56 protein-coding genes (1 of these 56 running past the window's edge) are annotated in these 55711 nt (G+C 62.4%); 33 read left to right on the top strand and 23 right to left on the bottom strand.

Features of this window, described 5'->3' with window-relative positions; all coding sequences use genetic code 11:
* From rlmKL to egtD, 4 genes are all read left to right on the top strand, one after another.
* Positions 1–2080: the 3' portion of a bifunctional 23S rRNA (guanine(2069)-N(7))-methyltransferase RlmK/23S rRNA (guanine(2445)-N(2))-methyltransferase RlmL gene (gene rlmKL, locus HDE77_RS07415; RefSeq protein ID WP_184416519.1), read on the top strand. The gene continues 107 nt to the left of window position 1, outside the view; 2080 of the gene's 2187 nt are visible here — the last part of the coding sequence; the start codon falls outside the window, past its left edge; the stop codon is at positions 2078–2080.
* A gap of 64 nt (positions 2081–2144) precedes the next feature.
* Positions 2145–2564 carry a hypothetical protein gene (locus tag HDE77_RS07410; RefSeq protein WP_184416518.1) on the top strand — a complete coding sequence of 140 codons (420 nt, stop codon included), beginning with the start codon at positions 2145–2147 and terminating at the stop codon, positions 2562–2564.
* Positions 2565–2828: 264 nt separating this feature from the next.
* Entirely contained in the window at positions 2829–4079 is a 1251-nt protein-coding gene (gene egtB / locus HDE77_RS07405; protein WP_184416517.1) for an ergothioneine biosynthesis protein EgtB, read from the top strand.
* On the top strand, positions 4076–5062 hold the full coding sequence (gene egtD / locus HDE77_RS07400; RefSeq protein ID WP_184416516.1) for an L-histidine N(alpha)-methyltransferase: 987 nt from the start codon (positions 4076–4078) through the stop codon (positions 5060–5062). Before egtB ends, egtD begins: the two co-directional genes overlap by 4 nt.
* 71 nt (positions 5063–5133) lie before the next feature.
* On the opposite strand, the gene HDE77_RS07395 is transcribed toward egtD, so the two are convergent.
* From HDE77_RS07395 to HDE77_RS07370, 6 genes are all read right to left on the bottom strand, one after another.
* The gene (locus tag HDE77_RS07395) at positions 5134–6639 is read right to left on the bottom strand and encodes a peptidase S10 (RefSeq protein WP_184416515.1); all 1506 of its coding nucleotides are present in this window, start codon (positions 6637–6639) and stop codon (positions 5134–5136) included.
* Between the two features lie 119 nt (positions 6640–6758).
* Entirely contained in the window at positions 6759–7202 is a 444-nt protein-coding gene (gene trxC / locus HDE77_RS07390) for a thioredoxin TrxC (RefSeq protein WP_184416514.1), read from the bottom strand.
* Positions 7203–7310: 108 nt separating this feature from the next.
* Positions 7311–8399: an aromatic ring-hydroxylating dioxygenase subunit alpha gene (locus HDE77_RS07385; protein WP_184416513.1), complete on the bottom strand. Its 1089-nt coding sequence runs from the start codon at positions 8397–8399 to the stop codon at positions 7311–7313.
* A gap of 125 nt (positions 8400–8524) precedes the next feature.
* On the bottom strand, positions 8525–9301 hold the full coding sequence (locus HDE77_RS07380; RefSeq protein ID WP_184416512.1) for an SH3 domain-containing protein: 777 nt from the start codon (positions 9299–9301) through the stop codon (positions 8525–8527).
* 173 nt (positions 9302–9474) lie between these two features.
* Positions 9475–10077: a peptide-methionine (R)-S-oxide reductase MsrB gene (gene msrB, locus HDE77_RS07375; protein WP_184416511.1), complete on the bottom strand. Its 603-nt coding sequence runs from the start codon at positions 10075–10077 to the stop codon at positions 9475–9477.
* 116 nt (positions 10078–10193) lie between these two features.
* Positions 10194–11912 carry a cytochrome c biogenesis protein DipZ gene (locus tag HDE77_RS07370; RefSeq protein ID WP_184416510.1) on the bottom strand — a complete coding sequence of 573 codons (1719 nt, stop codon included), beginning with the start codon at positions 11910–11912 and terminating at the stop codon, positions 10194–10196.
* A gap of 194 nt (positions 11913–12106) precedes the next feature.
* On the opposite strand from HDE77_RS07370, the gene HDE77_RS07365 reads away from it, so the two are divergent.
* Together HDE77_RS07365 and HDE77_RS07360 are read left to right on the top strand one after the other, a co-directional pair.
* Positions 12107–12772 carry a sigma-70 family RNA polymerase sigma factor gene (locus tag HDE77_RS07365; protein WP_184416509.1) on the top strand — a complete coding sequence of 222 codons (666 nt, stop codon included), beginning with the start codon at positions 12107–12109 and terminating at the stop codon, positions 12770–12772.
* Between the two features lie 5 nt (positions 12773–12777).
* Positions 12778–13431, top strand: a complete 654-nt coding sequence (locus tag HDE77_RS07360; RefSeq protein ID WP_184416508.1) for an NrsF family protein — start codon at positions 12778–12780, stop codon at positions 13429–13431.
* A gap of 45 nt (positions 13432–13476) precedes the next feature.
* Here HDE77_RS07360 and HDE77_RS07355 read toward each other — a convergent pair whose 3' ends face one another.
* Positions 13477–13959: a YajQ family cyclic di-GMP-binding protein gene (locus HDE77_RS07355; protein WP_184416507.1), complete on the bottom strand. Its 483-nt coding sequence runs from the start codon at positions 13957–13959 to the stop codon at positions 13477–13479.
* A 117-nt stretch (positions 13960–14076) separates the two neighbouring features.
* On the opposite strand from HDE77_RS07355, the gene HDE77_RS07350 reads away from it, so the two are divergent.
* Positions 14077–15255: an NAD(P)/FAD-dependent oxidoreductase gene (locus tag HDE77_RS07350; RefSeq protein WP_184416506.1), complete on the top strand. Its 1179-nt coding sequence runs from the start codon at positions 14077–14079 to the stop codon at positions 15253–15255.
* An 89-nt stretch (positions 15256–15344) separates the two neighbouring features.
* Positions 15345–16238 (top strand): NAD(P)-dependent oxidoreductase, encoded by an 894-nt coding sequence (locus HDE77_RS07345; RefSeq protein WP_184416505.1) that lies wholly within the window; start codon positions 15345–15347, stop codon positions 16236–16238.
* Positions 16239–16280: 42 nt separating this feature from the next.
* On the opposite strand, the gene HDE77_RS07340 is transcribed toward HDE77_RS07345, so the two are convergent.
* Positions 16281–17165, bottom strand: coding sequence for a PhzF family phenazine biosynthesis protein (locus HDE77_RS07340; protein WP_184416504.1), 885 nt, complete (start codon positions 17163–17165; stop codon positions 16281–16283).
* Between the two features lie 182 nt (positions 17166–17347).
* On the opposite strand from HDE77_RS07340, the gene HDE77_RS07335 reads away from it, so the two are divergent.
* The 4 genes from HDE77_RS07335 (at position 17348) to HDE77_RS07320 (ending at position 20418) form a co-directional block, all read left to right on the top strand.
* A complete protein-coding gene (locus HDE77_RS07335) occupies positions 17348–17956 on the top strand; it encodes a rhomboid family intramembrane serine protease (protein ID WP_184416503.1) in 609 nt (202 codons plus the stop codon).
* Between the two features lie 135 nt (positions 17957–18091).
* Positions 18092–18763 (top strand): histone H1-like repetitive region-containing protein, encoded by a 672-nt coding sequence (locus HDE77_RS07330; RefSeq protein ID WP_184416502.1) that lies wholly within the window; start codon positions 18092–18094, stop codon positions 18761–18763.
* Positions 18764–18888: 125 nt separating this feature from the next.
* Entirely contained in the window at positions 18889–19251 is a 363-nt protein-coding gene (locus HDE77_RS07325) for a hypothetical protein (protein WP_184416501.1), read from the top strand.
* Between the two features lie 129 nt (positions 19252–19380).
* Positions 19381–20418, top strand: coding sequence for an aminopeptidase (locus HDE77_RS07320; protein WP_343206078.1), 1038 nt, complete (start codon positions 19381–19383; stop codon positions 20416–20418).
* Positions 20419–20444: 26 nt separating this feature from the next.
* Here HDE77_RS07320 and HDE77_RS07315 read toward each other — a convergent pair whose 3' ends face one another.
* The gene (locus HDE77_RS07315) at positions 20445–21254 is read right to left on the bottom strand and encodes a cytochrome c (RefSeq protein ID WP_184416499.1); all 810 of its coding nucleotides are present in this window, start codon (positions 21252–21254) and stop codon (positions 20445–20447) included.
* 577 nt (positions 21255–21831) lie between these two features.
* Here HDE77_RS07315 and pncB point away from each other — a divergent pair.
* Positions 21832–23016 carry a nicotinate phosphoribosyltransferase gene (pncB, locus tag HDE77_RS07310; RefSeq protein ID WP_184416498.1) on the top strand — a complete coding sequence of 395 codons (1185 nt, stop codon included), beginning with the start codon at positions 21832–21834 and terminating at the stop codon, positions 23014–23016.
* A 20-nt stretch (positions 23017–23036) separates the two neighbouring features.
* Here pncB and HDE77_RS07305 read toward each other — a convergent pair whose 3' ends face one another.
* From HDE77_RS07305 to HDE77_RS07295, 3 genes are all read right to left on the bottom strand, one after another.
* Positions 23037–23840 (bottom strand): MetQ/NlpA family ABC transporter substrate-binding protein, encoded by an 804-nt coding sequence (locus HDE77_RS07305; RefSeq protein ID WP_184416497.1) that lies wholly within the window; start codon positions 23838–23840, stop codon positions 23037–23039.
* 74 nt (positions 23841–23914) lie between these two features.
* Complete coding sequence (locus tag HDE77_RS07300) at positions 23915–24601, bottom strand: methionine ABC transporter permease (RefSeq protein WP_184416496.1); 687 nt, start codon at positions 24599–24601, stop codon at positions 23915–23917.
* Positions 24598–25608 carry a methionine ABC transporter ATP-binding protein gene (locus HDE77_RS07295; RefSeq protein ID WP_184416495.1) on the bottom strand — a complete coding sequence of 337 codons (1011 nt, stop codon included), beginning with the start codon at positions 25606–25608 and terminating at the stop codon, positions 24598–24600. Before HDE77_RS07295 ends, HDE77_RS07300 begins: the two co-directional genes overlap by 4 nt.
* 106 nt (positions 25609–25714) lie before the next feature.
* Here HDE77_RS07295 and HDE77_RS07290 point away from each other — a divergent pair, with 106 nt between their 5' ends.
* Positions 25715–26200, top strand: coding sequence for a glutathione peroxidase (locus HDE77_RS07290; RefSeq protein ID WP_184416494.1), 486 nt, complete (start codon positions 25715–25717; stop codon positions 26198–26200).
* A 37-nt stretch (positions 26201–26237) separates the two neighbouring features.
* Here HDE77_RS07290 and dacB read toward each other — a convergent pair whose 3' ends face one another.
* Positions 26238–27863, bottom strand: coding sequence for a D-alanyl-D-alanine carboxypeptidase/D-alanyl-D-alanine-endopeptidase (gene dacB, locus HDE77_RS07285; protein ID WP_255482585.1), 1626 nt, complete (start codon positions 27861–27863; stop codon positions 26238–26240).
* 44 nt (positions 27864–27907) lie between these two features.
* Between dacB and HDE77_RS07280 the strand changes: the two genes are divergently transcribed.
* Positions 27908–28390 carry a peptidylprolyl isomerase gene (locus HDE77_RS07280; protein WP_184416493.1) on the top strand — a complete coding sequence of 161 codons (483 nt, stop codon included), beginning with the start codon at positions 27908–27910 and terminating at the stop codon, positions 28388–28390.
* 81 nt (positions 28391–28471) lie between these two features.
* On the opposite strand, the gene HDE77_RS07275 is transcribed toward HDE77_RS07280, so the two are convergent.
* Both HDE77_RS07275 and HDE77_RS07270 read right to left on the bottom strand, forming a co-directional pair.
* Positions 28472–29563 (bottom strand): phospholipase A, encoded by a 1092-nt coding sequence (locus HDE77_RS07275; RefSeq protein WP_184416675.1) that lies wholly within the window; start codon positions 29561–29563, stop codon positions 28472–28474.
* 100 nt (positions 29564–29663) lie between these two features.
* Positions 29664–30056, bottom strand: a complete 393-nt coding sequence (locus HDE77_RS07270) for an EF-hand domain-containing protein (protein ID WP_184416492.1) — start codon at positions 30054–30056, stop codon at positions 29664–29666.
* A gap of 172 nt (positions 30057–30228) precedes the next feature.
* On the opposite strand from HDE77_RS07270, the gene HDE77_RS07265 reads away from it, so the two are divergent.
* Positions 30229–31503 carry a crosslink repair DNA glycosylase YcaQ family protein gene (locus HDE77_RS07265; RefSeq protein ID WP_255482584.1) on the top strand — a complete coding sequence of 425 codons (1275 nt, stop codon included), beginning with the start codon at positions 30229–30231 and terminating at the stop codon, positions 31501–31503.
* A gap of 10 nt (positions 31504–31513) precedes the next feature.
* Here HDE77_RS07265 and HDE77_RS07260 read toward each other — a convergent pair whose 3' ends face one another.
* A complete protein-coding gene (locus HDE77_RS07260; RefSeq protein ID WP_255482583.1) occupies positions 31514–31987 on the bottom strand; it encodes a hypothetical protein in 474 nt (157 codons plus the stop codon).
* Positions 31988–32371: 384 nt separating this feature from the next.
* Between HDE77_RS07260 and HDE77_RS07255 the strand changes: the two genes are divergently transcribed.
* From HDE77_RS07255 to HDE77_RS07230, 6 genes are all read left to right on the top strand, one after another.
* Positions 32372–32581 carry a cold-shock protein gene (locus HDE77_RS07255; RefSeq protein ID WP_184416491.1) on the top strand — a complete coding sequence of 70 codons (210 nt, stop codon included), beginning with the start codon at positions 32372–32374 and terminating at the stop codon, positions 32579–32581.
* 268 nt (positions 32582–32849) lie between these two features.
* The gene (locus HDE77_RS07250) at positions 32850–33059 is read left to right on the top strand and encodes a cold-shock protein (RefSeq protein ID WP_184416490.1); all 210 of its coding nucleotides are present in this window, start codon (positions 32850–32852) and stop codon (positions 33057–33059) included.
* A gap of 166 nt (positions 33060–33225) precedes the next feature.
* Complete coding sequence (locus tag HDE77_RS07245) at positions 33226–34095, top strand: alpha/beta fold hydrolase (protein WP_343206071.1); 870 nt, start codon at positions 33226–33228, stop codon at positions 34093–34095.
* A 54-nt stretch (positions 34096–34149) separates the two neighbouring features.
* Positions 34150–35220 (top strand): NADH:flavin oxidoreductase/NADH oxidase, encoded by a 1071-nt coding sequence (locus HDE77_RS07240; protein ID WP_184416488.1) that lies wholly within the window; start codon positions 34150–34152, stop codon positions 35218–35220.
* A 23-nt stretch (positions 35221–35243) separates the two neighbouring features.
* A complete protein-coding gene (locus HDE77_RS07235; protein WP_184416487.1) occupies positions 35244–36116 on the top strand; it encodes a pirin family protein in 873 nt (290 codons plus the stop codon).
* Positions 36117–36181: 65 nt separating this feature from the next.
* Positions 36182–36484: a DUF962 domain-containing protein gene (locus HDE77_RS07230; protein WP_184416486.1), complete on the top strand. Its 303-nt coding sequence runs from the start codon at positions 36182–36184 to the stop codon at positions 36482–36484.
* Between the two features lie 21 nt (positions 36485–36505).
* Here HDE77_RS07230 and HDE77_RS07225 read toward each other — a convergent pair whose 3' ends face one another.
* Positions 36506–36895 carry a cytochrome c gene (locus HDE77_RS07225; RefSeq protein WP_184416485.1) on the bottom strand — a complete coding sequence of 130 codons (390 nt, stop codon included), beginning with the start codon at positions 36893–36895 and terminating at the stop codon, positions 36506–36508.
* 155 nt (positions 36896–37050) lie between these two features.
* Between HDE77_RS07225 and HDE77_RS07220 the strand changes: the two genes are divergently transcribed.
* Entirely contained in the window at positions 37051–37836 is a 786-nt protein-coding gene (locus HDE77_RS07220; protein ID WP_184416484.1) for a tRNA threonylcarbamoyladenosine dehydratase, read from the top strand.
* Positions 37837–38043: 207 nt separating this feature from the next.
* On the opposite strand, the gene phbB is transcribed toward HDE77_RS07220, so the two are convergent.
* Both phbB and gluQRS read right to left on the bottom strand, forming a co-directional pair.
* A complete protein-coding gene (phbB, locus tag HDE77_RS07215) occupies positions 38044–38784 on the bottom strand; it encodes an acetoacetyl-CoA reductase (protein ID WP_184416483.1) in 741 nt (246 codons plus the stop codon).
* A gap of 114 nt (positions 38785–38898) precedes the next feature.
* Positions 38899–39765, bottom strand: coding sequence for a tRNA glutamyl-Q(34) synthetase GluQRS (gluQRS, locus tag HDE77_RS07210; protein WP_184416482.1), 867 nt, complete (start codon positions 39763–39765; stop codon positions 38899–38901).
* 139 nt (positions 39766–39904) lie between these two features.
* Between gluQRS and htpX the strand changes: the two genes are divergently transcribed.
* Both htpX and htpG read left to right on the top strand, forming a co-directional pair.
* Entirely contained in the window at positions 39905–40804 is a 900-nt protein-coding gene (gene htpX / locus HDE77_RS07205; protein ID WP_184416481.1) for a protease HtpX, read from the top strand.
* Positions 40805–40879: 75 nt separating this feature from the next.
* A complete protein-coding gene (gene htpG / locus HDE77_RS07200) occupies positions 40880–42751 on the top strand; it encodes a molecular chaperone HtpG (protein WP_184416480.1) in 1872 nt (623 codons plus the stop codon).
* Positions 42752–42833: 82 nt separating this feature from the next.
* On the opposite strand, the gene HDE77_RS07195 is transcribed toward htpG, so the two are convergent.
* From HDE77_RS07195 to HDE77_RS07185, 3 genes are all read right to left on the bottom strand, one after another.
* A complete protein-coding gene (locus HDE77_RS07195) occupies positions 42834–43961 on the bottom strand; it encodes an NAD(P)/FAD-dependent oxidoreductase (protein WP_184416479.1) in 1128 nt (375 codons plus the stop codon).
* Between the two features lie 209 nt (positions 43962–44170).
* Complete coding sequence (locus HDE77_RS07190; protein WP_184416478.1) at positions 44171–44794, bottom strand: DUF4124 domain-containing protein; 624 nt, start codon at positions 44792–44794, stop codon at positions 44171–44173.
* Between the two features lie 155 nt (positions 44795–44949).
* Positions 44950–45708, bottom strand: a complete 759-nt coding sequence (locus tag HDE77_RS07185; protein WP_184416477.1) for an alpha/beta fold hydrolase — start codon at positions 45706–45708, stop codon at positions 44950–44952.
* A gap of 143 nt (positions 45709–45851) precedes the next feature.
* On the opposite strand from HDE77_RS07185, the gene HDE77_RS07180 reads away from it, so the two are divergent.
* The 6 genes from HDE77_RS07180 (at position 45852) to HDE77_RS07155 (ending at position 50694) form a co-directional block, all read left to right on the top strand.
* Positions 45852–46754, top strand: coding sequence for an AEC family transporter (locus HDE77_RS07180; protein WP_184416476.1), 903 nt, complete (start codon positions 45852–45854; stop codon positions 46752–46754).
* A 78-nt stretch (positions 46755–46832) separates the two neighbouring features.
* Positions 46833–47498, top strand: coding sequence for a response regulator (locus tag HDE77_RS07175; RefSeq protein ID WP_184416475.1), 666 nt, complete (start codon positions 46833–46835; stop codon positions 47496–47498).
* Positions 47499–47517: 19 nt separating this feature from the next.
* The gene (locus HDE77_RS07170; protein ID WP_255482582.1) at positions 47518–47922 is read left to right on the top strand and encodes a S4 domain-containing protein; all 405 of its coding nucleotides are present in this window, start codon (positions 47518–47520) and stop codon (positions 47920–47922) included.
* 97 nt (positions 47923–48019) lie between these two features.
* Positions 48020–48655 carry a response regulator gene (locus tag HDE77_RS07165; RefSeq protein WP_184416474.1) on the top strand — a complete coding sequence of 212 codons (636 nt, stop codon included), beginning with the start codon at positions 48020–48022 and terminating at the stop codon, positions 48653–48655.
* A 353-nt stretch (positions 48656–49008) separates the two neighbouring features.
* Complete coding sequence (locus HDE77_RS07160) at positions 49009–49368, top strand: hypothetical protein (RefSeq protein WP_184416473.1); 360 nt, start codon at positions 49009–49011, stop codon at positions 49366–49368.
* Between the two features lie 390 nt (positions 49369–49758).
* Positions 49759–50694 carry an alpha/beta hydrolase gene (locus HDE77_RS07155; protein ID WP_255482581.1) on the top strand — a complete coding sequence of 312 codons (936 nt, stop codon included), beginning with the start codon at positions 49759–49761 and terminating at the stop codon, positions 50692–50694.
* Between the two features lie 60 nt (positions 50695–50754).
* Here HDE77_RS07155 and mutS read toward each other — a convergent pair whose 3' ends face one another.
* A complete protein-coding gene (gene mutS / locus HDE77_RS07150; protein WP_184416472.1) occupies positions 50755–53328 on the bottom strand; it encodes a DNA mismatch repair protein MutS in 2574 nt (857 codons plus the stop codon).
* An 89-nt stretch (positions 53329–53417) separates the two neighbouring features.
* Between mutS and HDE77_RS07145 the strand changes: the two genes are divergently transcribed.
* Both HDE77_RS07145 and recA read left to right on the top strand, forming a co-directional pair.
* The gene (locus HDE77_RS07145; RefSeq protein WP_184416471.1) at positions 53418–53927 is read left to right on the top strand and encodes a CinA family protein; all 510 of its coding nucleotides are present in this window, start codon (positions 53418–53420) and stop codon (positions 53925–53927) included.
* A 163-nt stretch (positions 53928–54090) separates the two neighbouring features.
* On the top strand, positions 54091–55128 hold the full coding sequence (gene recA, locus HDE77_RS07140; RefSeq protein WP_184416470.1) for a recombinase RecA: 1038 nt from the start codon (positions 54091–54093) through the stop codon (positions 55126–55128).
* The last annotated feature ends 583 nt before the right edge of the window (positions 55129–55711 follow it).

Here is a 55711-nt window from a genome sequence, read left to right as displayed (position 1 = left end):
TTTCTCCGGCACGCTTGAAACCGCCTATCGCGCATGCCTCTGGTCACGCATGGCCAGCCGCATCCTGCTACCGCTGGCCGAGTTCGATGCGGCCGACGACGATGCGTTATATCGCGGCGTACAGGAAATCGACTGGAGCCAGCATCTGGCCGCGCATGCCACCTTCGCGGTGGACGCCGGCACCGCGATGAGCAAGCTCACCCATAGCCAGTTCATCGGCCTGCGGGTGAAAGACGCGGTGGTCGATCAGTTCCGTCAGCGCGACGGCAATCGGCCGGGCATTGACACCGATGAACCGGACATCCGCATCAATTTGCGCCTGCGTCGCGATCGCGCCACGCTGTCGCTGGACCTGGCTGGCTCGCCGCTGCATCGGCGTGGCTGGCGCGAAGTGCAGGGTGAGGCGCCGCTGAAGGAAAATCTCGCCGCGGCGATGCTGCTGCGCGCGCGCTGGCCCGAGGTCTATGCGGCCGGCGGCGCCCTGTTCGATCCGATGTGCGGCTCCGGCACCTTGCTGATCGAAGGCGCCTTGATGGCGGCCGACGTGGCGCCTGGCCTGCGTCGCGAGTATTTCGGCTTTCTCGGCTGGCAGCAGCACGATATCGCGCTGTGGCGCAGCTTGCTGGACGAGGCGAAACAACGCGCCGACACCGGTCTGCGCGGATTGCGCAGCGTGTTCTTCGGCAGCGATGCCGACCCGCGCATGGTACAGACGGCCAAACGCAATGCGCAGGAAGCGGGCGTGGCCGGCTTCTTCACACTGGACAAGCAGGACATGGCGCACGCCGCGCCACCGCCGGGCGTCGACTACGGCCTGGTCATCACCAATCCTCCGTATGGCGAACGGCTCGGTGAGCGCGCAGAGATGCCGAAGCTCTACCGTACCCTTGGCGACGCGCTGCGCTCGCGTTTCAGCGGCTGGCGTGCCGCCGTGCTGGCTGGCGACGTGGACCTGGGTCGCGCGATGCAGTTGCACGCGGACAAGCGGTATGCCCTTTACAACGGCGCACTGGAAACCGTGCTGCTGACGTTTGATCTGAGCAAGCGCGATGAAGCGCCGCGCGAACCGAAGCCGCTTTCGGCTGGCGCGCAAATGCTGAAGAACCGGTTGGAGAAAAACCTCAAGCATCTGCGCAAGCGGTTGATTCGCGAAGAGATCCAATGCTGGCGCGCGTATGATCAGGATCTGCCTGAATATGCCGCCGCGATCGATGTCTACGGCGACACGCAAGGCGACGATCATTTGCATATTCAGGAGTATCGGGCACCGGCGGATGTGCCGGCCGACGTCGCCCGGCTGCGCTTGCGTGAAATCGCTCGCGTCGCTGGCGAAGTACTCGGCGTGCCACGCGAACGCATTGCGCTGAAAACCCGCGAGCGCGGGAAGGGCGGATCCAAATACGGCCAGCTCGATCAGCGCAACGAGTTCATCGAAGTGCAGGAAGGTGGCCTGGATTTCCTGGTCAACCTCACCGATTACCTCGACACCGGCTTGTTTCTCGATCATCGACTGGTCCGCGCAAAAGTACGCGAGCTGGCGCAAGGGCGCTGTTTCCTGAACCTGTTTGCCTATACCGCGACGGCCAGCGTTTACGCGGCGGCTGGAGGCGCGCTGGAAACCACCAGTGTCGACCTTTCGGCGACCTATCTTGAATGGGCGTCGCGAAATCTTGCGTTGAATGGATTCAGCGGCGCCAGCCACCGCTTGATGCAGTTCGACGCGCTGGACTTTCTGCAACGCGACCGCGAGCACTATGGGCTGATCTTTGTCGATCCACCCACTTTTTCAAACTCCAAACGCGCCGATGACTTTGATGTGCAGCGCGATCACGTGAAGTTGCTGCACGCCTGCGACGACCGGCTGACGCGCGATGGCGTGATCGTGTTTTCCAACAATTTCCGCCGCTTCAAACTTGATCGCGAGGAGCTTGAAAAGCGCTTCGAAATCGAAGATTGGACCGTGCCGAGCATCCCGTTCGACTTTTCCCGTCGCGCTGATATTCACGGCTGCTGGCTGCTTCGGCGGCGCCAGTCTGACGCCGCGATAAACCCCTGGGATAACGCCCGGATCAAAAAGTAAACGCTTCAGTCCACATTAAGCCCGAGAAGCCGAGCATAGGTCCCGTATCAACGGAGAAAGCGTCATGACCAAACGTTTGAGTGGTGCTGGCAAGTTGTTGGCTTTGGGCCTTGCGGTAGCGGCGACGGTGGCAATGCCACTGACCGCGTCGGCAGAGGGCTGGGGCGGTCATGGCGGCTACGGCTACCATGGTGGTGGTTACCATGGTGGTTATGGCTATCGCGGTGGCTACGGCTATCGCGGCGGTTACTGGAGTGGCGGTCGCTGGATCGCTGGTGCGATCGTTACCGGTGCGGTGATCGGTCTGGTGGGCAGTGCACTGGCCCCGCCGCCGGTTTATTACGGTCCTCCGGTGTATTACGGCGCACCGGGTCCGGTCGTCTATCAGAGCGGACCGCCGGTGGTGTATCAAAGCGGACCGCCGGTTGTTTACAACGGACCGGCACCGACAACCTACATTCGTGACGACGGTTACGGCCACTGATCTCACGGTCAGCTGCCAAGCAAAACAAGCCCGGCAATGCCGGGCTTTTTGTTTTTATACGCACACCGCACTGCACCACGCTGATTGAATCGGGTATGGCGAATCACCCGGGATTCGCTCATGCGACTGCGATCATTTTGCCATCTGCCGATCACATGATTTGAACAGTTGGCCCGGCATGCTTCGCGGCATGTTTTTTAACGATCCACGCCCAACGACCTCCCGCACGACGACGGTGCTGTCGGCTACGCGGAGGCGACCCTGATGACGACCTGGCAGTCCTCCACCCCGGTCACGGTTGCCCAGCGCTTTCAGCAGGTGCGTCAACAGACGCTGGCACTGTGTGCCGGTCTGAGCGCGGAGGACCTGCTGGTGCAGTCGATGCCGGATGCCAGTCCGGGAAAATGGCATCTGGCACACACCAGCTGGTTCTTCGAGCAGTTCGTGCTGGGGCGCGATCCGGCTTATCGGCCGCGGGATCCGGCGTGGCTTTACCTGTTCAACTCCTACTATCAATCGGTCGGTCCGATGCATGCCCGGCCGCAACGCGGGCTGCTGTCGCGGCCTTCGCTGGACGAAGTGTGGGCGTATCGCCAATACATCGACGAGGCGGTCGGCGAGTTGCTGATCGGCGACGACGATCCGGAGTTGGCCGCACTGGTCGAGCTGGGCCTGCAGCACGAGCAACAGCATCAGGAGCTGCTGCTGACCGACATCAAGCATGCGTTCTGGTGCAATCCGTTGCAGCCGGCGTATCGCGGCGCCATCGCCGCTTCAACGGGCCCGACACCGGTGCCGCTGCGCTTTGTCGATGGCCGCGAAGGCATCATCGAGATTGGCCACCGTGGTGAGGGTTTTGCGTTCGACAACGAAACGCCACGACACCGCACGTTGTTGCAGCCACACGCACTGGCGAACCGGCTAGTGACCAACGCCGAATACCTGGCGTTTGTCCACGAAGGCGGCTACCGCGAGCCGGGCCTGTGGCTGTCTGATGGATGGGCCACCGTACAGGGCGAAGGTTGGCAGCATCCCATCTACTGGCAGGCCGACCTGGCCAGCGAGTTCACCCTTGCTGGGGTGCGCGCGCTGGATCCGCATGAACCGGTTTGTCATATCAGCTATTTCGAAGCCGAGGCGTTCGCGCGCTGGGCTGGAGCACGGTTGCCGACCGAAGCCGAGTGGGAGTCAGCTGCACAGGGCGTCAAGGCCGGCGGCAATCTATTGGATAAACAGCGCTATCAACCGCGCGCGAGCAGCGACGGCGACGGCATCACGCAGTTGTATGGCGATGTCTGGGAGTGGACAGCTTCTCCGTATGTCAGTTATCCGGGCTTTCGCCCGCTGCCCGGTTCGCTGGGCGAATACAATGGCAAATTCATGTGTGGGCAGTGGGTGTTGCGCGGCGGTTCCTGCGTGACGCCGCGCGATCACATCCGAGCCAGTTACCGCAATTTCTTTCCACCCCATGCCCGCTGGCAGTTTGCCGGGCTACGACTGGGACAGGACCGATGAACGTGGAAGCCTGTGGCGTCAGTGACGACGATCGTCGCCCGCCGGTTAGTGATTTACTCGAAGTTGCCCAGCGTGGGCTCGCGCTCAAGCCCAAGCGGCTGCCGTCGTGGCTGTTCTACGACGAGCACGGCTCCCGGTTGTTCGAGCAGATCTGCGAGCAGCCGGAGTACTACCTTACCCGCTGCGAAATTGCGCTGATGGACGAACACGCCGGCAGCATTGCCGACGTGCTGGGTAGCGAAGTGCGTCTGGTCGAATACGGCAGCGGCAATGCGCGCAAGACGCACATCTTGCTGCAGCATCTGCAGGCACCGGTAAGTTATGTGCCGGTCGAGATTTCGTCGGAACCGCTGCGGCAGAGTGTGGGGCGGCTGGCCAGGGAATTTCCGCAGCTGCCGTTGCAGCCGTTGTGCGCAGACTTCAGCAAACCGCTGCGCTTGCCGATTCCGCCCAGCGCGCCGCGACGCACGGTGGTGTATTTCCCCGGTTCCACCATCGGCAATTTCGAGAACCGCGAAGCTGCCGCGCTACTACGCAAGATGCGCAACGAAATGGGCGATGCCGGCGGCATCCTGATCGGGGTGGACTTGAAAAAGGACCCGGAGGTGATCGAGGCGGCCTACAACGACCGCGCCGGCATCACCGCAGCGTTCACCCTCAACATGCTGACCCGGCTGAATCGGGAGATCGGCAGCAACTTCGAACTGTCGGCCTTCGGTCATCGGGCGCACTACAACCAGATGATCGGACGGATCGAGACCCACATCGTCAGCCACCGCGAGCAGCAGGTCAAAATGGGACGCGCGAGCGTGGCGTTCCGCGAGGACGAGGCGATCCAGGTCGAATACAGCTGCAAATATTCGTTGGCCGACTTTGCTGCCCTGGCCGCCAAGGCGGGCCTGGCCGTGCTGCGTGTATGGACCGACCCCCAGCAGATGTTCAGCCTGCAATATCTGGTGCGCGCGAGCACGGTGGCTCGCTGAACGTATTGGCGCGCCATCCCCTGGTGAAGCAGCATGGAGCGCGCGTTGCACGCGCTCCATGCCGAGTTCTGTTACTTGGCGCCGTATAGCGCCTGCACGTCGGCGGTCAATGCCGACTGACTGTCGTTGCGTGCGTAGAACATGTGGCCGCCTGCGTATTCCTTGACCTGCACGCGGGTGGGATCACCCATCGCCGGCATCTGATCGACGATCAGCACTGAGGCCATGAACGGGCACGACAGATCGTCCCAGCCGTGTGCAATCAACACGCGCAGGCCCGGATCGTTCGCCACCGCTTCGCGCAGCTGCGACACCGAGCCCTTGTTGGCGTCGTCGTCTTCATGCCACAGCTTGTTCACGTCGTAGCTCAGCGCGTTGTAGCGACCTTCATATTTCCAGCCCACGGTCTGGGTGACGAAATTGACCATCGCGCTGGTGGTTGGCGCGATGATGCCGTTGAGGATCGGATCGCCGGTTTCCTGATGCGGTGCGTACGGGAACGGGTCCCAAGCGGTGACGTTGGAGTCGTAGCGGCTGCCGAGCTTGCCTTCGGCGCGGTACACCTCGCGCAGGTAGGCCTGGGTCTCCAGCCGGCCGCCGGAGCGTTTCACGAACAGCGGATCGAGTCCGGTCAACTCGGTGACCTTGCTGACCACACGATCGGCCGTCTGCGGATCGGATCGGCCCTTCATCAGATCGGTGGCGTATTCGCTACGGGTGTAGTCGATGACCGAGGCCATCGCCTGCGGGGTCAGTTTGTGTTCGCGCTCCAGATGCGCGGCCGCAATCGAAGGCAACGTGAGCATCCAGGGCAGCGGCGACACGTTCTCGTCATCCGACGCCGCCGGATCGAGATACGGCGACAGCAGCACCACACCGTTCATCGCCACACCGAGCTGGGTCTGCAGATAGTCGGTGATGCGCGGGCCACGGAAACCGCCGTAGCTTTCGCCCACCAGATACTTGCGCGAGGTCATGCGGCCGCTCTTGACCAGCCAGTCGTAGACGATGCGCGAGAGATACTTGATGTCGTTGTCGGTGCTGTAGAACTGCTTGGTTGCTTCCTTGTCGTCCACCAGTGCACGGCTGTAACCGGTGCCGACGGGATCGATGAAGACCAGGTCGGTGAAGCCCAGCCAGGTGCCGGGGTTGTCGTGCAGGGTGGCTGGCTGCGACGGCGTGTCGCCTTCGACGCCGAAGTTCACCTTCTTCGGGCCGATCGCACCGAAGTTCAGATAGACCGAGGACGCGCCAGGGCCGCCATTGAGCGCAAACGTCACCGGCCGATCTTTGCCGGGCATGGTGTACGCAGTGAACACCACCTCACCGATGGTGGTGCCCTTTTCATCGCGCACCGGCAGCGAGCCTACGGTGACGGTGTATTTGAGGGTTTTGCCACTCACCGTGGTGCTTTGCGTCACGTGCGCATCCGCAGGGAACGGCGGCAGGTGAAAATCACTGGTGCTGGCCGCGTCCGCTGCGGGTGGTGGCTTGTGTGCATCGGCCGCCAGTGTCGTGGTGTTGAGACCCGCCAGCACCAAGGCGGCCAGCAGGGTGAATTGCAGAGACTTGCGCACGAATCATTCCCCTCGGATCAAAGATCCAAGCCTAACTGTCCGTGACACGTCCGGAGTGTGCATAAAGGCATGGGTGCAGGGGCTTGCCAAATCCCGCCAGGTACCTTTCGGCTGCCCGTTCAACGCTGCGCCAATGCACCTTCGACGAACTGCTGCAGCTGGGCCGCGTTCAGCGCTCCGGACTGTCGCGCGATCTCGCGGCCCTGGCGCAACATGACCAGTGTAGGAATGCTGCGGATGTTGAAGCGTTGCGCCAGTTGTGGCTGCGCTTCGGTATCCAGCTTGGCTAGCCGCAGTCGTGGTTCGAACTTGCCTGCGGCCTGTACGAATACCGGCGCAAACGAGAGGCAGGGCCCACACCATGGCGCCCAGAAATCGATCAGCACCGGCAGATCACCGCGGCCGGCCACGGAGTCGAAGTTGCTGGCGGTCAGTTCCACCGGGTGCCCGTCGAACAGGGCTTGCTTGCAGCGGCCGCATTGGGGGTGCTCGCCGACACGATCGGCCGGTACGCGATTAAGCGCGCCGCAATGCGGGCAGGGAATAGCCAGTGGGTTACTCATGACGGACTCCGACAATAGCTGGGCGCATCGCGCCATGCCCGGCAAGATGGCGGCGGCCTTGCGCAAACCCAAGTCGGCATTCAGGTAACGGATGCTTACCTGTATGTATCAGGCACGCTCCTGTGAATCTCGATAGGCACGGCGCAGCAATTCATGGAAGTGGTGCACGGCATTTTCGCGCAGCGGATTCAGCCGACCAGCTTCGTAAGAGCCCGAGGCGAGGCCGCGCTGCACGTCCTGACAGATGGTTACGTCCTCGTCCTGTACTTCGTCGCTGAACGCGATGTCGTTCGCACGGCGTGCCAATGCTTCGGCTCCGCTGTCCGCAGCGTAGAAGAAGTCGAATTCCACCCGGCAACGGTCCACACCCAGCGGCAGCACGCGATTGGTTTGCAGGCGGCCGGGCAGGATGTTCAGCATCGCGTTTGGATACAGGAAGTAGTACAGCGCCTCGCCGCTGCCGTAGAGGTCGGCGCCGCTTTCCAGCGGGCTGAACTGGAACGAATACCAGGTCGCCGTTTCGGTGATGTAGCTGCGGTAGTCGAGCACGCTGTTCAGGCCCGGATGGATATGCGGTACGTGGTAACCCTCCAGGTAATTGTCCACATAGACCTTCCAATTGCACGCCACCTCCCAGCTGGCGCGATGATGGAATTCGTAGCCGTCCAGCGCACGATCGGGGCCAAGCCGCGCATCGATGCCGGCGACAAAATCTTCGAACGGCGGCGCCTCGCCGGTGGCGACAAATACCAGCCCCTGCCACACCTGCACGCGCACTTCAGGCAGGCGAATGTCGGCGGGGTCGAAGTCCGGCGTGCGTCCCATTTCCGGCGCGCCGCGCAATACGCCATCCAGCCCATAGGTCCAGCCGTGGTAGCGGCAGCGCAACGCGGTGGCGCCACGGCCATCGCAGCTCGCGATGGGGCCGGCGCGATGCCGGCAGACATTGTGGAACGCGCGGATGGTTGCCTCGTCGCTGCGCACAATCAGCAGCGGCAGGCCGGCGATCGTGGTCACCACGTGATCGCCCACGCCACTCAATTGCGACTGATGGCAGACCAGTTGCCAGCTGCGTGCGAACACGGCATCCGCATCCAGCGCGGGTGCGCGGGGATCGGTATAGAACCTTGCAGAAAGCGCCAGCGCATGTTCCAGCGACTGCGCGACAAGCACATCGGAAGAGAGCAGGTCAGCCATCGGCGATACGTCGGTCAGGGGCGATGCCTGAGTATCGACCGCCGATCTGTCTACGGGAAGAGGCCATCGGCCGGGATGATCGTCGATCACCCCGGCCGGTTGTCAGCTCACGACAAGGCGATCAATCAATGGCCGCCGTTGTCGTTGTGATCATCACGATCATTTTTCTTTTCCGGCGGCCTGGCTGGCGGCCTGGATGCCTCGGGGTTGCCGTGTTGCTGTACCCGATAGTCCTGAGCCGGATTCGCGGGGCGCCCCTGATTGCCAGGAGGCGCATACACGGGGCGCCCCTGATTGCCAGGTGCCGCATATTCGGGTCGTCCCTGATTGCCAGGGGCCGCATATACAGGGCGTCCCTGATTGCCGGGCTCCGCATACACGGGACGCCCCGGAGTAACCGGCCCCAGGTGTCCAGGTCGCTCGTCGGCGTGCTCGTATCCCGGCATCGGGTGTACCGGCCCGTTGTACGGATAGCGCGACGGCGGCGGAGGCGGGCGACGCACGTAGGGGCGGTTGTACCAGGTCGCGCGATCGCCGTAGAACGGTCGGCTGCGGTAGTACCGATCCCAGTAATCGCCGATCACGAAAGTAACGACCGGGATCCCGATCTGCGCCCCATACATGGGCAGCAGCACGGGCTGATTCTGGTAGTCGTACTGGATGTAGTTCCCGGCGACCCAGCCGCGACTGCCGTAGGCGATCACATCGCACCACTCCCAGCCATCGGTGCAACCCTGCACGCCGACTTCCGTGCCCGCCGGAATCTGCGCGACCAGCGGGTAGCTCGGATCCGGTCCGGCGAACAGATCGACGTTGTCGGTGACGTAGGCGTCCTGCGCTTGTGCGAGCACGGGGATGGCAAGGGACAGTGCTGCAAGGGCACACCAAACCAAACGTTTCATTGTGCTGTCGATCTCCGGCGAGTGAGTAGTCAATACGACTGCCCGTCTGCGGGCGCAGTGGGCGGAGGCATTATGCACTGCCGGATTTGATGCTGCGGACTCCGTAAAACGTCTGCTAGGCATGCATTAAGGCAGCTTCGCCGGACTCAGCGCGGTGTCTGGCGAAGCTGTACTCAGCCGGTGGTTCGCGGAACGAAGCGCAACGCCACCGAGTTCATGCAATAGCGCAGTCCGGTCGGTTGCGGACCATCGTCGAACACGTGGCCGAGATGGCTGTCGCAGCCGGCGCAACTGATCGCGGTGCGATCCATGCCAAAGCTGCTGTCTGCATTCTGAATCACATTGCGCTTGGCGATCGGCTGCCAGAAGCTCGGCCAGCCAGTGCCGGAATCGAACTCGGTCGCTGCGTCATACAGCGCCGTGGCGCAGCCCATGCACCGAAACAGGCCTTTGCCGTTGGGCCGCTCATGCGGGCCGCTGAACGCCATCTCGGTGCCGGCGCGACGCATGATGTTGAATGACGCCGGCGACAGCCGTTGCCGCCATTGCGTGTCCGTCAGCACCAGCTTGGGCACCTGCTTTGGGCCAAGGTCACGGCCGTCGTCGCCAAAGATCTCCAGCAGAACATTGCCGGGCTTGCCGACGGGCTGGTTGTCGGCAGCGAACAGGCGCGGAATGATCAGCCCGCCACCGGCCACCAGTAGAGCGCCGCCGGTGACAGCCGCGCGCAGGAAGCGGCGGCGATCCATCGCGAGGGTTTCATCGATGCGTGACATGTGAGCCTCCGTAGGTTTGTCTGCTTTCTGTGGGAGCGACTTCAGTCGCGATGCCTTTCGGTGTCATGTCTAAAGAGCAATCGCGACTGAAGTCGCTCCCACAAGAGCAGTTCGGATCAGCCGAACGTGAAGGCATAGGCCTGGACGCCGGGGTCGAGGAATTCGATCTCGAACAAACGCTCGCCACTGCCGTTGGCTTGACGTACCAACTGGTATAGCCGCTGTTCGCTGATGGTGCCGTTGCCGTCGGCATCGGTATCCGTGCCGTGATCGACACCGGGTGCCTTGCCGTCGATGGTGACGCGGAAGCGGACCGGCTTGCCGTCGTTGGCGGGGCCAAGCACCAGGTGCAAGTCGCGGCCACGAAAACGATAGACGATGCGTCCGCCGGCCTTTTCCAGTTGTGCGCTTTCACCATGCACGGTCCAGCGGCCATCGAGCGCCCACTGATCGGTGCCGAGCGTGCCGGCCTGGTAGTCCCATGGGTCGTCGTGCGCCACCTTGCCGCCGACGAAATTTTCGGCACGGGCATAGCCGACATAGGTTTCCGGTGACTGGGTGGGATCGCGCGACGCCGCCGCTTCCACGCCTTCACGCATGCCGCTGACGTAGCCGCCGGGCAGATCTTTCTGGCCAGCCGCGGTCAGCAGCTGGCGAATCACATCCTCGCTTTCCTGATAACCACCCTCACCGAAATGGTGGTGACGAATCTGTCCCTGCGCGTCGATGAAGTAATGCGCCGGCCAATATTCGTTGTTGAAGCCCTGCCAGATGGCGTAGTTGTTATCCAGCGCGACCGGATAGTCGACGCCCAGATCCTTGACCGCCTTGGTGACGTTGGCCGGATCCTTCTCGAATGCAAACTCCGGCGCGTGCACGCCGATCACCACCAGGCCGTGATCCTTGTACTTGTCGGCCCAGCCACGCACATACGGCAGCGAGCGGATGCAATTGATGCAGGAGTACGTCCAGAAATCGACCAGCACGACCTTGCCGCGCAGCGACTCGACGGTCAGTGGCGGACTGTTGATCCATTGTGTGGCCCCGGCCAGCGACGGCATCTGACCTTCCACCGGCAACGGGTCGCCGGCCTTCAACACCGGTTCGGCGGCGGGTGCCGGGGTCACCGCATTGATCAGCTTCTGTTCGATGCCGCCAGTACTGGCCAGCGACACGCGGGTGAGCAGGCCGGTGTCCAGCCCGAGCGCAATGCAGGCCACGCCGGCAAGCACCAGCACGCCGAGTACGCGGCGTACCCATTCACCGGCGCCCAGCGAGCGCTTCATCAACGCGAAGACCTTGCCGCCGATCAGCAAGGCAAGGCCCAGCGAAGTCGCCGCACCTCCCGCATACGTCAGCAACAGCAAGGTGGTCTGCACGCTGGCACCATTCAGCGCCGCGCCGGTCAGCAGCAGGCCCAGGATCGGACCCGCGCACGGCGCCCACAACAGCCCGGTGGCGACGCCGAGTCCGGCAGCCGACCAGATCGAATCGCCATCGGTCGCCGAACGCTGCGACAGCCGGTTGCCCAGCGCCACAAACGGACGGGTGATCCATTCGGCAAGATGCGTCGACAGCAGGGTCAGGCCGAGGAACGCCAGCACCACCAGCGCGATGATCCGGCCGTACTGGTTGGCATGCACCGCCCAGCCCCCTCCCAGCGCCGCCAGCGTAGCCACCGCGGCAAACGTGATCGCCATGCCCAGCAGCATGGGCAAGCCATTGCGCATGAACGGACGATCGGAGCGGGCAAACACGAACGGCAGCACCGGCAGGATGCAGGGACTGAGGATGGTCAGTACGCCACCAAGGTAGGCGAGGATCAACACGAGCATGGGAGCGTTATCCGTTGGGGTTGCATGTCTATTCGCAGTAAGGTTGGTTGCGGTTACTTCGGGCGAGATTGCACCGCGCGGCGGTGGTTTTCAGCGCCAGTGCCAGCAACGATCCCTTGTGCTGATCCAGGTACGAAGTAACTCCGGTGCCGGATGCGGCGAATGCCCCTGTGAATCCCCGATCTGGAGCGGAGATGCCGCAAGCCTTGACCGCAACCGGCTTCATGGGTCTAGATAGTGACCTTTCCCTATGGGCGAGTGTCAAACAGACCGTGTCAGCCGAATCCGCCGCTGTAAGTAACAGCGACTCGCCCGATCAGCGTCGGGCGGCGTGGATGGCGGCTGCCCAGGCCGGCGACCGGCGCGCCTACGAAAAAGTGCTGGCCGATTCGATCGCGCTGATACGCGCGGCGGCACGGCGACAGGGCGTCTCGCCGGATCAGCTCGACGATGTGGTGCAGGAAACCCTGATCACGGTGGATCGCGTGCGCCACACCTACGACCCGAGTCGTTCGTACGATGCGTGGCTCAGCGCGATTGCGAGCCGTCGCGCGATCGATGCACTGCGCAGCCGCGGTCGGCGCGGCAGTCGGGAGGTGCACGACGAATTTGCGCTGGATCGCCATCCCGATGTCGACGATGCCAGCGCCGCCACCGAAAGCGAGCAACGGGCGCGGCGCCTGCGTGCGGCAATTGCCGAGTTGCCGCCGGGTCAGCGTGAAGCCGTGGAGCAGTTGGGTCTGCGCGAGCGCTCGTTGAGCGAGACGGCTGAACTCACCGGGCGCAACACCGGCGCCTTGAAAGTGAACCTGCATCGCGCGCTGAAAGCGCTGCGCGAGCGTTTCCATGGAGAACTGTGAACACCATGCCTGACCAACGATCACATGCGGCATTGATCGGCCAGCTAGGCAGCGGACTGGTGCCGGTACGGCGGCTGTTGCCGCCGTGGCTGCGCACGGCCGGCTGGCTGCTGGTGGTGGCTGCGATCGCGGCGGTGTTGTTGATGCATTACGGCATGAGTGGCATGGAGCGCCGCTGGAGCGCGGCGCCGGATCTGGCGTGGGCCGGTGTCGGTGCGGTGGTGACCACGATCTGCGCGGCGTGGGCCGCATTCGCACTCAGCGTGCCGGGACAGCGCGGCCTGTGGGCCTGGTTGCCGTTGCCCGGCGCGTTGCTGTGGATTGGCGCCAGTGGCCTGGGCTGCCTTAGCGTCTTGATCGAGCCGGGAACCCACATCACCAGCCTGCATCAGTCCAGCGACTGCCTGGTGTTCATCATCACTTTCTCGATTCCGCTGTCGGCGTTGCTGATCGTGCTGCTGCGTCGCGCCTTCCCGTTGCGGCCGATACTGACGGCCGTCATGGTGGGTCTGGCCAGCGCCGCCGCGTCGGCCAGCCTGCTGGAGATCTGCCACGCCTACGATGCCGCCGCGACCGATCTGCTGACACATGCACTGGCGGTGACCCTGGTCGTGGCTGCGAATGCCGCGATGGGCGGCCGGTTGCTTTCCAGGGCTTGACGACTTGCGCTCCTTCCCCTGCTGTAGGGGAGGGGGGAATCTGGATCAGTCGCGGAAGTTGTCGAACTGCAGCGGCAGCTCGACGTCGGCCTTGCGCAATACCGCCATGGCCTCCTGCAGATCGTCGCGTTTCTTGCCGGTGACGCGCAGCTTTTCGCCATTGATCTGCGCTTCGACCTTGAGCTTGGCTTCCTTCAGCGACGCGACCAGCTTCTTTGCCACCGGCTGTTCGATGCCCTGCTTGATGGTGATTTTCTGCCGCGCGCCGCCCAGGTTCACTTCGGGATCGGCGGCGTCCAGTGCGCGGATGTCGATCTTTCGCGCGACCAGTCGGCCGCGCAGGATGTCCAGCATCTGCTGCAACTGGAATTCGCTTGGAGCGCTCTGCGTGATGACGAACTCGTCAAGCGTGAAGTTCGCGTCCGAGCCCTTGAAGTCGAAGCGGGTGGACAGCTCACGGTTGGCCTGATCGACCGCGTTGGTCAGTTCGTGCTTGTCGACTTCGGAGATCACGTCGAAGGAGGGCATGGCGACAATTCTCGGAAAGTGGTGGAGGGGCAGTAGGCCAGTGTAAGCGATGCAGCGCGAGGTCGTGGGTGGATAATGCCGCGCGGCGACGCAAATCAGGATGAAGGCGATGGCGGAATGAAAGTGGACGTATTGATCATCGGTGCCGGCGCCGCCGGACTGATGTGTGCTCTCGCGGCGGGCCAACGCGGGCGCCGGATATTGGCGGTCGATCATGCGAACAAGGTGGGCAAGAAGATCCTGATGTCCGGTGGTGGGCGCTGCAATTTCACCAACCTCGGCGTCACCCCGGGCCAGTACCTGTCGGCGAATCCGCATTTCGCCAAGTCCGCACTGGCGCGCTATACGCCTGCCGACTTCATCGCGCTGGTCGAGAAGCATCGCATCGCGTATCACGAGAAGGAACTCGGCCAGCTGTTTTGCGATGACTCGTCCAAGCAGATCGTGCGCATGTTGCTGGACGAGTGCGCCGAGTCCGGCGTGACGATCGAGGCGAATTGCGGGGTGCAGCGGGTGCGCAAAACGCCTGAAGGCTTCAGCGTGTTCACCGCGCGTGGCGAAGTGCACGCCGAGTCGCTGGTGGTGGCCAGCGGCGGCCTGTCGATTCCGAGCATGGGTGCCAGCGGCTTCGGTTACGAACTGGCGCGCCAGTTCGGCCACACGGTGCTGCCGATACGCGCGGGCCTGGTACCGCTGACCTTGAGCGGCAAGCATCAGGAGCACTACCAGGATCTGGCCGGTGTTGCGCTGCCGATGGTGGAAGCGCGGGTTGGCAAGCAAAGTTTTCGGGCGGGACTGCTCTTCACCCATCGCGGTATCAGCGGGCCGGCGATCCTGCAGATTTCCTCTTATTGGCAGCCGGGCGACGATCTGCGCATCGACCTGTTGCCGGATCAGGATGTCGGCGTGTGGCTTGTCGAACAGCGTGGGGCACGGCCAGCGGCCGAACTGAAAACCGTGCTTGGCGATGCGCTGCCCAAGCGGCTGGCGCAGCGCCTGTGCGAGCAATGGTTCGAGAGCCGCCCGATGCGCCAGTATCGCGAGGCCGAATTGACGCAGATCGGCGCGCAGCTCAACGCGTGGCCGATCACCGCCAGCGGCACCGAAGGCTACCGCACCGCCGAGGTGACACTCGGCGGTGTCGACACCGACGGCCTGTCCTCCAGCACGATGCAATCGAAGCTTGTTTCAGGGCTTTATTTCATCGGCGAAGTGGTCGATGTCACCGGATGGTTGGGCGGCTACAACTTCCAGTGGGCATGGGCTTCGGGGCAAGCGGCGGGCGAGGTGGTGTAGGTATTCCTCGCCTCTGGACGCTTCCGCTTTCGCACGTCGTGAACGTGTTGAATGCTTCACTGCCCGCAATCAACGATGAAGGAACCCGTATGAAAGTAGGATTTATCGGACTTGGCGCGATGGGTAGCGCAATGGCGAGCAACCTGATTGCCGCTGGCCATACGTTGACGGTGTGGAATCGTTCCGCGGCCGCCACCGAGCCGCTCGCATCGCTGGGTGCCAAGGTGGCGCGCACCGCGGACCGGGCTGCGCAGGGCGATGTGCTGTGCAGCATGCTGGCCAACGATCAGGCCGTGCGTGAGGTCTTCCTCGATGGCGGACTGCTGGATGCGATGGATCGCGGCACCGTGCATGTGAATCACTCGACGATCTCGGTGGCGCTGGCGAAGGAACTGGCTGCCGAGCACGCCAAGCGTGGCCTGGACTATATCGCCGCGCCGGTGTTCGGACGTCCGGACGTGGCGGCCGCGGCGAAGCTGAATATTCTTGCGGCCGGTAGTCCTGCCGCGATCGAGCGCGTGCGACCGTTGCTGGAGGCGATGGGCAGCAAGCTGTGGCCGATGGGCGATGCGCCCGAGCGCGCCAACGTGGTGAAGATCGCCGGCAACTTCATGCTCGCATCGGCGATCGAAAGCATGGCTGAAGCGACGGCGCTGACGCGTGCTTTCGGCGTCAGTGCGGCTGATTTTCTTGAGGTGATGACCAGCACCCTGTTCGCTTCGCCGGCTTACCAGATTTATGGCAAGCTGATTGCCGAGCAGCGCTTCAAGCCGGCCGGAATGAGCTTGCCGCTCGGGCTGAAGGATGTCGAACTCGCCTTGACAGCTGCCTCGACGGCACGCGTACCGCTACCCTTTGCCGGTGTGTTGCGCGACGGCTTGCTGGAAGCGCTGGCGGCCGGCGATGCGGAGCTGGACTGGTCAGCCCTCGCGCTGGTCGCTGCGCGTCGGGCGCATCTGGACGAGCGCGAACAACCGTCGTAAGGCATGCCTGGCGACCCTCATGGGTTTCAGTCCACAGCCGGTTCAGCCAAGTGGGCGCCAGTCCAGCGTGCCGTCGATCACGATATGGCTTCGCCCACCGGTCCACACCGCATCGCCTTCGATGCGCGCGATCAAGCGGGCGTCGTGGCCCATCTCGCGCCCCTGACTGACGTGGTAGCCATGGGCTAGTGCACCGTCCGGTTCGGCGCGGGCGATATAGGCGGCGATCAATCCGTTGGCAGCACCGGAGGCGGGATCCTCGACGATGCCAACGCCGGCCGGGAAGGCACGTACTACCAACTGATAGTCAGTGCCGGCGCTTCGTGCAAACACGCATAGACCCATGCTGTCGCTAGCCTGCGCCAACGCGCCGATCGCCTTATGGTCAGGCTTCCACGCGCGTAGGCTAGCCTCGTCCAAGACCTCGGCCAGCCACCAGCGGCGACCACCATCGACCAGGGCTGGCGGCAGCACGCCCAGGTCGATACCGGCGAGCGCCGCCGGTAGCATGGAGTGCGCGTCGAGGCCCGTTTTCACTACGCGCTCGCCGGGCGACTTCAACAAAAGTTCGCGGCTGGCGCCGCTGCCCTCCACGCGGATCGGCAGCACGCCAGCACCACACTCCTGCCATAACAGGCCATCGCGCGGCTCGGCAGTGCCGCATTCCAGCGCCGCATGCGCACTGCCAATGCTGGGGTGGCCGGCGAATGGGATCTCTTTGTGCGGGGTGAAGATACGCAGGCGATAGCTGGCTTTCGGATCGTTTGCAGGAAGCAGAAATGTGGTTTCGACCAGCGCTGTCCAGCGTGCGAAACGCTGCATTTCATCGGCGCTCCAGTCGGCGGCGCCGATCACCACGCCAAGGTGATTGCCACCGCCAAGGGTGGCGGCAAAAACATCCAGATGCAGGTAGCGAAGCGAAATCATGATATCCGTCAGGCGGCGATAGAACGGGCAAACTCACGCATGATAGTCACGCCGCGCCGTTCTGGGCAGTGGCCAATCCACTTCGGGGCTTGCAGCGAAGCGATGGGCCGCCCGGCAAAGTCGACAAGACAGCGCCCGGGCGCCAAGATGGCGAGCTTTGCTTACCCGTCGCGGAACCGTTCATGCCGATCACCCTGATCATCATCGCCATTACCTGCATCGTCTCGTTCATGGCATTCAAAAACAGCCGGCTGATGAATGACCTGATTCTTTGGCCGCCAGCGATCACCAAACAGCGCGAATACCATCGGCTGGTGACTTACGGACTGGTGCATGCGGATTTTGGACACCTGCTGTTCAACATGTTCACCCTGTATTTCTTTGGTCAGGAAATGGAAGGGTTTTTCGCTGCGCGGCTGGGCAATTTCGGTTTCGTGCTGTTCTATATCGGCGGTCTGGTGATTTCGATCCTGCCGACTTACCTGAAGAATCGCACTAACCCGAACTACCGCAGCCTCGGTGCATCCGGCGCGGTTTCGGCCGTGCTGTTTTCGTACATCCTGCTCGAGCCATGGCAGCGGATCATCGTGCTGGTGATACCGATGCCGGCGATCGTCTATGCACTGCTGTACACCGGCTACTCGATCTACATGGATCGGCGCGGGCAGGGCAACATCAACCACAGCGCGCATCTTTGGGGTGCCGCGTATGGCGTGGCATTCACGCTGTTGGTGGATCCGCGCGTGCTTCCGTATTTTCTAAGCGCGCTGTTGAATCCGGGCATCCGATAACTTGCGCGCTGAGATTCGTTACGCTTGCTTGAGCACTGCATCATGACGGATGCGTCACGCTGTTGATGATGATCTACGGTATCGAGGCGTGCATACTGGCCTCGATCCCCTTGATCACCGCAGGAGAACGAACGCATGGCTACGACCCGAAAGTCGGTTGCGAAGAAATCCACGGCAAAGAAAGCATCGGCTAAAAAAGCAGCTATCAGGAAAATGACGGCGCGAAGCACGACTGCGCCGCGCAAGGCCGCAGTCAAGAAGACTGCCGCTCCAAAGTCAGCAGCGAAGAAAGCGGTCGCAAAGAAACCCGCGGTGAAGAAGCCCACGCTGAAGAAAGCCGTGGCGAAGAAGGCTGCGGCCAAAAAATCTGCGGCCAAGCGCCCAGCCGGCAAAGAGTCGATCAGGAAAGTTGCTGGTAACGCAGCAAGCAAAGCGGCACTGAAAAAGGCCGTGCCGAAGACCGCTGCCGCCAGCAAAGCCCTGAAAAGGCCGGCGGCGAAGCCCACTTCAGTCAAGCCAGCGGGCAAGAAGGCCGCTAGCGGCAAAGTCAGTAGGCGTACACGGGCTGACGCACCGATCAAACACATCAGCCCGGCCGAGGCCGTGGCGCACATCCAGGCGGTGTTGGAAGCCAAGCAGGAACGCGTGCGGCAAGGGCCTAGCTGGCCGGGAGCCGCGCAGACCCCGAACGGTTCAGATGACGTCCATGCGGCCAATGCGACGACCAACAAAGGCTTGTCCAGTGAGGCTGCCTATGGCCACGCGCTGGCCCACGAGCGCGGCGAGCAACAGAAGCGCAAGGGCTGACATCACCGCTGGGCTGTCGGCACATGGCTGGCGGATAAACGAGCGATGGGTGACGCGCCGAAAACTCAGTACGCATTCAAGCGTCGTGTCTTAATGTAGGCCGTCACTCCCGCTGGAGACCGATCATGAAACGCCTGTTGGCCTGTCTTGTCCTGGTTGTCGCTGTCACGACGCTGTCGGGCTGTTACTACGACCCGGGCTACAGTTACGTGCGCAGTACCGGCTACAACGGTGATGTCTACTACGGCACAGGTTATTACGCCTCGCCCGGCTACTACCCCTATTACGGTTACGGTTATTACGGGCCGGGGTACGGCTATTACGGCTGCTGCGGATTTGGATTTTACGGCGGGTACTACGGCGGTGGCGGCTATTGGCGCGGGGGCCGCTGGTACGGCGGCGGTCGTGGTTATTACCACGGCGGCGGCGGTCATGCCGGACAAGGACATCCGGCGTCCAGTTCGCATGGCTCCATGGGCCATCACTAGCGCGGCAAGTGTTCGCGCGAGCCGTCTCGCCAGGACATGAACTGACAGCTGGGGCACAATCGTGGCATGCCCTCCTATCGGTTCGCAGAGTTGCTCACTTCGTTTCCAAGGCTCATCGCCATCTCGGCGGTGGGCCTTGTGCTTTGCGCCTGCAGCAGCGTGCGTTACTACGCGCAGGCGGCACACGGACAGAGTGAACTGGTATTTCGCCGGCGCGCAGTGAGCGCGATCGTCCAGGATCCAGCGACCAACCCAAGGCTGGCGGCACGGCTGCGACTGGCGCAGCAGGCGCGCGAGTTCGCATCGCAGCGATTGGGATTGCCGCACAATCGCAGTTACACCAGCTATGTCGATCTGCACCGGGAATATGTGGTGTGGAATGTGTTTGCCGCGCCACGCTATTCCGTAGACCCGGTGCTGTACTGTTTCCCGATTGCCGGCTGTGTAGCCTATCGTGGCTACTTCAACGAAGCGACCGCGAAAGCCGAGGTGGCGCGGCTGCAGCAGCACGGCTACGACGTCGAGATCGGCGGCGTGCCGGCCTATTCCACTCTCGGCTGGTTCGCCGACCCGATCCTCAGCAGCATGTTGCGCTGGGACGACGACGAGCTGGACAGCACGATCTTCCACGAGCTGTCACACCAGCTGATCTACGTGAAGGACGACACCGCGTTCAACGAATCCTTTGCCACGTTCGTGCAGGCCGAAGGCTTGCGCGAATGGCGGCAGTCACGTGGTTTGCCGGCTCAGGACGACCGCACGCAGGGGATGGATGCCGGATTCACCCGGCTCGTACTGGATCTGCGCGAGCGCCTGAAAACCCTGTATGCCAGCGGCTTGGGCGAGCCGGCGATGGAGGCGGGCAAGCAGAGCGAGATTGCGGCGTTTCGCCAGCAGTATCAGCTATGGCGTGATCGCGACTGGCCGCACGAACACGCCTACGACGCCTGGGTGGCTGCACCCATCAACAACGCGCGGCTGTTGCCGTTCGGTCTGTACGAACAGTGGACGCCTTCCTTCGGCGTGCTGTTCCAGCGTGCCGAGGGCAGCTGGCCGGCGTTTTATGCCAGCGTGCGGGCGCTGGCAAAATTGCCCAAGGCGAAGCGCGAGTTGCAGTTGCAGGCGCTGCTTGCGGACAGCCAGGCCAAGGCGACACTGGCTAATTAGCGGGACGGATCTCAGTAGGCGTTTTGTCAGTGCGCCGTTTTGTGTTTTGCCATGTATCCCAGATAGACCAGTACATTGTCGAGGTCGGCATCGGACAGCGCCCGCGCGTCGAATCCCTGCATCTTCGCCTGCGGCCATCGACGCAGTGACTGCGGGTCACGGATATACGCGCGCAGCAGTTCTGCGCTCAAGTATTCGGTAGGGTTGTGCGGGATGTTCAGGTCCGGCCCGAGCCGGGCATCACCTTCGCCATTGAGCGTGTGGCAGGCGAAACAAGTGCGCTGGAAGACGGCGAAGCCCCGTTGCACCTGGCTGCCTGCAGGCAATGACGAATCAGGCACGATCGCCGGGAATCGCTCGGCCACACCACTCAGCTGGCGAATCGTCGCCAGCTGGTACGGCCACTGTTCCGGGCTGATATGGCCGGCCTGCGGCTGCGTCCACACCAGGTAAAACGGCCCGGCGCTGCCGTGGTTCTCGGTCAGCGTGGGCCATGGCTGCGCCGGATCCTCGATTGCCAGCCAGGCCTGGGCACCATGTGTGTTGAGCAAGGGCGTGCTGTCGATCTCGGCGGCAAAACCGTCCGCCGCGACGAACTGCAGATGTTCGCCCGGCTTCAGCCCGACCAGCAGTGACCGCAGCGGCACGGCGCGATAGTGCATGCTGCGTTTGAACGCCACGTCGGCAGGAATCGTGATGTCGCGTACGTCGGCGCGCGCCAGCAGCTGTGAGCTGCTGTAGGTTTGCGCACCGTGTCCCAGATCGACAGTCAGTTCCGCCGCCATCGTCGGCAGCACAACGCAAAGAGCCAGCAGGCACAGGCAAAGAAACTTCATGGCGTGCTCCGGTTTAATTGTGAGGGAATTGTATGGGCAGCCATGACGTGTCACATCGAGCAACCCGCGATTCATGCGTCAGTTTCAAGCTGTGGCGAATTGACGCATGTCCAGGCTCGTCGAGCCGATCGAGCTGTCATTGCGCAGGCTGGCGGCTTGTGAAGCTAGCCTGTCGCCAAGCTGAACAGCTTCGACCTACACCTTGAACTCACATCGTCGCGACCACACTAACCACTCGTATCGCCGTGAGGCGACCGGAAGTGGTGCAGCAAGATCGCGTCACTGAGGGGCCGGCTTTTCCCTCCCCCGGGAAGCCGCCCGACAAACCTCATGGGTCCTCCCCTGGCCCATGAGGTTTTTTTTTGCGCGCTGCAGTGCCGCGTCCACAATTGTTTCGTGCGAAGGTTCCGCCTCAGCTTCGCAACGACTCCTGTAGCGTGGGTTGGGGTGAGCGCAGCGAAGCCCAACGAACATGCACGAAAGACGTTGGGCTTCGCTGCGCTCACCCCAACCTACGATACTTGGCTCTTGGCGTGCCCCGTTTTTCACCTGCATCCTTTTACCCATTGAGCGACTGATGATCATCGACTCACTGCTCGATACCGACCTGTACAAGTTTTCGATGATGCAGGTGGTGCTTCATCAGTACCCTGCCGCGCAGGTCGAGTATCGCTTCAGGTGCCGCAATCCCGGCATCGACCTGGTGCCGTATATCGAGGAGGTTCGTGCCGAGCTGGCTGCGCTGTGCCGCCTGCGTTTTACGGTGGACGAGCTCGATTACCTGCGTAGCTGGCGTTTCATCAAGAGCGACTTCGTCGATTTTCTCGGCTTGTTTCAGCTCAACCAGAAATACGTGGAAATCACGCCTTCCGCGGCGGACAACGGCGAGATCGAGATCCGCATTCGCGGACCCTGGCTACACACGATCCTTTTCGAGGTGCCGTTGCTGGCGATCGTCAATGAGGTGTATTTCCGGCACATCGGCGCGGACTTCGATCTGACCGAGGGGCGTCAACGGCTGCGCGAGAAGATCGCGCTGTTGCGCGATACGCCGGGCTACGCCGGCTGCCGGATTGCCGACTACGGTACGCGCCGGCGGTATTCGCGCGTGTGGCAGCAGGAGGTGGTGACCACGCTGCAACAGGGCCTGGGCTCGCAACTCGCCGGTACCAGCAACGTGTGGCTGGCGCGCAAGCTCGGCCTGACCCCACTCGGCACGCTGGCCCACGAATACCTGCAGGCACATCAGGCGCTGGGCCCGCGGCTGCGCGACTCTCAGGTGGCGGCGCTGGAGGCGTGGGCGAAGGAATATCGCGGCGATCTTGGCATCGCGTTGTCCGACGTCTACGGACTCAACGCGTTCCTGCGCGATTTCGACATGTACTTCTGCAAGCTGTTTGATGGCACCCGGCACGATTCCGGCGACCCGTTCGAGTGGGGCGATAAAGTGCTGGCGCATTATCAGGCGAATCGGGTCGATCCACGCAGCAAGATCCTGGTGTTCAGCGATGGTCTCGACATTCCGAAAGTGATGCAGCTGTATGCCCACTTCCGTGATCGCTGCCTGCTCGCGTTCGGCGTCGGCACCAACCTCACCAATGATGTCGGGCTGACGCCGTTGCAAATTGTGATCAAGATGGTCCGCTGCAATGGCCAGCCGGTCGCCAAGCTCAGCGACTCGCCGGGCAAGAACATGTGCGAGGACGAGGCTTACGTGGCTTATTTGCGCCAGGTATTCGAGATTCCCGCCACGCAGGGCTGAGTAGAGAGCGCTTACCGGACTCAGAACGCCGGCAGCACCGCGCCCTGGTACTTCTGCTCGATGAAGGCCTTGATCTCGGGGCTGTTGAGCGCTTTGGCCAGCTTCTGCACGCGCGGATCGTTCTGGTTATCTGGCCGGCCGACCAGGTAGTTCACGTACGGCGAGTTCTTGTCTTCGATCAGCAACGCGTCCTTGGTTGGATTCAAGCCGGCGGCCAGCGCATAGTTGGTGTTGATCAGCGCCAGGTCCACTTCGTCCAGCGTGCGCGGCAGCATGGCGGCTTCCAGCTGACGAAATTGCAGATGCTTCGGGTTCGCGGTGATGTCCTTCAACGTGGACATTTCGTTGGTGGGATCCTTCAATGAGATCAGCCCGTGTTTGGCCAGTAGCAGCAACGCGCGGCTGTTGTTGCTGGGGTCGTTCGGGATAGTGACGCTGGCGCCATCCGGTAACTGGTCGATGCTTTTGTATTTGCGCGAATACGCACCGAATGGCTCGATGTGCACGCCGGTGATGACGACCAGGTTTGTGCCGTGCTCGCGATTGAAAGCATCCAGATAGGGCTTGGTCTGGAAGTAGTTGAGGTCGACACTTTTTTCGACCACCTGTGAGTTCGGCTGCACATAGTCGGCGAATACCTTGACCTGCAGATCGACACCTTCCTTCGCCAGTAACGGCTTCACCTGCTTGAGGATCTCGGCGTGCGGAATCGCGGTGGCGGCCACGGTAAGCGTTTGCGTGCCGTTGTCAGCAGCACCGTTGCCGGGGGCGGAGCAGCCGACCAGCAGGAGCAGGGCGGCGAGTGGGGCGAGCAGTCGGTTCATGACGGCAAATCTTGTGCGGCGCACAAGAATAGCCGTCTATACCGCCAAATGCAAAGTGTTGGCAACCAAGCCGTTCAGCGTCGGCTGTAGCGCGCCACAATGCGATCGCCGAGCATTTGCAGCAGTTGCACCAACACGATCAACAGCGCCACGGTAACCAGCATGTAGTCAGACTTGTAGCTGAGGTACCCGTAGCGATAGGCCAGGTCGCCCAGTCCGCCGGAGCCGATCGCGCCACCCATCGCGGTGTAGCCGACCAGCGCGATCGCCGTTACGGTTATACCGGCAAATAGGCCGCCGCGTGCCTCGGGTAGAAGCACATGACGCACGATCTGCCACAGGCTGGCACCCATCGCCTGGCTGGCCTCGATCACCCCTTGCTCGACCTCGCGCAGTGCGGTTTCCACCAGTCTTGCGAAGAATGGCGCAGCGCCGATCACCAGCGGCGGGATCGCCCCACGGATGCCGAGCTTCGTGCCTACCAGGAAATAGGTCACCGGCATCAATACGATCATCAGGATGATGAATGGCACCGAGCGCAGAATGTTCACCAGCAGCGAGGTGATGGCATATAGCTTGGGCATCGGGCGCAATTGGCCCTTGCCGGTGAGATACAGCAGCACGCCCAGCGGAAGGCCGATCAATCCAGTGAGCAACAACGAGCCACCGAGCATCAGCAGCGTGTCAATGCAGGCGCGACCGATCTCGCCCCAGTCGTCGATATTCGGGAACAGCGTTTGCAGGATCGGTGTGCTGCTCATCGGTTCAATTCCTCGATTTCGATGCCGGCTTCGCGCAAGGCGACCAGCGCGGCATCCACCCGTTCGCCCTGCATTGCCAGGGTGAGCTGGCCGTAAGGCAGGTGCTTGATGCGGTCGATACGCCCGGCCAGGATGTTGAAATCGATGCCGGTTTCACGTGCCACGCGACCCAGTGTCGGCGTCAGGGTGGTGTCACCGCGAAAGCTGAGCCGCAGAAGGCGTCCCTGCACTTGCGAGAATGCGGTCTGTTCACCAGCCGTTTCCTCCGGCAAGGCTTCATTGACGAAGCGTTTCGTGGTGGCGTGCTGCGGGTGCAAAAAGACATCGACCACCGTGCCGCTTTCCACGATCACGCCAGCGTCCAGTACCGCCACGCGGTCACAGACGCGACGCACGACATCCATTTCGTGAGTGATCAGCACGATGGTGAGTTTCAGTTCACGGTTGATCTCGGCCAGCAACTCCAGCACGGAGGCGGTGGTCTGCGGATCGAGCGCGCTGGTCGCCTCGTCGCAAAGCAGGATCGATGGGCGATTGGCGAGCGCGCGGGCAATACCGACGCGCTGCTTCTGACCGCCAGAGAGTTGCGAGGGATACTTGTCGGCGTGCGCAGTCAGGCCTACCCGTGCCAGCAGTTCGTTGACGCGATCTCGCAGGGTTGCGGCGTTGCGTTCGCCGGCCAGTCGCATGGGGAACGCGACGTTGTCGGCTACGGTCTGTGAGGCAAGCAGGTTGAAGTGCTGGAAGATCATGCCGATACGTCGGCGCTGTTCGCGTAGTGCCGGTTCCGCCAGCGCAGTCATCTCGATGTCGCCAACCAGAATCTTGCCGCCGCTGGGGCGTTCGAGCAGATTGATCAGCCGTATAAGCGTCGATTTGCCAGCGCCGGACAGGCCGATGATGCCGAACACCTCGCCGTCGGCAATGTCGAGGCTGAAAGGCTGCAGCGCGGGGATGTCCCGGCGGTCGACTCGGTAGGATTTGTGGACATCGACAAAGCGGATCACGGCGAATCTCAGCCTGTGCGCGAAAACGCCATTCTATGCCACAGGCGTCACGGACGATGGCGTAGACTGGCTGGATGGGATTTCCCACCAGTCGGAGCTTTAGCTCATGTCCAGCGTCTACGATTTCAGTGCCAACGATATTGACGGCAACCAGCGCTCGCTCGCCGAATGGCGAGGCAAGACGCTGTTGATCGTCAATGTCGCTTCCAAGTGCGGTTTCACCCCGCAGTACAAGGGGCTGGAAACGCTGTGGCAGGATCAGCGCGATCGCGGACTGGTCGTGCTGGGTTTTCCTTGTGACCAGTTCGGTCATCAGGAACCCGGCAGTGCTGAGGAGATCAAGACTTTCTGCAGCACCCACTTCGATGTGACGTTTCCGATGTTCGCCAAGATCGAGGTGAATGGCGAGCATGCCGATCCGCTCTACCAATGGCTGAAGAGCGAAGGCAAGGGCATCCTCGGCAGTGAGTCGATCAAGTGGAACTTCACCAAGTTTCTGGTCGATGAAAATGGCCAGGTGGTGAAGCGCTACGCGCCCACCGATACGCCGGAGAAGATCGCCAAGGACACGTTGGCTCGACTGGTCGGCTGAGCCGGCCACGCGAACGTTGTGTGGGCAGAGGCCGCGCTCAACCGCGGCCGCGAAAGGCCGCCAGCAGCACCGCAATGGCGTCCACTTCGCTGCTGGCGCGTGGCCCGTCCGCTGGCGGCTCGTAGTTGTTGAGCATGATCGCGAACGCCAGGCGCTCGCCGGCGGCGGTGGTGACATAGCCGGCGAGGCAGTGCACGTACTCCATGCTGCCGGTCTTTGCGTGTACGTTGTTTTCAGCCGCCGTATGGCGCATGCGCCCGATCAGGGTGCCGTCCACGCCAGCGATCGGAAGTGAGTCATAGAGCGGCGTGGCATACGGTTGTGCAGCCAGATACCCGAGCAAGTGCACCAGCGCGTCAGGCGTGGCGAGGTCGCGGCGCGATAGCCCCGTGCCTTCGGTGATCATGCTGGTTGATGGTGAAATCCCGATCTGCGACAGCAACTGCTGCAGCGCCTTGATGCCCCACTGCTCGGTACTCGTGAATTGGCCTGACGTGGGCGAGTTAGGTACCGCCTGCTCATGTGCGCCGACGCTCAACAGCAGATTCTGCAGATAGAGATTCTGCGAGCGCTTCAGGCCGCTCTGAAGGATATCCAGCAGTGGCGGCGACAACACTTCGGCCAGTGTGTCGGCATGTGCAAGCAGCGCCGCATCGTCGTGTGGCCAGTGCAAAGCCTGCAGCTTGCCGCTGACGTTGATGCCGTGGCGCACCAATGCCTGTTGCAACTGCGCACCCGCCAGCAGGGCCGGATCCGGCACCGCCAGTTTGAAATGCTGCGATGGCGTATTGGCAGGGATGGTACCGAACACGTACAACGTGTTTTCACCCGGCGCTCGATAGAGGTTGATGTCGCTTTGCGTGCGCGGCAGCGTTGTCGTCAATTGGCCGAGCAAGGGTGGCTTCGCATCGACCGGGTCAAAGTTGAGTCTGGCCGGTAGACCTGCCGTTGTCCCTGGATCAACCGTCAAGTCGACGATGTTCTCCTGCACGCTCAATGCAGAGGAGGGCACCGCAAACCAGCTTTGCAGATCGCCGGCCTCCCAGCCGGAACCGAATGAAGGGCCGGCGAAGTAACCATCATCGGCAATCAGGTCGCCATGCACTGAACGCACGCCACGTGCCACCAGCTGGCTGGCCAGTTGATCCGCCCAGTCAACGCTGGTGGCGGTACCCAGGGTCGGATCGCCCATGCCGTAGAGGACCAGTGGGCCATTCAGGCGCCCATGGCGGATGTCACCATTGGCAAGCACGCGGGTCGGGATCCGATAAGCCGCGCCCAACGTGTTCATGCTCAGCGCGGCGGTAAACAACTTGGCGGTAGATGCGGGTTGCAGCAGCTGGTCGGCATGGTGGGTATAAAGCGTGCGGCCGCTGTCGAGCGAGATCACCGCAATACCCCAGCTCGCTTGCGCAAATCGGTGCTGACCGATCTGCGCATCAATCTGTGTTGCCAGCGCCGCCGCCGTGGTGGCACCGGAAACCGGGGATGCCTCCTGCGCGACAGCCAGCGGCGCAGCAAATAGCCATGCACAGGCCAGCAAATACGCGGAAAAACGGCGATGGAAACGGCTTTGCGGCTGGCTCATGGCGACAGTATCGCGAATCCTGCCGCCCGCTGCAGCGGGGAGGTCAAGACGGTTCTGGTAAACTTCAACGTCCATGTCGGCACCTGGCCGGCGGACCTAAACCTATTCGTGAGACGCTCATGCAGATTGCCCAGAACTCCGTTGCTGCTTTCCATTACACGTTGACCGACGACCAAGGTCAGGTCATCGACAGCTCCGAAGGCCGCGAGCCGCTGACCTATCTGCATGGCAGTGGGCAGATCGTGCCTGGCCTGGAAAAGCAGATGGAAGGCCGCAAAAGTGGCGACAAGTTCACCGCGGATGTGGCGCCTGAAGATGGCTACGGTGTCCATCACGCCGAGTTGATGCAGGAAGTGCCGAAAGAAGCATTCCAGGGTGTCGAGGACATCCAGCCCGGCATGCAGTTCCAGGGTCGTGGCCCGCAGGGTGAAATCAACGTCACCGTGACCAAGGTCGAAGACGGCAAGGTGTTCATCGACGGCAACCATCCGTTGGCCGGACAGACCCTGCATTTCGCCATCGAAGTGACGAATGTGCGCGCCGCTACCGAGGAGGAACTCGAGCACGGGCATGTGCATGGCGAGGGTGGTCATCACCACTGATGGCACTCGGGTTTTGACGGTGATCTGACAAAACGAAGGCCCGGTGACGATCAAGTCACCGGGCCTTCGCCGTTTACGGGTTCAATACCAGTCGAGCAGCGATATGCCCAGGCCGACGTAGGTGGCGTTGTGGTTGTAGTCGATCAGGCTCTCGCCATAGCCTTTGAACACTTCCATATAACCACGCAGATTGCCGATCAGCGGGTAGCTCCAGGTGAACTGGGCAGCGCCGTGGTTTTCGTTGCCGCCACGGAATGAATCGCGCAGCATCAGGCCGAATTCCTGACCATGCCATTCGCGGATGATCTGCATGTCGCCGCGGCCGACGTAATTGCTGATATCAGGATTGTTGTCGTTCGCCCGCGACTCCGGAATACGCCACCAGGGGCGGAACATCACGGTCCAGTCGCCACGCTCGAATCCAACATCGGCGATAACCCGGTTCCAGCTGCGCGAGAGTGGGTCGGATTGTCCGTTGGACTGGTGGTCAACGCCGATGCCGAGCAGCCGTCCATCCCAGCCGAACACCTGATAGTGGGTGTTGAACATCAGGATCGCGTCGGGCTCGTAGTCAGTCTCGCGGAAAGGTCGCGAGGCCTCGGTGTTGTAGAGCTGCCAGTGCGAGTCCTGAGTGTAGCCCACCCACAGATCGCCGGCGTCGCCGAACACGCCCTGCCACACCTTGGTCTTCAGGCTGAGCTGGAAGGTTGCTTCCACGTTGTCCAGTTGCTGGGGGGTGGTCACCGTGTTGACAGGATTGGGGCTGTGCGGCTCGTCGTTTTGATTGCTGGTGGCGAACACCGGCATGACGTAGACCGGTTTGTAGCCACGCACATTGAACGTGCCGAGTTTGCTTTCCGGCGAAAGCTCCCAGCGACTATCCAGTAGCGACAGCGGCTTCGCTACCTCGTTGTTGGCTTCGACGGCGCCCGATGTGGCGCTCTTGTCGCGGCTGAAAACATTTGAACTGTTCTCTTGCTCATGGGTACGCTTCTGCGCTGTCGGCAAGTTGACCCGGCCGGTGGCTTTGTCGTAACAGGCCAGTCGTTGCGCGTCACTCTCAATCCCCGCGCAGGCGCGGATGTCGGTGGGGTTGGGATTCTGAGCATGGCCTGGCGCAGCAAGCAGGCTGGCGGCCAACGCCAGAGGCGCCGCAAAGTAGCAGCGCTTCATCGAGTTAACGGTCTGAATGAACATCATGGCAGGATCAGGCCCCGCAACAAAAAGCCGGCCACAAGCCTACGCGTGGCCGGCCCGGCAGGCCTGGCAAGTGCTACTGCTGCGGCAGCTTTGTCCAGCGCTCGTATTCGGACTTGCTGATCTTCCCGTCGCGGTTGGTGTCGGCGTGAATGAAGTCATTGGCCAGTGGCGGATACGCGACGGCCTGTTCCTCTGTGATCGACTTGCTACCGCCCGACAACTGTTCGAACGGTGGCGCCGGTCCGATGACCGGCTTTGGCGGTGGCACACTCGCTACGGTCGTCTGGCCCTGTGTCGTCTGGGCAGACGGAGCCTGGCCAACAGCTGCATCAGCGGCAGTCGACGCTGGCGCCGGCATGGCTTGCGGCGGCGGTGGCGGTGGCGGCGCGTCCTGGGCAATCAGGGTGCCTGCGAACATCAGCACGCCGGCGGTTATTGCGGACAACATTGGCTTGCGAGATTTCATCATTGATACTCCATGCCAGAAAAGTTTGTGCGGACAACCGGATCGAATCGGACGGAATCACTCCGGAAGGCAGTTTTTCGAAACCGGCTGTCAGATGCGATATGACGCTAACAGAGGATTTGTAAATGCCGGCTCAACATCATGGCCATAAAACTGTGAAGGCCCTGTGTCGTTGAGCGAGGCTTCAGCAAATGGTCGCAAGTTGAGCCTGACCCAGGCGCGCCTGTTGCAGCTGGCTGCGCAGGGCCTGTTGCAACCCTTGCGGCGACGACCGCGACATGGCGATATCGTAAGCACGATCGAACGCATGCGATTGCTGCAGATCGACACCATCCATGTCGTCGCGCGCAGCCCCTATCTGGTGCTGCACTCACGCCTGGGTCACTACCCGATGGCTTGGCTCGACGAAGCGCTGGCGCAGGGGCGACTTGCCGAATGCTGGGCGCATGAGGCCTGCTTTATCAGCGCGAGCGATATCGGGTTGCATCGTGGCGGGCATGGTCAGCGCATGCATCACTGGGCGCACCGCAACGCTGCACGAATGCATCTCGAGCAACGCGCAGACATGGATGCCCTGCTGGCCGGCATTCGCGTCTCCGGACCGGTGCGCGCGGCAGACTTTGCGCGTACCCCTGGCGACGACGGTCCGGGAAAAACAGGATGGTGGGAATGGAAGCCCGAGAAACGCTGGCTGGAAGCCTGGTTTGCGTTGGGCGAGTTGATGGTGACGCGACGCGAGCGTTTCCAACGGGTTTATGACCTGGCCGAAAACGTGCTGGCCCGACTCGATCCACCGTTGGACCCCCAAGCCCTTGCGCTGTCTGCAGAAGCCTTGCGGCAGCGCTGCATCGTCAACAGCGTGCGTGCCCTGGGAGTGACTCCGGCGGCCTGGATTGCCGATTACTATCGTTTGAAACCCGCGGTGACCGACCGGGAACTGGCGCCGTTACTGGCCGCTGGCGAGCTGCAGGCGATACCGGTGCAGGGCTGGGAGACGCCGGGCTACGTGCACCGTGATCATGCCGATTTGCTGGGCAAGGCGCTGCGTGGCCGCCTGCGTGCCACGCATACCACGCTGCTGTCACCGTTCGATCCGCTGGTGTGGGATCGTGCCAGGGTCCGGGCAATGTTCGATTTCGAATACACCATCGAATGCTATACGCCGGCGGCGCGCCGGCGCTTTGGCTACTTCGTGCTGCCGATACTTCATCGCGGTCGGCTGGTGGGTCGACTGGACGCCAAGGCGCATCGAAGCGAGGGCGTATTCGAGATCAAGGCACTGTTTCTGGAGCCGGGGGTGGAACCCGAGCCATCCCTGGTCGATGCGCTGGCCATGGCGATTGCCGGCACCGCTCGCTGGCACGACACACCGAAAATCAAGCTCGGGCGCACGCAGCCAGCGGGATTGGCCAAAGCACTACGCGCGCAGTGGCGCGCGCAGACCTGAGTGACGGCTCTCAGTGTGCGCTGCTCGCCGGTGCTGGGCCTTGTGCGCAGGACTTGCCATGCAGGGCCTCGCGCAATTGACTGGCCAACGAATTGCAACGGGCCGCCAGTTGTGGGCGAATGTCCGGATTTTCCGAATCGAGCAGCAGGCTGGTGCGCATGGCCTGATAACGTGCCGGTAATTGGTCCGGCGAGAAAATCGCCGCTGCCTGGTGGCAGGCCATATAGCTGGCTAGATAATCGTCACAGACAGGAATGCCGGTACGCTCGGGCAGGTCGACATCCTCGACCGTGATGTGGCCGTTGGCGGGCGTTGCATGATGTTGATGGTGGGTGCCGGCTGTGGCCGGGGACGTGGTGGTACCGGTAACAGCAGTTGCGGATATCGGTGGGGTCGCCGCTTTCGGCGCGGGCTGGTGGGCGCAGCCGACCAGCAGGCCGGTAATTATTGTGGCCAGGGTCAGACGGGACAGGGCAGGCATCATGTGGCTCTCCTAAACGGGCGACCGCGTGACTGAACCGGGACGGGACTGGAAAGCGGCATCCTGGCAATAGTGGCCGGGATTTGCCCACACTAGACGAGGTTGGACGTAAATAGAATCTGAATTTTCCCTCTCCGCTTAAAAAAGCGGTGAAAATCGGCTTATTCGGTCCCGGTGGGTGCAATCTCGCATCTACTCCGTTCTGACGTTATGATTCTTCCACTGTGTTTGCCGGGGTCACCAGAGTTATGTGGCCCGATGCAGCTGATCCGCGATCTGCCTCATCGTTCACCCTAGGGTTGTTTCCTTGCACACCAGTAAGCCGGCCACGCCTTTAAGCCGTGTATGCAGGCGATTCGAGTCTATAAACCTGTGGAGTGATTCAAGATGTCAGATCGTCAGATCGGTACCGTCAAGTGGTTCAACGACGCCAAGGGCTTCGGTTTCATCAGCCGTGACAACGGCCCGGACGTATTCGTGCATTTCCGCGCGATTACCGGTGGCGGCTTCAAGAGTCTGCAGGAAGGCCAGCAGGTCTCCTTCAAGGTTGTGCAGGGTCAGAAGGGCCTGCAGGCCGACGAAGTGACCCCGGCCTGACGCGTATCACGCCGTACCTGTGTCACCAGAAACCGGGCAGCGATGCCCGGTTTTTTCGTGGCCCGATAATGAAGGCCATAAACTACTTGACAAATCACTTGTTTGTCTGAAATCCGTTATGCTTGGGTTACTGCGTCTGCTTGGCTACGTGCGTGCCCGGTATGGATTTCCTGAATCCGCATCGTTACACCCCACCCAGCAAGCCCAGTAAGCCGTCGGCCCGTTGGGGCCGGTTTGTCTCAGCGTCTGGAATGGATCGGAGTGAGTCATGTCGGATCGTGAAGTAGGTACAGTCAAGTGGTTCAACGACGCCAAGGGTTTCGGTTTCATCAGCCGGGAGAGTGGCCCTGACGTGTTTGTGCATTTCCGTGCCATCAGTGGTTCGGGTTTCAAGAGCTTGCAGGAAGGCCAGAAAGTCAGCTTCAAAGTTGTCGATGGCCAGAAGGGCTTGCAGGCCGAAGACGTCACGGCAGCTTGATCGTCGTGAATGAATCGGAGAGAGGCCGGCGCAAGCCGGCCTCTTTCTATGCATGGCCGCGCACGTGATGGCGGCGGCACGTTAGTCTGTCGAAATGTCAAATCTTTTTGCGGAAAATGCGGGTTCTCAAACGCTGTCGATTATCGCCAGACCGGTCGAGCAAACGGTGCTTCCGGTTTCGAGCGGAGACGGTTCACGCATTGAATTGCTGTGTATCCACCCTGCTTCCGAGTGGCAGCGCCTGTTGTATTGGCTGCCGGCCATGGGCATGCCGGCCAGGCATTATCTGCCACTCGCCGAGGCACTGGCTGCGCGGGGCGTGGCGGTGGTTATACATGAATGGCGCGGAATCGGTTCCAGTAATCGTCGTGCCGGTCGCCATTGCAATTGGGGCTATCGTGAATTGCTGGAAGACGACTTGCCGGCCGCGTTGTCGGCAGTACGCGCGCGCTGGCCGCAGGCGGCGTGTTGGCTGGGGGGTCACAGCCTTGGCGGCCAGCTGAGCTCGCTGTATGCCGGCCTGCACCCGCTTGAGTGTGCCGGCCTGGTGCTGGTGGCCAGCGGTTCGCCTTACTGGCGACGCTATCGATATGGCTGGTTGCTCAGTGCTGCCTTTTCCGCCGCCCCGGTGTTGGCCGGCCTGCTGGGTTATCTGCCTGGACGCCGGATCGGCTTTGGCGGTAACGAAGCGCGTGGAGTCATCACCGATTGGGCGCGCAGCGGCCGCACCGGGCGTTACGCAGCGGCCGGGATGCAACAGGATTTCGAACACCAGCTTGCGTCGCTGAAGCTGCCCTTGCTGGCGCTGCGTCTGGCTGATGACTGGCTGGGACCGTCGCCCTCGCTTGACTGGCTGCTCGGCAAGATGCCTCAAGCGCATGGCACCTTGGATGTGATCACGTCGCAGGATCTGGCCGGCCTGCCGGCCGATCATTTCGGCTGGATGAAAACCCCGCAGCCAATCGCCGAGCGCATCGCGGACTGGATCCTCGCATGGGACACGACCTTACGGGCTCACAGCAAACCGATTGCTTGATACTGTGAGGATATGGCTGCATGTAGCCAGATTGATGTCTTGCCGGACGGCCCGATGAATCTGTTTGAACCCTTCTCTCAGCGCAGCCTCACTTTGCGCAACCGTCTGGTGGTGTCGCCGATGTGTCAGTACTCGGCTACGGATGGACTGCCCGAGGACTGGCATCTGGTGCATCTGGGCAGTCGGGCGGTGGGCGGTGCGGCGGCGGTGATCGCCGAGGCCACCGCGGTATCCGCGCAGGGGCGCATTTCGCTTGGCGACACCGGCTTGTGGAATGAGACCCAGCTGGAGGCATGGCGACCGATCGTGCGCTTCATCAAGTCACATGGCGCGATTGCCGGCGTGCAACTGGCGCACGCCGGGCGCAAGTCCAGCGCCCTGCGGCCGTGGGAAGGGCAAGGTCCGCTACCGGTCGGGCACCAGGATTGGCTGACTGTTGCGCCCTCGGCATTGCCGTTCGACAAGGGCTGGCATACGCCTGAGGCTCTCGACGAGGCCGGCATCCAGGGCGTGATTGCGGATTTTCGGGCTGCCGCGCAGCGTGCTTTGGCGGCCGGCTTCGAGCTGGTCGAGTTGCACGCGGCGCATGGCTATCTGTTGCATCAATTCCTGTCGCCGCTGAGCAACCAGCGCAGCGACCGTTACGGCGGCAGTTTTGAAAATCGCAGCCGCCTCGTATGCGAAGTGATCACGGCCGTGCGGGAAGTGTGGCCGGTCGAGCTTCCCCTATGGCTGCGTATCTCGGCCACCGATTGGGCCGACCATGAGGGCGGCTGGGATATCGAGCAGAGCGTGCAGCTTGCCAAACTGGTGAAAGCGCTGGGCGTGGATTTGATCGACGTCTCCAGCGGTGGGCTGGTGCCGCACGTCAAGATTCCGCTGGGTCCGGGTTATCAGGTGCCGTTTGCGGCGCGCATTCGACGCGAAGCGGAGGTGGCCACGGGTGCGGTAGGCCTGATCACCGAAGCGGAACAGGCGGCGGACATCGTCGCCGAGGGCGAGGCGGACGTCGTGTTGATGGCTCGCGAAAGCCTGCGGGATCCTTATTTTCCGCGCCGTGCGGCGCAGCTGCTGGGTGCGCAACTCGGCGCACCGAACCAGTACCTGCGTGCCTGGCATAGCTGACGACAGACCATGAGGAACGTGTGATGGAAGCCAACCCGACCCTGATCGAAGGTCGCCTGCATGACCTCGGCGATGGTTTCACGGTACGCCGGATGCTGCCGGTGCTGCAGGCGCGCCACGTGGGCCCGTTCGTGTTCTTCGATCACATGGGGCCGGCCGTATTTGCCGCCGGCAACGGCATGGATGTGCGGCCGCACCCCCACATCGGGCTGGCCACGGTGACCTGGCTGTTCGACGGCATGATCCGTCACCGCGACAGCCTGGGCAGTGTCGCCGACATCCAGCCCGGCGAAGTGAACTGGATGACGGCCGGGCGCGGCATCGTGCACTCGGAACGCACACCGCCGGATCAACGTCGCGATGGGCAGACGTTGCATGGGGTGCAGATCTGGGTCGCGTTACCGCAAGTCGATGAAGAGATCGCACCGGAGTTTCACCATCATGACCGTGCGGCGCTGCCCAGAATTCGCCAACCAGGGGTGGATGCGGTGCTGATTGTGGGCAATGCGTATGGCGAGCATTCGCCGGTCAAGGTGTTTGCCCCGATGTTCTTGCTGGAAGCACAACTGGATGCCGGTGCCGAGCTGGCATGGCCGCAGGATCATGTCGAGCGCGGCATCCACGTCGTGGAGGGCAAGGTCGGTTGGGGGGAGTTGGAAATCGGTGCTGCGCAAATGGCCGTGCAGGCGGGGCCATCGGCTTCGCCATTGCGCGCAAGCGAGGCCAGCCGGGTGCTGCTGTTTGGTGGCGCGCCGATGGATGGCGAGCGGCACCTGTGGTGGAACTTCGTCTCCAGCACGCGCGAGCGCATCGAGCAGGCCAAAACCGACTGGCAGGCGCAGCGGTTCGCCAAGGTGCCGGGTGACGAAATCGAATTCATTCCATTGCCGGTATAAGTTCCTTGTCTGCAACTTCCGTCCCGGGATCACCTTGACTGGGCTGCCAGCCCTCGGAGTGGCACATGTCCGGCTTCACCCGTTTTGGCGAGTTCTATCCCTACTATCTGAGCGAACACAGCAACCGCATCTGTCGTCGTCTGCACTTTATCGGCAGCAGCCTGGTGCTCGCAGTGGTCGTGCTGGTATTGCTGACGGGCCAGCTGCGCTGGCTGTGGCTGATGCCACTGGTCGGTTACGGTTGCGCATGGATAGGCCATTACGTGTTCGAGAAGAATCGTCCGGCCACGTTCAAGCATCCGCTGTACAGCCTGCTCGGCGACTGGGTGATGTACGGGCAGATGCTGCGCGGGAAAGTGAGTTTTTAAGCGAGGTGTTTTGCGGATGGCTCAGCGGTATTTCTGATGGCAGCTTTTGCAGGTTTCGCCAATCGGCTTGATCGCCGCCGCCAGCGCTGTGCAATCGGCGGGAGCAGCCTGCAACGCTTGCCGCACGCGAGTTTGCAACTGCCCCGCAGCATCGCTGAATGGCTGTTCTGCGATATCGAATACCGGCACGATGTCGGTCGCGGTCGACTGCAGCCGCTCCAGATGGCGCTGATTGCTGGTCGCGTCGCAATGCCCGGCTTTCAGCGCATGGCTCAGTTGGCCCATGTGATAGTCCATCGTCGTCATCACCGCTTTCGGCATGGGATTGCGCGCGTTCAATGCGTTCACGACGTTGACTGTGCCAATCACGCCGATCACCAGTCCGAGCAGGATCAAGAGGGCAACGCGCATCGATTCGGCTCCGCGGGTGGTCGGCAAGTTCGGCAGGATAACCCGTGTCCGTACTTCCATCCATGTGGTCGCGATAAAATGACCACCACACCGCAACAGGGCAGGCCAGTGACACGCACAGAAAAGATGGGATACACACTCGGCTGCCTACCAGCATGAGTACGGTGGATTTTCCGGCAGAACGCTTTCAGGGAGTGGAACGCCTGTATGGCACCGGCAGCGTGGCTGCCTTCGCGCGCGCGCACGTCTGCGTGATTGGCGTCGGTGGTGTGGGTTCATGGGCCGCCGAGGCATTGGCGCGTAGCGGCATCGGCAGGCTCACCTTGATCGACGCCGATGAGGTCTGCGTGTCCAATACCAACCGCCAGTTGCATGCGCTGGATGGTGAGTTCGGCAAGTCCAAGGTCGGCGTGATGGCGGCACGCGCCCATGCGATCAACCCGGCAATCAGGCTGGAGGCGATCGAGCGCTTCCTTACGCCATCCACGCTGGACGAGTTGCTCGATCGCGGCTACGACGTGGTGCTGGATGCCTGCGACGCTTTCCGGGTAAAGCTCGAGACCATCGCCTGGTGTCGTCGCCGCAAGTTGCCGATCGTCAGCGTCGGTTCGGCCGGCGGGCGCACCGACCCGACCCAGATTCGCGTACGCGACCTGTCGCGCACGGAGCACGATGCGATGTTCAGCCTGATCCGCAAGAAGCTCCGAACGGACTTCAACTTTCCGCGCAATCCCGACCGTTACTTCGGCGTATCAGCCGTCTATTCACTGCAGAACGTGCAGTACCCACAACCCGATGGCACGGTAAGCGGCAACCGCCCGCCCGGCGGCGAAGCATTGAATCTCGCCTGCGGCGGCGGCCTGGGCGCGGCAACCCATGTCACCGGTGCATTCGCATTCGCAGCCGTCGGCAAGGTGCTGGAAAAGCTGCTGCAACCCTAACCCCACTACAACCGTAACCTCGCTGCGACCGTGACCCTTCTCCCCTTCGGGGAGAAGATGCCCGAAGGGCAGATGAGGGGCGGGTGCTCGCGGGGAAGCAGAACGAAGCGTGCTCCGATGCGGCTACAGCCGGACGTGGCCCCTCACCCCAACCCTCTCCCCGGAGGGGAGAGGGGGCTAAAAGCCCAGAGGGAAAGGGGATTAGGGTCACCAGCCCATGTAATGCCCGCCATTGATCGCCAGGTTCGCACCGGTGATCCAGCCGGCCTGCTCGCCGGTGAGAAACGCCACGGCATGGGCGATTTCATCTGGCCTGCCGAGGCGGCCGACCGGGATCTGCGCCACGATCTTCTCGCGTACTTCTTCGGGTACGGCCATCACCATGTCGGTGCCCACATAACCCGGTGAGACGGTGTTCACGGTGATGCCGAACTTCGCGTTCTCCTGTGCCAGCGAGATGGTGAAACCGTGCATGCCGGCCTTGGCGGCAGCGTAGTTGGCCTGGCCGTACTGGCCTTTCTGGCCGTTGATCGAGCTGATCTGCACAATGCGGCCCCACTTGCGTGCGCGCATGCCCTCGATCACCGGACGGGTGACATTGAAGCAGGCGTTCAAGTTGGTGTTCACCACGTCCATCCACTGCACGTAATTCATCTTGTGGAAGGTCGTATCGCGGGTGATGCCTGCGTTGTTCACCAGGATCTCCACCGGGCCGCACTTGCTCTCGATCTCGCTCATCATCGCTTCGCAGGCGACCGGCTCGCACACGTCACCCTGCACCATGCACACCTTGATGCCTTCGCTGGCCAGTGCCTGTCGCCATGCCTCGGCCTTGGCTTCGTCGCGATAGTTGGTGACAACCCGATGCCCCTGGCCGGCCAGGTAGCGAATGATTGCGGTGCCGATGCCGCCGGTGCCGCCTGTGACCAATGCCGTGCGCTGAGTCATATCCTTGGATCTCCTGTGAGCTGAAACAGAGGGCTGTTGTATACCGGTTTCGTGGCAAAGTCATTGCCGCAATCCGCAGTCACGACGAGCGGTGTACCTATGCTTTATAGCGTTTCAGGCGGCAGAGTAACCGCTGCAATGCGGCAAAAATGCAGGTTCAAAACCCGCCAGAGCCTGCGCCAGCAAATCATGCACGTCGGTCGCGGAGGCCGGCAGTGGCAGCTGGAGGAAGGCCAGCGCCCGGCGCAGCGCCGATAGCGGGTCGGCTGAATCGACCGGATGCGCTTGCCCGGATTTCGACAGCTTCACCCCATGGGCATCCAGAGCCAGCGGCAGATGCAGATAGCGTGGTGTCGGCAGGCCGAGGCAGCGCTGCAGCCAGATCTGCCGCGCGGTGGAATCGATCAGGTCGTTGCCGCGCACGACCTCGGTGATGCCCTGAAACGCGTCGTCCACCACGCAGGCCAGCTGGTAGGAATAGAAGCCCTCGACCCGGCGTATCACGAAATCGCCTGCACTCTCGCGCAGGTTCTGGCGTTGTGGGCCTTGCAGGACATCGTCGAACGTCACCTCGATATCCGGTACGCGCAGACGCCATGCCGGTGGGCGATCCGAGGCTTTGGCGGCCACGCACCGCCCATCGCGGTGCATGTCCCCGTTGGCGGCCATGTCGCTACGGCTGCACCAGCAGGGAAACAGCTGGTCAGTCACCTGCAGTTGTGTGAAGGCGGCCTCATAGGCGGCGATGCGCTGCGATTGGAACAGCGTCGGCGCATCGGCGACGAGGCCAAACGCAGGCAGTGCGGCGAGGATGCTGGCGGCTGAACCGGCGACTTCGCGTGGCGGGTCGATATCCTCCATCCGAACCAGCCATTGCCCTGCGGCATGTCGCGCGCGCAGCCAACTGCCCACGGCAGCCACCAGCGAGCCGAAATGCAATTGTCCGGTGGGCGAGGGGGCGAAGCGGCCGCGGTAGGTCATCGTCGCATTTTAGGGCAGAGCCCGCTGAATTGATGACGACCCCAGGTGCGCCGCGGACCTTGAAAGCGCAGGCTCACGCCCCGACCCTTCACGAGCGGCCACGCCGCGCCCCCTTCATGACTGCCAGAGAGAGACGCCCATGCGTCGCATCGCATTATTCATCGGTACCAACCTCGCTGTCCTGTTGTTGCTGAGCATCGTCTGCCACCTGTTCGGCATCGACCAGATGGCGGCCAGCCGTGGTTACGGCGGCATGGGCGGTCTGCTCGCGTTCGCCGCCGTGTTCGGCATGGGCGGTGCGTTCATTTCGCTGGCCATATCCAAGTGGATGGCCAAAATGTCGACGGGCGCGCGCGTGATCACGCAGCCCCAGAACGAAACCGAGCGCTGGCTGCTGGACACCGTGCGCCGCCACGCGCAGAACGCCGGCATCGGCATGCCGGAGGTGGCGATCTACGACGCACCGGAAATGAACGCGTTTGCCACCGGCATGACGAAGAACAGTTCACTGGTAGCGGTGAGCTCGGGCCTGTTGCAGCAGATGGATCGCGAGCAGATCACGGCTGTGCTGGGTCATGAAATCGGTCACGTCGCGAATGGCGACATGGTCACGTTGACCCTGATCCAGGGCGTATTGAACACGCTGGTGATTCTCGCTGCGCGCATTGTCGGACGCCTGGTGGATAATTGGATGTCCGGTGGTCGTGACAGCCGCGATGGCGGTGGCATCGGCTATTTTGTGGTGGTGATGGTGCTGCAACTGGTGTTTGGCCTGTTCGCCTCGATGATCGTGGCGGCATTCTCGCGCTGGCGCGAGTTTCGTGCCGATGCGGCAGGCGCGAAGTTCGCCGGCACCGGCGCGATGATCTCCGCGCTGCAGCGCCTGCAGGCCAACCACGGCGAAAGCACCTTGCCCAAGACGATCGCCGCTTTTGGCATCGCCGGTCCGCTGGCCGATGGCATCAAGGGCCTGTTGATGAGTCACCCACCACTGGACGAGCGCATCGCCGCGCTGCGCAACCCTTCGGCGCCACACTGAATTCTTTGCCGTCGTCCCGGGCAGATTCGGGATGGCGAGTCAGAGCAAACATCAATACAAATGGAAGTCCAACTTATGAGCGCACCCGCCGAGACCCGCAAATTCGAAGCTGAAGTTGCCCAGGTACTGCACCTGGTCACCCACTCGCTGTATTCGCACAAGGAAATTTTCCTGCGCGAGCTGATTTCAAACGCCTCCGATGCCTGCGACAAGCTGCGCTTCGAGTCGATTGCCAAACCCGAGTTGCTGGCAGGCGATGGCGAACTGCATATCGACGTGAGCTGGGATCCAGAGGCGCGCACGGTAACCGTGCGCGACAATGGCGTCGGCATGAATCGCGACGAAGTGATCGCGAACATCGGCACCATCGCCAGCTCCGGTACGCGACGCTTTCTGGAAGCCATGTCGGGCGCGCAGAAGGCTGATGCGCGGCTGATTGGCCAGTTCGGCGTGGGCTTTTATTCCGCGTTTGTGGTGGCCGACAAAGTCACCGTGCTCAGCCGCCGCGCCGATGCGCCGGCCGGCGAGGGCGTGAAGTGGGAGAGCGACGGCAAGGGTGAGTATTCGCTGGAGCAGGTCGAGCTGGCCGAACGCGGTACGTCGGTCATCCTGCATCTGAAGGCGGACGAGGACGAATTCCTCAAGCGCTGGCAGTTGCGTGCGCTGATCACCCGTTACTCCGATCACGTGGCGTTTCCGATCCGCATGCCGGTCGAGAAGGATGGCAAGCCGACCGAGGAATGGGAGACCGTCAACGCTGCTTCGGCGCTGTGGACCAAGCCGAAATCCGAGATTTCCGAGGAGGACTATCAGAGCTTCTACAAGTCGCTCGGCCACGATTTCAACGATGCTCTGGCGTGGACGCACAACCGTGTCGAAGGTAGCCAGAGCTTCACCACGCTGCTTTATATTCCCTCGCAACCGCCATTTGATTTGATGATGGGCGGGCGCGACGAGCGCAAGGGGCTCAAGCTCTATATCAAGCGCGTCTTCATCATGGATGCGGCCGAGGAGCTGCTGCCGAACTACCTGCGCTTCGTGCGTGGTGTGGTCGATGCGGACGACCTGCCGCTCAATGTCAGTCGCGAGATTCTCCAGAAGAACCGCCAGCTCGAGCGCATCAAGTCGGCCTGCGTCAAGCGCGTACTCGACCTGATCGAGAAGCTGGCCAAGGACGAGCCGGAGAAGTTCGCTACGTTCTACAAGGCGTTCGGCAACACGCTGAAAGAAGGCATCAGTGAAGATGCAAACAACCGCGAGCGCATAGCCAAGCTGCTGCGTTTTGCCTCGACCAAAGGCGAGGGCAGTGCGCAGGCCGTCTCGTTCGACGATTACATCGGTCGCATGCCGCTGGGACAGGAAACGATCTGGTTCATCACTGCCGACAGCTATGCCGCCGCGCTGGGTAGCCCGCAACTGGAAGCCTTCAAGGCCAAGGGCATCGAAGTGTTGCTGATGTCCGATCGCATCGATGAGTGGATGCTCGGCAGCCTCAGCGAGTACGGCGGCAAGAAACTGCAGAACGTCGCCAAGGGCGAGCTGCCACTCGACGAAGCCGACAAACAAAAGCAGGAAGCGGCGACCAAGGAAGCCGAACCGCTGTTGAAGAAGCTGAAGGAACTGCTTGGCGATAGCGTTGGCGACGTGCGCGTGTCCGCGCGTCTCACCGATTCGCCGTCATGTCTTGCGCTGAATGATTACGAGATGGCACCGCATCTCGCCCGTCTGATGCGCGAAGCCGGCCACGACATGCCCGAGAACAAGCCGACGCTGGAGATCAATCCGCAGCATCCCCTGCTCAAGCGCATCGAAGCAGAGGCCGATGAGGCCAAGGCGAAGGACATCGCCCTGCTGTTGCTGGACCAGGCCGAGATCGCTGCTGGTGCACAGCTTCCTGATCCGTCCGCGTTCGTGCAGCGAATGAATCGGGTATTGCTGGCGTCGTAAGTCTTGCGCTGAAATCGCGCAGATAAAAGCCCGCCCCTGTCGGCGGGCTTTTATTTTATCCACGTCGACGCTCCCGTTATCTTCAACGCGACAGGTAGGCTTTGGCCAGTTGCGCAATCCGCTGCGCTTCGATCCCGATCTCGCGCAGTTGCCCGGTCGCTGAAGCGATGAGGCCGCAGAAAAACAGTCCAGGTTCAAGCGTCGCCCGTCCCGTCGCCAGCGGCATGCCATGGCGGTCAAATACGCCCTTGGCTTCGGGCAGCAGTTTGCGCAGGTCGGGACTAAACCCGGTCGCGAGAATGATGCAATCGAACGCCTCCGCTGGCGTATTGGAAAAAACCACACCATCGCTGGTGAACCGGTCAATCCCGCCACGCACCTTGATCGTGCCGTCCCGAATCCTGGCCAAGGTACCTACGTCGAGCAGTGGGATACGTCGATCCTCCTCGATCATGCGTCGCGGTCCCTTGCTGGCAATCTTCAAGCCCAGATGCTTGACGGAACCGACAGCAAGGCGGATCGCGGGTGCATTGATGAAATCGGCCACGCGTGCAGGCAGACGCGCTTCAGCGATTGCCCAGGTCAGGATCGGAAGACCCAGAAGTTCGCGCGGCAAGATCTGGACCGGGCCACGCACGGCCAAAGTGACGTCGACGCTGGCTTGCGCCAGGTCGAGCGCAATCTCGCCGCCCGAGTTCCCGAATCCGACGACAAGCACCCGTTTGCCCGCGAGTGCCGCTGGATTGTTGTATTCCGTGCTGTGGATGACCGAGCCCGTATAGGCGTCTGCACCCGGCCATGTCGGCAGATGAGGGAAGTCGGCCCACCCGGTCGCGATGACCACCACTGGCGCCACGAAAGATCTCTTCTCCGCGTCCACGCGCCACGTCGAGCCATCGCGACCGATGGTTCGTACCGTGCTGTTGAATATCGGACGAAGGTCAAAGTGCGCGGCATAGTTTTCGAGGTATTCGACGACTTGCGCGCGTGACGGATACCTTGGATAGGTTCGCGGCATGGGCATGCCGGGCAACCCGGAATGCCCACGATCAGAGTGCAGGTGCAGCCGGTCATAGTGGCGTCGCCAAACGGAAGCGACCACGTCGGACTTTTCAAGTATCCCCACCTTGAGACCGAGTTGGGACATCGCGGCAGCACAGGCAAGGCCTGCGGGTCCCGCGCCAACTACAATCGTGTCCGCATCGACCATCGGGTTCTCGTCCGTCCCCAAGTGCGCGCTGGCCAGCAGCGGATCCAGCGCGCATTCCCCACGACAAAACAACAGCCAAAACAGGGGCCGGGTTGTACTTGAAAAGTAGCATCAGAATGACTTCGAGAGCTGCCCACTGTGGGCTTTCGAGCTAGTCGCTCAACTATGTTCAAGAGTGATTCTGAGTTGCCTGTCAGCGCCGGCCAACGTCAATACTTCGCCCGACCACTGACCGGGGCAGGCAGCATGGGCGGGACTGTTTTTGGTGGCGCGGGATGCGGTCCGTGACCGTGGTCATGATCGTGGCTGTGATCATGATTCCCGGGTGCCAAGGCGCCCCAGTAGACGGGGGCGTAGGCGGTGGTATCGCCGTAGACGGGTTGGGACAACTGATCAAGGTACTGCTCGTTCTGCTCACGCAACGCGTTGTTCTCACCCTGTAGCCGTCCGCGATAGGCAGCCTCACTGATCTGCGCCTGCTGATGCGCGTCTTCGGCGCGCTGCTTCTCATCGTCGGCCTGCTGCTGGGCCTGCGCCTGCATCTTCAATTGGTAGGTGTCGACGCGTTGCTGGTAGAGCCCCTGAAGATGATGCGAATCCGCATAACGCTTGGCGAGGGCTTCCTGGCCAAGGTCGAGATACTGGTCGATGACTTCGCTGTCGCTGGCCTGATGGATCAACTCGCCGCTGCCACCTGGGCAGGGACGATCGGTATATTCAAGCTGCCCGCCCTTGGTGCATTTGTAGATGTTTTGCGCACCGGCAGTTTGCGCCGCCGCCAACAGCAGGAAGGCAGCGCACAAAATACCCGTTCTTGAGGACGAAGTTTTCATCTTGACCGCCAGGCCGAAGTTTTCATCTTGGTAGGCATTCTGCGCTGATTGCATCCATGCTGCGTAATGAAAATGTTGATGAGTTTCGGGTTCGGGGACCGAAGTCAGGTTGCATTTAAACAGGATCGGAGCCGCTCTGCGCTGACAGTGCCGACTTAGTCACCTAAAAAAGGCAATGCGGCGTCGAGAAAAGCCGCAGGTTGCTCCGTATGCAGGCGATGACCACCAGCGAGCAGTCGCAGGGTAGCGTGGGTAATCGCATTGACGAGCAAGGGAAGCCGTTCCGCGGCCAAATGACTTTGCGCTGCGCCGAGCAGGAGGGTTGGTGCGCAGATGTTGGCGAGGCTGGCCCACCATGCTGGCGTTGGCGTACTTAGTGCAGCCAGGACAGGCTTCCTCATGCGCAGGTCGAAGCGGTTCGTGAACGCGATTGCCAGCATGCGTCGGACGCCCATCGAGGCCAGCAGGCGGCGCATGCTTGGCGGACACTGGATCCTGCCTGTATCTGACTTATCGCATGGTGGTGTCGGGGCATCCTCGATCAGCAGGCGACGGACGCGTATCGGTTGCTGCGCCGCTACGGATAGCGCGATAAATCCGCCCAGCGAATGACCGACCAGATCCACCTGCGCCAACTGAAGTTGATCAAGCAAGGTGGTCACGTCGGTGCGGAAATCGGATAGCGGGTAGCTTGCTGCCCGTCCACTGTGGCCATGGCCGCGCAGGTCCAATGCAATCACCCTGCGTCCGACGGCGATCAGCGCACCTGCCACTGCATCCCAGGTGTCGGAACGGCCGGCCATGCCGTGCAGAAGGATCACGGGGACGCCATCGGCCGGTCCGCCGCTGCGATAGGCGAGGAGACAGCCGTCGGCAGCGCGCAGGTACTGATAGCGTGAAAGATGGCGCGGCATCTCGTACAGGTTCCTTTTGAGGGTGCCGACGTTGAGGGGGCTCAAGGGGCTCGAGTATGCCGCATCGACTCCGGGCGGCCATAGGTGATTGGCGCTGGCTTGTCGTCTAATACGCGAACTTCAGGCCACCCTTGCGATTGCCCATGAGTGCGTTGCTGCTGCTGTTCGTGTGCCTGGTGCTGGGCGGGTTGGTTGCGCGCTTTGCGAAGCCGCCGGTCGGCATCGTGCCGGGCATCAACTGGTGGGTGATCAACCTGGCGCTACCGGCGCTGGTGCTGAAGCTCATCCCACGGGTGAAGTTCGACCCGCAGTTGTGGTTTCCTGTGGCGGCGATGTGGCTCACGTTCGCCGGCGCCTGGCTGCTGTTTGGCCTGCTCGGGCCGCGACTGGGCTGGTCGCGGCAGCGCATCGGTGCGCTGATCCTGGTCTGCGGCCTGGGCAATACCGCGTTCATGGGTTATCCGCTGATGCAGGCACTGCACGGTCAGCCGGGCCTCGCACTGGCGGTGGTGGCCGATCAGCTTGGCGCGTTTCCGCTGCTGGCATCGGCGGGTGTCGTGGTGGCGTGCCTGTACGCGGGACGCACGCCAAAGCCGGCGATGATTGTGCGACGCGTCCTCACGTTCCCGGCGTTTGTCGCGCTGATCATCGGCATCGTTGTTGGCGTGCTGGGCGGCTGGCCGGACTGGCTGGATGGCGTGTTTACGCCGATCGGCGCCACGCTGACGCCGTTGGCGCTGTTCTCGGTCGGGTTGCAGTTCAAGTTCCATCCCGGCGCGCGGCAGTTGGGCGCACTGGGCTGGGGGCTGGGCTGGAAACTGCTGCTGGCCCCGCTGTTGTGCTGGATGTTGGGCGTCGCTATTGGCGTCGGGGGATTGGTGCTGACTGTCGGTGTGCTGCAGGCGGCCATGGCGCCCATGATCTCGGCGGCGATCCTGGCCGATGAGTACGAATTGGAGCCGGCGCTGGCCAATACGGTGCTCGGAGCGGGCATCGTGCTGTCGCTCTTGACCATACCGCTGGGCAATCTGTGGCTCGGTGGCTGAGGCCGCCTTGGCGCTGCTTGCGCCGGGCGCCCGCTGCATCGAGACTAGTCGGATTCTCATGAACTGGGGGTTCGTGACATGTCCAGTTTCGACCTGATCAAGCGTTTCCTGGGAAACGCCGGGCATACAGAGCGTCGCGCGGTACCTCGCAGCGGCGTACCCAAGGCGGCCTGGGTGTTGGTGGTGGACGACTCGCCCACCATCCGCGCCGTGCTCGGCAAAATGCTGACCCAGGATAGCCACGTGGTGTTGAAGGCCGCCGACGGTGAAACGGCGATCGAAATGGCCCGCAAGGAATCTCCTGACCTGATCTTTCTCGATATCGTGCTGCCCGGCATGAACGGCTTTGCAGTGCTCCGTGCGCTGCGCCGTGATCCACTGACCCGTGACATCCCGATCGTGATGATCAGCGGCAACGTGCAGGCGACCGAGCAGTTTTATGTGCAGCGCTACGGTGCCGACGATTTCATGAAGAAGCCCTTTGGCCGCGGCGAAGTGTTTGCGCGCATCCAGCAATTGACCAAGATCGGTCGACTGGTCGTGCGCGAGCGGCTGCTTGAGGACATGCTGCCGCGGGCGCCTGAGCACACCGAGGCCGAGCACAATGCGATTCCGGACATCGCGATGCCGGATCCGCATCAGACGACGATGCTTGATTTGAACGCGCCTGATTCCAGTCGGCCGGATTTGAATCGGCCTGACCTGAACCAGCCAGGCCTGGCCTCACCAGCCACCGATCCCTGATCGGGCCAGCCGTCAAGACATGAGCAAGTTACCAGCGGGTCCGATGACCGAAGTGCGCGTCGACCTGTGGCTGTGGGCTGCGCGTTTCTTCAAGACACGCAGCCTGGCCAAGCAGGCGATCGACGGCGGCAAGATCGACGTCAACGGCGGCGGCTGCAAGCCGGCCAAGGCGTTGCATGTGGGTGATCAATTGAAGATCAGCCGCGGCGAGGAGCGGCTGGAGGTCGACGTACTGGCCTTGTCCGACAAACGAGGCCAGGCCAGCGTGGCGCAGGCGCTGTACCTGGAAACGGAAGCCAGCCGCGTTGTCCGCGAGGCGGGAAAGGAGCAGCGCCGGTTGACCGGTGCGGCCTTTGACCACCCGCCGAAACGCCCCGACAAGCATGCACGTCGCGATTTGCGACGGATGAAGGATGCGCGCTGAGCAGTGCATCGCAGATTGCCGGCTGGATCTGGGGGAACATCCACGCAAATCATGGGGGTTGCGCGACCGCGCCGTTCCTCAAGACCCGGGGGCTTGGATGGACTTGCACGCACTGATGACCGGCATCGGCTTTTTCAAAAGCCTGCGCAATAGCACCTATGGCGAACAGCGCTCGGGACAACGCCTCCAGGCCACGCTGGGCGCACGCATGCTGGTGGTCGACGATTCGCCCACCATCTGTGCCGTGCTCGGCAAGATGTTGGGCCAGGAGGGCTATGCCGTGCTCAAGGCAGGCGATGGCGAGAGCGCGCTTGAACTGGCCCGCAGTGAGCAGCCGGCGCTGATCTTCCTCGATATTGTGTTGCCGGGCATGAACGGCTTTGCCGTACTGCGCGCGCTGCGCCACGATGCCAGCACCCGGCATATCCCGATCGTGATGATCAGTGGCAATCAACAGGCGACCGAACAGTTCTACGTGCAACGTTTCGGTGCGGACGATTTCATGAAGAAGCCGTTCGGTCGCGACGAGGTGACCAGGCAGATCGGAAAGCTGGTCGCGGCAGGGCGCCTGGTTGTGCGGCAACCGTCGGCACCAGTCAGCGTGGTGCTGCCGGAGCTGTCACCGATGGCGTTGGCTGCGATCCCTGATATCGCGATGCCCGACGCGGATGACCCACACCTGGCCACACCACTGATGTTGCCGGAATCGCCATTGCAGCTGGCGCACGGCTGAGCGAAGTCCGTGATGAGGAACCAGGCGCTTGCTGCGCCACTCTCCGCGCCGTGCAACGTATCTGCCCGATCGGGCCATCGGGGGCAATTCGTCAACCACAGCTGAACAGATGCCCCGGAAGTCCGTGGGTCCTGTCAACGCGATTCATGCCTGCCCGTTTCCCTTGTTGCAACCGTCAGATAACCCTGCAATCGGGGCTGACGGTGGCCCAGGGGCTCCTTGTCGATCGTGGATGGTTCACCCGTTTTGGCATTGGCCACGCCGTGTGAATGCCGCGTTTCCCTTGGCAGAAGCTCGGTGCAGTTTTCCTGAACATCTCCCGTCTTACTTACTCCAAAACGAGGCCGTTACTTATGAGTGCAAAGTCGACTATCCGTTTCAGCTTGATGGGGTTGGTGGTATCCGCCGCGCTCGCTTCGGGCGCCGCCATGGCACAGGCTGCACCTCAGGCGAACGATCCGGGTCATCCGCGGGTCAACGAAGTCAACCAACGCCTGGACAACCAGCAGAGCCGCATCCAGAACGGTGTGGCCGATGGTCAGATCAACGCGAAGCAGGAGGCGCGCGACGAAAAGCAGGACGCCAACATCGCGCAGCGCGAAAGTGCCGATCAGGCCAAGAACGGTGGCCACCTCACCAAGCAGGAACAGCGCAATCTCAACAAGTCCGAAAACCACGACAGCCGGCGCATCCACAAGCAGCGCACGCATTGACGCTTTGCTGAAGTGACAAACGCACGGCGTTGAACGTTGATCCGAACCTCCTCGTGTTCGCACGAGGAGGTTCGTCGAGCGGACGTTCGGCGCCCGGATGACATCACTCCAACAGGATGCATCGCGAGCAGATAGCTCGCCGAGGCGACGTCGTGCGGCATGCTCTCGCTGTCCATAGCTTTCGCATGGCCTTGACAGGTCATCGCGTATCCAGACTTGAACGCCGAGTGCCCGGTGGAGCGTCGGGCTGTCTCCAGCGTGAGCCAGGCGACCTCCATCACCCCGGTCGCCCGACAACTGGAGTTACGTTTGCGCACACATCGGACAAGCCATCTCCTGCGCTTGACTGTGCTCGGCGCGGCCCTGCTACTGGGTGGTTGCAGCGGAGTCTTGTTTGCAGGACTCAACGCGACTGACGAGCACACGAACATCGGCACCGAAAGCCATGTCGTGTTCGATACGCAGCATCATCTCGCGCTGGACGTGTATCGCCCAACCGACGCAGAGCATGCGCCCATCGTGGTCTTCTTCTATGGTGGAGACTGGATGCGGGGCAAGCGCCAGTGGTATCGGTTTGCCGGTGCCGCGCTGGCGGCGCACGGCGTGATCGCGGTGATCCCGGACTACCGTAAATACCCCAAAGTGAAAATGGATGGCTTCATGCAGGACGCGGCGCATGCCGTGGCATGGACACGCGATCATGCCGAGCAGATCGGCGGCGATCCGCAGGACATCTTTCTGATGGGGCATTCAGCAGGTGGGCAGATCGCCGCCTTGCTCGCCACCGATTCGAAGTGGCTTCGAGCGAACGGCATGCAGCCAGGCGATCTGGCCGGATTCATTGGTCTGGCCGGTGTCTATGATTTCACACCGATAGAAGCCAAAGAAAAGGACATGATCGGCATGTTCGGCAAGACCCTTGCCGAACAGCGTCGGGCACAGCCCGTTTCGTTTGTGCACGGCACGGAACCGCCGATGCTGCTACTGCATGGAACGGCCGATCATGAAGTCGATCCATCGAACAGCAAATCGCTGGCGCAGGTGATGCAGGCCAATCACCAGGACGTCACCTTGAAGCTCTATCGAGGTGTGGGTCACTCGGCGCTGCTGTTTTCAATGTCGCGGCCGATGCGCGGTCATGCGCCGACGCTGGACGACGTGCTGGCGTTTATCCATGCGCATGGGAAAGGCCCCTCGAATAATCGGTTGCCCAGCTCGTCATCCCTGCGAAGGCAGGAGGTGCTTTTTCAACAGCGGAGCTGGTCATCCAGCGCCCTTGCTCGTCAAGAACTTGAGGCCTCTGGATTCCTGCCTTTGCAGGAATGACGACGCTTTTCATGCGGTGGCTGCCTGACGAATGTGGCGTCATCGAGGCCGCGCGCTCTTTCAAGCCAGGGACTTCAACCGGTAAAGCGCTTCCATCGCTTCGCGGGGAGACATTGCATCGGGATCGATGGTCTCCAGTGCGCGCTCCACGGCAGAAGGTTGTGGTGCGAACAACCCAAGTTGCGGCGACGGTTCAATGGTGGCCTTGCCGGCAGAGGCGTGCTGATGCATGCCGCGCTCCAGCTCCGCCAGGGTGCGCCGTGCGTCAGCGATCACCGACTTTGGCAAGCCGGCCAGTGCGGCCACCTGCAGGCCGAAGCTGCGGTTGGCGGGGCCGTCCTTCACGGCGTGCATGAAGACCAGTTGCTCGCCGTATTCCACCGCGTCGAGATGCACATTCGCGATGGTGGGGTATTCGTTGGCCAGCTCGGTGAGCTCGAAGTAATGCGTGGCGAACAGCGTGTACGCGCGGCTGTTGCGCGCCAGGTGCACGGCGGCGGCGCGTGCCAGTGACAGGCCATCGTAGGTGCTTGTGCCGCGGCCAACTTCGTCCATCAACACCAGGCTGTGTTCGGTCGCGTTGTGCAGGATGTTCGCCGTCTCGCTCATCTCGACCATGAAGGTCGATTGACCGCGCGAGAGGTCGTCGCCTGCGCCGATGCGGGTGAAGATTCGGTCGATCGGGCCGATCAACGCGCGCGATGCGGGCACGTAGCTGCCGATATGCGCGAGCAGCACGATCAGCGCGTTTTGCCGCATGTAGGTGGACTTGCCGCCCATGTTCGGGCCGGTGATCACCAGCATGCGACGTGCATCGTCAAGCATCAGGTCGTTCGGTTCGAACGGCTCGTCGCGAACTTTCTCCACCACCGGATGGCGGCCGCGCTCGATCGCGATGCCGGGATCATCGCTGAGTTCGGGTGCGCTCCAGTCCAGTGCTTCGGCGCGTTCGGCCAGGTCGCTCAGAACATCGAGTTCGGCCATGGCGGCCGCAGCCTGCTTCAGTGGCTCCAGTTTTCCGGTGAGCGTGTCCAGCAGTGCCTCGTACAGCGCGCGTTCGCGCATCAGCGAACGCTCCTTCGCCGACAGTACTTTGTCCTCGAAGGTCTTCAGTTCCTCGGTGATGTAGCGCTCGGCATTCTTCGTCGTCTGCCGACGCGTGTAATGCGTGGGCGCTTTTTCGGACTGCGCCTTGGTGATTTCAATGTAGTAGCCATGCACGCGGTTGTAGCCGATCTTGAGTGTGTTGATGCCGCTGGCGGCCTTCTCGCGTTCCTCAAGTTCAACCAGATACTGGTCGGCGTGGGTGGACAGGCGGCGCAGTTCATCGAGCTCGGCGTCGTAACCGTCCGCGATGACGCCGCCGTCGCGCTGCAATACCGGCGGCTGCGCCACGATGGCGCGGGTGAGTAGGACGGCGGTGTCGGCGTGATCGCCGATGTGCTCGACCAGCGTGTGCAACAGCGGACTGTCGAGCGTCGCGATCTGTTCGCGCAACATTGGCGCAGCGGCGAGGCCGTCGCGCAGGGTGGACAGGTCGCGTGGCCGCGCCGAGCGCAGCGCCACGCGGGCCAGGATGCGCTCCAGATCGCCGATGCCACGCAGTTGCTCGCGCAATGGGTCGTAGCGGCGGCTATCAATCAGGGTGCCGATCGCTTGATGCCGCCGACGCAGCAGTTCGCGCGAACGCAGCGGGCGATTCAGCCAGCGGCGAAGCAGGCGCGCGCCCATCGGCGTTACCGTTTCGTCCAGCACGCCGAGCAGGGTGTGCTCTGTGCGACCGCTGGGATGTGTATCCAGTTCCAGATTGCGGCGGGTGGCGGCGTCCAGCGCGATCGTCTCGCTGGCGCTTTCGACCGCCATGCCGGTGAGGTGCGGCAACGCGCTCTTCTGGGTTTCTTCGACGTAGCCGAGCAGACAGCCAGCTGCCGCCGTGGCCAGTGGCAGGTTGTCCACGCCGAAGCCACCGAGGTCGCGGGTGCCGAAGAAACGGTTCAGTTCACGCCGCGCGGCATCGGCGTCGTAGTGCCATGGTGGCCGCTTGCGCAGACCGGGCAATGCACTGACCAGCTTTGGCCATGCCACGCTTTCGTCGACCAGTGTCTCGGCGGGCTGCAGTCGCGCAAGTTCGGCCGCCAGGGTTTCGGCGTTCGGCACTTCGCTGAGCAGGAAACGGCCGCTGCCCAGATCGACCCACGCCAGGCCATAGCCGCCATGCGTGCCGGCGGCGATCGCCAGCAGCAGGTTGTCGCGGCGCTCCTCCAGCAGCGCGGCGTCGGTCACCGTGCCCGGGGTGACGATGCGCACCACCTTGCGCTCCACCGGGCCTTTCGAAGTGGCTGGATCGCCGATCTGCTCGCAGATCGCCACCGATTCGCCGAGGCGTACCAGCCGCGCGAGATAGTTTTCCGCTGCGTGATACGGTACGCCGGCCATCGGAATCGGTGCGCCGGCGGACTGCCCGCGTTGCGTCAGCGTGATGTCGAGCAGCCGTGCCGCCTTGCGTGCGTCGTCGTAGAACAGCTCGTAAAAGTCGCCCATGCGAAAAAACAGCAACACCTCGGGATGTTCGGCCTTGGCCGAGAGGTACTGGCGCATGAACGGGGTGTGCTGTGAGAGATCGTCTTGGCTCATGCAATACAAGTCTTGGCGTGGTCGCGCGAAACGGGTAGAACGATGGCCCTGCGCGCGGCGCAGAGCTCATTCAAGTCAGGGAGTCTCGCATGGAGTTGTCATCCGTTCCTACTGATGCCGAGTTACAGATCCTGGCTGGCGACGTAGCGATCGAGGTACTGCAGCGCAAGCTGATGCTGGTGACTGCCGAATCCTGCACGGGCGGCTGGATCGCCAAGACGCTGACCGATCTGCCCGGAAGTTCGGCCTGGTTCGATGCTGGCGTGGTGACCTACAGCTACGAGGCAAAGGAGGCGCTGCTCGGGGTCAATCCGCGCACGCTGGAGCGCACCGGCGCTGTCAGCGAGGAAACCGTGCTGGAGATGGTTTCCGGTGCTTTGGCGCGCTTTGGCGCGGGGGTGGCGGTAGCGGTGACCGGCATTGCCGGGCCTTCCGGGGGCACCCCCGACAAGCCGGTCGGCACGGTGTGGATCGGCTGGAAGCGCCGGGGCGGCTACGGGCACGCACAGCTGTTCCATTTTCCAGGCGACCGCGAGGCCATCAGGCGGCGTACCGTGGCAGCGGCGCTCATGGGCCTGCGCAAAACACTGACGGAATAATGTGTTGTCTGCTGTCGGGAGGGCTTGACCGGTATGGGATACTGGCCTACTGAAGCAGCTCGTTCCGATCAGGTTGGCTGATCGAACCGGCCCTGATCGCAGCCCGTGAGACCCGATCCGGGCATCATGCTTACCATTCACAGCCCAACCGGAATTCAAGACGATGGATGACAACAAGCGCAAGGCACTTACTTCCGCCCTCGGCCAGATCGAAAAGCAGTTCGGCAAGGGCGCGATCATGCGCATGGGCGACCGCGTCAACGAAGCCATCGAAACGGTGTCCACCGGCTCGCTCGGGCTGGATATCGCGCTCGGCGTCGGCGGTCTGCCGCGTGGCCGCGTGGTCGAGATCTATGGGCCGGAGTCGTCCGGCAAGACCACCATGACGCTGCAGGCGATCGCCAGCTGCCAGCGCGCCGGTGGCACCGCTGCATTCATCGATGCCGAGCACGCACTCGACCCGACCTATGCCGAGAAATTGGGCGTCAAGGTCGATGATCTGCTGGTTTCGCAGCCGGATACCGGCGAGCAGGCGCTGGAAATCGCCGACATGCTGGTGCGCTCGGGTGCGGTCGACATGGTTGTCGTCGACTCGGTCGCCGCGTTGACCCCGAAGGCGGAAATCGAGGGCGAAATGGGCGACTCCCACGTCGGCCTGCATGCCCGTCTGATGAGCCAGGCGCTGCGCAAGCTGACCGCCAACATCAAGAAATCCGGCACGCTGGTGATCTTCATCAACCAGATCCGCATGAAGATCGGCGTGATGTTCGGCAGCCCGGAGACCACCACGGGAGGCAACGCGCTGAAGTTCTACGCCTCGGTGCGCCTGGACATCCGCCGCATCGGCGCGGTGAAGAAGGGCGAGGAGATCATCGGTTCGGAAACCCGCGTCAAGGTGGTCAAGAACAAGGTGGCCCCGCCGTTCCGCCAGTGCGAATTCGAGATCCTGTACGGCGAAGGCACCTCGCGCGAAGGCGAGATCATCGAGCTGGGTGTGGCGCAGAACCTGATCGACAAGTCCGGCGCCTGGTACAGCTACAAGGGCGACCGCATCGGCCAGGGCAAGGAGAACGTACGCCAGTACCTGCGCGACAACCCGGCGATGGCGAACGAGATCGACAAGCTGTTGCGCGAGCGTCTACTGGTACCGGTCGGCAAGCCTGCCGCCGCGGCGCCGGAAGAGGCGCTCGAGGAGGCGTGAGACGGTAAGGCTTTGTCGTCACGGCGGTGATGCGGTGACCGCGGTGATGGCGGCTCAGTGATGTGGCAATCCGTTTCACGCAAATGGCCCGGCTCGTCCGGGCCATTTGCATTTCAGCTCGGAGGTTAATCGCGAGCGGTGGGGCGGATTCACTCCAGCCGTTCCACTCAGCCGCTCTCCACCCCCCCTGACCGTTCGCCCTGAGCGTAAGCCCGAAGGGCTGAAGTCGAAGGGCAATCCACCTCAGCCGTTCTTCAGCCCTCCCCAACCGTTCTCCCAGAGCGCAAGCCCGAAGGCTGAGTCGAAAGGCGACCCTTCGACTTCGCTGCGCTACGCTCAGGGCGAACGGGGTAGAACCCAGTCAAAGGACAACGCACCCCAGCCGTTCACCAACCCTCCCTAACCGTTCGCCCTGAGCGTAAGCCCGAAGGGCTGAAGTCGAAGGGCAATCCACCTCAGCCGTTCTTCAGCCCTCCCCAACCGTTCGCCCAGAGCGCAAGCCCGAAGGCTGAGTCGAAAGGCGACCCTTCGACTTCGCTGCGCTACGCTCAGGGCGAACGGGGTAGAACCCAGTCAAAGGACA

The sequence above is a fragment of the Rhodanobacter sp. MP7CTX1 genome, assembly GCF_014205795.1.
Classification (GTDB): domain Bacteria; phylum Pseudomonadota; class Gammaproteobacteria; order Xanthomonadales; family Rhodanobacteraceae; genus Rhodanobacter.
The sequence above is the reverse complement of the archived record's forward strand: the minus strand, read 5'-3'. Positions and strand labels throughout refer to the sequence as shown.

What these genes read in the sequence shown, in the direction of transcription:
- HDE77_RS07235 (WP_184416487.1), top strand. Translation starts at nt 35,244, where the DNA reads ATGGAAGCCAACCCGACCCTGATCGAAGGTCGCCTGCATGACCTCGGC.
- HDE77_RS07385 (WP_184416513.1), bottom strand. Translation starts at nt 8,399, where the DNA reads ATGGCTGACCTGCTCTCTTCCGATGTGCTTGTCGCGCAGTCGCTGGAA.
- HDE77_RS07315 (WP_184416499.1), bottom strand. Translation starts at nt 21,254, where the DNA reads ATGAAGTTTCTTTGCCTGTGCCTGCTGGCTCTTTGCGTTGTGCTGCCG.
- msrB (WP_184416511.1), bottom strand. Translation starts at nt 10,077, where the DNA reads ATGTCACGCATCGATGAAACCCTCGCGATGGATCGCCGCCGCTTCCTG.
- HDE77_RS07270 (WP_184416492.1), bottom strand. Translation starts at nt 30,056, where the DNA reads ATGAAATCTCGCAAGCCAATGTTGTCCGCAATAACCGCCGGCGTGCTG.
- HDE77_RS07410 (WP_184416518.1), top strand. Translation starts at nt 2,145, where the DNA reads ATGACCAAACGTTTGAGTGGTGCTGGCAAGTTGTTGGCTTTGGGCCTT.
- HDE77_RS07280 (WP_184416493.1), top strand. Translation starts at nt 27,908, where the DNA reads ATGCAGATTGCCCAGAACTCCGTTGCTGCTTTCCATTACACGTTGACC.
- HDE77_RS07325 (WP_184416501.1), top strand. Translation starts at nt 18,889, where the DNA reads ATGAAACGCCTGTTGGCCTGTCTTGTCCTGGTTGTCGCTGTCACGACG.
- HDE77_RS07195 (WP_184416479.1), bottom strand. Translation starts at nt 43,961, where the DNA reads ATGGTCGATGCGGACACGATTGTAGTTGGCGCGGGACCCGCAGGCCTT.
- HDE77_RS07220 (WP_184416484.1), top strand. Translation starts at nt 37,051, where the DNA reads ATGAGTACGGTGGATTTTCCGGCAGAACGCTTTCAGGGAGTGGAACGC.
- HDE77_RS07290 (WP_184416494.1), top strand. Translation starts at nt 25,715, where the DNA reads ATGTCCAGCGTCTACGATTTCAGTGCCAACGATATTGACGGCAACCAG.
- dacB (WP_255482585.1), bottom strand. Translation starts at nt 27,863, where the DNA reads ATGGACGTTGAAGTTTACCAGAACCGTCTTGACCTCCCCGCTGCAGCG.
- HDE77_RS07250 (WP_184416490.1), top strand. Translation starts at nt 32,850, where the DNA reads ATGTCGGATCGTGAAGTAGGTACAGTCAAGTGGTTCAACGACGCCAAG.
- gluQRS (WP_184416482.1), bottom strand. Translation starts at nt 39,765, where the DNA reads ATGACCTACCGCGGCCGCTTCGCCCCCTCGCCCACCGGACAATTGCAT.
- HDE77_RS07370 (WP_184416510.1), bottom strand. Translation starts at nt 11,912, where the DNA reads ATGCTCGTGTTGATCCTCGCCTACCTTGGTGGCGTACTGACCATCCTC.
- trxC (WP_184416514.1), bottom strand. Translation starts at nt 7,202, where the DNA reads ATGAGTAACCCACTGGCTATTCCCTGCCCGCATTGCGGCGCGCTTAAT.
- htpX (WP_184416481.1), top strand. Translation starts at nt 39,905, where the DNA reads ATGCGTCGCATCGCATTATTCATCGGTACCAACCTCGCTGTCCTGTTG.
- HDE77_RS07340 (WP_184416504.1), bottom strand. Translation starts at nt 17,165, where the DNA reads ATGATTTCGCTTCGCTACCTGCATCTGGATGTTTTTGCCGCCACCCTT.
- HDE77_RS07345 (WP_184416505.1), top strand. Translation starts at nt 15,345, where the DNA reads ATGAAAGTAGGATTTATCGGACTTGGCGCGATGGGTAGCGCAATGGCG.
- HDE77_RS07175 (WP_184416475.1), top strand. Translation starts at nt 46,833, where the DNA reads ATGTCCAGTTTCGACCTGATCAAGCGTTTCCTGGGAAACGCCGGGCAT.
- HDE77_RS07335 (WP_184416503.1), top strand. Translation starts at nt 17,348, where the DNA reads ATGCCGATCACCCTGATCATCATCGCCATTACCTGCATCGTCTCGTTC.
- HDE77_RS07380 (WP_184416512.1), bottom strand. Translation starts at nt 9,301, where the DNA reads ATGAAACGTTTGGTTTGGTGTGCCCTTGCAGCACTGTCCCTTGCCATC.
- HDE77_RS07145 (WP_184416471.1), top strand. Translation starts at nt 53,418, where the DNA reads ATGGAGTTGTCATCCGTTCCTACTGATGCCGAGTTACAGATCCTGGCT.
- HDE77_RS07360 (WP_184416508.1), top strand. Translation starts at nt 12,778, where the DNA reads ATGCCTGACCAACGATCACATGCGGCATTGATCGGCCAGCTAGGCAGC.
- HDE77_RS07255 (WP_184416491.1), top strand. Translation starts at nt 32,372, where the DNA reads ATGTCAGATCGTCAGATCGGTACCGTCAAGTGGTTCAACGACGCCAAG.
- htpG (WP_184416480.1), top strand. Translation starts at nt 40,880, where the DNA reads ATGAGCGCACCCGCCGAGACCCGCAAATTCGAAGCTGAAGTTGCCCAG.
- HDE77_RS07305 (WP_184416497.1), bottom strand. Translation starts at nt 23,840, where the DNA reads ATGAACCGACTGCTCGCCCCACTCGCCGCCCTGCTCCTGCTGGTCGGC.
- HDE77_RS07330 (WP_184416502.1), top strand. Translation starts at nt 18,092, where the DNA reads ATGGCTACGACCCGAAAGTCGGTTGCGAAGAAATCCACGGCAAAGAAA.
- HDE77_RS07180 (WP_184416476.1), top strand. Translation starts at nt 45,852, where the DNA reads ATGAGTGCGTTGCTGCTGCTGTTCGTGTGCCTGGTGCTGGGCGGGTTG.
- egtB (WP_184416517.1), top strand. Translation starts at nt 2,829, where the DNA reads ATGACGACCTGGCAGTCCTCCACCCCGGTCACGGTTGCCCAGCGCTTT.
- HDE77_RS07300 (WP_184416496.1), bottom strand. Translation starts at nt 24,601, where the DNA reads ATGAGCAGCACACCGATCCTGCAAACGCTGTTCCCGAATATCGACGAC.
- HDE77_RS07170 (WP_255482582.1), top strand. Translation starts at nt 47,518, where the DNA reads ATGAGCAAGTTACCAGCGGGTCCGATGACCGAAGTGCGCGTCGACCTG.
- mutS (WP_184416472.1), bottom strand. Translation starts at nt 53,328, where the DNA reads ATGAGCCAAGACGATCTCTCACAGCACACCCCGTTCATGCGCCAGTAC.
- HDE77_RS07350 (WP_184416506.1), top strand. Translation starts at nt 14,077, where the DNA reads ATGAAAGTGGACGTATTGATCATCGGTGCCGGCGCCGCCGGACTGATG.
- egtD (WP_184416516.1), top strand. Translation starts at nt 4,076, where the DNA reads ATGAACGTGGAAGCCTGTGGCGTCAGTGACGACGATCGTCGCCCGCCG.
- HDE77_RS07225 (WP_184416485.1), bottom strand. Translation starts at nt 36,895, where the DNA reads ATGCGCGTTGCCCTCTTGATCCTGCTCGGACTGGTGATCGGCGTGATT.
- HDE77_RS07190 (WP_184416478.1), bottom strand. Translation starts at nt 44,794, where the DNA reads ATGAAAACTTCGTCCTCAAGAACGGGTATTTTGTGCGCTGCCTTCCTG.
- pncB (WP_184416498.1), top strand. Translation starts at nt 21,832, where the DNA reads ATGATCATCGACTCACTGCTCGATACCGACCTGTACAAGTTTTCGATG.
- recA (WP_184416470.1), top strand. Translation starts at nt 54,091, where the DNA reads ATGGATGACAACAAGCGCAAGGCACTTACTTCCGCCCTCGGCCAGATC.
- HDE77_RS07185 (WP_184416477.1), bottom strand. Translation starts at nt 45,708, where the DNA reads ATGCCGCGCCATCTTTCACGCTATCAGTACCTGCGCGCTGCCGACGGC.
- HDE77_RS07275 (WP_184416675.1), bottom strand. Translation starts at nt 29,563, where the DNA reads ATGAAGCGCTGCTACTTTGCGGCGCCTCTGGCGTTGGCCGCCAGCCTG.
- HDE77_RS07355 (WP_184416507.1), bottom strand. Translation starts at nt 13,959, where the DNA reads ATGCCCTCCTTCGACGTGATCTCCGAAGTCGACAAGCACGAACTGACC.
- HDE77_RS07260 (WP_255482583.1), bottom strand. Translation starts at nt 31,987, where the DNA reads ATGATGCCTGCCCTGTCCCGTCTGACCCTGGCCACAATAATTACCGGC.
- HDE77_RS07230 (WP_184416486.1), top strand. Translation starts at nt 36,182, where the DNA reads ATGTCCGGCTTCACCCGTTTTGGCGAGTTCTATCCCTACTATCTGAGC.
- HDE77_RS07165 (WP_184416474.1), top strand. Translation starts at nt 48,020, where the DNA reads ATGGACTTGCACGCACTGATGACCGGCATCGGCTTTTTCAAAAGCCTG.
- HDE77_RS07365 (WP_184416509.1), top strand. Translation starts at nt 12,107, where the DNA reads ATGCCGCAAGCCTTGACCGCAACCGGCTTCATGGGTCTAGATAGTGAC.
- phbB (WP_184416483.1), bottom strand. Translation starts at nt 38,784, where the DNA reads ATGACTCAGCGCACGGCATTGGTCACAGGCGGCACCGGCGGCATCGGC.
- HDE77_RS07160 (WP_184416473.1), top strand. Translation starts at nt 49,009, where the DNA reads ATGAGTGCAAAGTCGACTATCCGTTTCAGCTTGATGGGGTTGGTGGTA.
- HDE77_RS07240 (WP_184416488.1), top strand. Translation starts at nt 34,150, where the DNA reads ATGAATCTGTTTGAACCCTTCTCTCAGCGCAGCCTCACTTTGCGCAAC.